The sequence below is a fragment of the Streptomyces sporangiiformans genome (genome assembly GCF_005768555.2).
Lineage (GTDB): Bacteria > Actinomycetota > Actinomycetes > Streptomycetales > Streptomycetaceae > Streptomyces > Streptomyces sporangiiformans.
The window spans coordinates 1-54553 of sequence record NZ_VCHX02000344.1 but is presented as its reverse complement, the minus strand read 5'-3'; the positions used below and the strand labels follow the sequence as shown (position 1 = coordinate 54553).

The 54553-nt window shown below is 69.5% G+C and carries 54 protein-coding genes and 1 pseudogene; 28 read left to right on the top strand and 27 right to left on the bottom strand.

Features of this window, described 5'->3' with window-relative positions; translation table 11 throughout:
* Positions 1 to 41: 41 nt before the first annotated feature.
* The 3 genes from mctP to FGD71_RS44405 form a co-directional block, all read right to left on the bottom strand.
* Positions 42 to 1670 carry a monocarboxylate uptake permease MctP gene (gene mctP, locus FGD71_RS44415; RefSeq protein WP_119106294.1) on the bottom strand — a complete coding sequence of 543 codons (1629 nt, stop codon included), beginning with the start codon at positions 1668 to 1670 and terminating at the stop codon, positions 42 to 44.
* Entirely contained in the window at positions 1667 to 1948 is a 282-nt protein-coding gene (locus tag FGD71_RS44410; protein WP_119106293.1) for a DUF3311 domain-containing protein, read from the bottom strand. The genes mctP and FGD71_RS44410 overlap by 4 nt, the downstream gene beginning before the upstream one ends.
* A gap of 186 nt (positions 1949 to 2134) precedes the next feature.
* A complete protein-coding gene (locus FGD71_RS44405) occupies positions 2135 to 2899 on the bottom strand; it encodes a GntR family transcriptional regulator (protein ID WP_119106292.1) in 765 nt (254 codons plus the stop codon).
* A gap of 456 nt (positions 2900 to 3355) precedes the next feature.
* Between FGD71_RS44405 and FGD71_RS44400 the strand changes: the two genes are divergently transcribed.
* The 4 genes from FGD71_RS44400 (at position 3356) to FGD71_RS44385 (ending at position 8177) form a co-directional block, all read left to right on the top strand.
* A complete protein-coding gene (locus tag FGD71_RS44400; RefSeq protein WP_119106291.1) occupies positions 3356 to 4660 on the top strand; it encodes a sugar ABC transporter substrate-binding protein in 1305 nt (434 codons plus the stop codon).
* Positions 4661 to 4750: 90 nt separating this feature from the next.
* Entirely contained in the window at positions 4751 to 5761 is a 1011-nt protein-coding gene (locus FGD71_RS44395) for a carbohydrate ABC transporter permease (protein ID WP_181359398.1), read from the top strand.
* Positions 5758 to 6654: a carbohydrate ABC transporter permease gene (locus FGD71_RS44390; protein ID WP_119106289.1), complete on the top strand. Its 897-nt coding sequence runs from the start codon at positions 5758 to 5760 to the stop codon at positions 6652 to 6654. Before FGD71_RS44395 ends, FGD71_RS44390 begins: the two co-directional genes overlap by 4 nt.
* 8 nt (positions 6655 to 6662) lie before the next feature.
* Entirely contained in the window at positions 6663 to 8177 is a 1515-nt protein-coding gene (locus tag FGD71_RS44385; protein WP_119106288.1) for a glycoside hydrolase family 3 protein, read from the top strand.
* 90 nt (positions 8178 to 8267) lie between these two features.
* Here the strand turns inward: FGD71_RS44385 and nagB are convergent, their stop codons facing one another.
* The gene (gene nagB / locus FGD71_RS44380; RefSeq protein ID WP_119106287.1) at positions 8268 to 9053 is read right to left on the bottom strand and encodes a glucosamine-6-phosphate deaminase; all 786 of its coding nucleotides are present in this window, start codon (positions 9051 to 9053) and stop codon (positions 8268 to 8270) included.
* A 159-nt stretch (positions 9054 to 9212) separates the two neighbouring features.
* Between nagB and FGD71_RS44375 the strand changes: the two genes are divergently transcribed.
* Positions 9213 to 9866 carry a TetR/AcrR family transcriptional regulator gene (locus tag FGD71_RS44375; protein ID WP_119106298.1) on the top strand — a complete coding sequence of 218 codons (654 nt, stop codon included), beginning with the start codon at positions 9213 to 9215 and terminating at the stop codon, positions 9864 to 9866.
* Positions 9867 to 10304: 438 nt separating this feature from the next.
* A complete protein-coding gene (locus tag FGD71_RS44370; RefSeq protein WP_162931402.1) occupies positions 10305 to 11771 on the top strand; it encodes a sensor histidine kinase in 1467 nt (488 codons plus the stop codon).
* 306 nt (positions 11772 to 12077) lie between these two features.
* Here FGD71_RS44370 and FGD71_RS44365 read toward each other — a convergent pair whose 3' ends face one another.
* Positions 12078 to 12335: a WhiB family transcriptional regulator gene (locus tag FGD71_RS44365; RefSeq protein ID WP_016639615.1), complete on the bottom strand. Its 258-nt coding sequence runs from the start codon at positions 12333 to 12335 to the stop codon at positions 12078 to 12080.
* A 317-nt stretch (positions 12336 to 12652) separates the two neighbouring features.
* The gene (locus tag FGD71_RS44360) at positions 12653 to 13621 is read right to left on the bottom strand and encodes a diacylglycerol/lipid kinase family protein (RefSeq protein ID WP_119106296.1); all 969 of its coding nucleotides are present in this window, start codon (positions 13619 to 13621) and stop codon (positions 12653 to 12655) included.
* A gap of 160 nt (positions 13622 to 13781) precedes the next feature.
* Between FGD71_RS44360 and FGD71_RS44355 the strand changes: the two genes are divergently transcribed.
* Positions 13782 to 14231, top strand: coding sequence for a hypothetical protein (locus FGD71_RS44355; RefSeq protein ID WP_119106286.1), 450 nt, complete (start codon positions 13782 to 13784; stop codon positions 14229 to 14231).
* 30 nt (positions 14232 to 14261) lie between these two features.
* Here FGD71_RS44355 and FGD71_RS44350 read toward each other — a convergent pair whose 3' ends face one another.
* The 3 genes from FGD71_RS44350 to FGD71_RS44340 form a co-directional block, all read right to left on the bottom strand.
* Entirely contained in the window at positions 14262 to 15497 is a 1236-nt protein-coding gene (locus FGD71_RS44350) for an RNA polymerase sigma factor SigF (protein ID WP_119106285.1), read from the bottom strand.
* A complete protein-coding gene (locus FGD71_RS44345) occupies positions 15494 to 15907 on the bottom strand; it encodes an ATP-binding protein (RefSeq protein ID WP_119106284.1) in 414 nt (137 codons plus the stop codon). Before FGD71_RS44345 ends, FGD71_RS44350 begins: the two co-directional genes overlap by 4 nt.
* Before the next feature lie 258 nt (positions 15908 to 16165).
* Positions 16166 to 16426, bottom strand: coding sequence for a UBP-type zinc finger domain-containing protein (locus FGD71_RS44340; protein ID WP_119106283.1), 261 nt, complete (start codon positions 16424 to 16426; stop codon positions 16166 to 16168).
* Positions 16427 to 16487: 61 nt separating this feature from the next.
* Between FGD71_RS44340 and FGD71_RS44335 the strand changes: the two genes are divergently transcribed.
* Positions 16488 to 18086 (top strand): Na+/H+ antiporter, encoded by a 1599-nt coding sequence (locus FGD71_RS44335; RefSeq protein ID WP_119106282.1) that lies wholly within the window; start codon positions 16488 to 16490, stop codon positions 18084 to 18086.
* Between the two features lie 26 nt (positions 18087 to 18112).
* Here the strand turns inward: FGD71_RS44335 and FGD71_RS44330 are convergent, their stop codons facing one another.
* Positions 18113 to 18898: an IclR family transcriptional regulator gene (locus FGD71_RS44330; RefSeq protein WP_119106281.1), complete on the bottom strand. Its 786-nt coding sequence runs from the start codon at positions 18896 to 18898 to the stop codon at positions 18113 to 18115.
* A 199-nt stretch (positions 18899 to 19097) separates the two neighbouring features.
* Here FGD71_RS44330 and FGD71_RS44325 point away from each other — a divergent pair.
* Together FGD71_RS44325 and FGD71_RS44320 are read left to right on the top strand one after the other, a co-directional pair.
* Positions 19098 to 20059, top strand: a pseudogene (locus tag FGD71_RS44325) (5-dehydro-4-deoxyglucarate dehydratase).
* A complete protein-coding gene (locus FGD71_RS44320; RefSeq protein ID WP_119106280.1) occupies positions 20056 to 21318 on the top strand; it encodes a glucarate dehydratase family protein in 1263 nt (420 codons plus the stop codon). Before FGD71_RS44325 ends, FGD71_RS44320 begins: the two are co-directional and overlap by 4 nt.
* 50 nt (positions 21319 to 21368) lie before the next feature.
* Here the strand turns inward: FGD71_RS44320 and FGD71_RS44315 are convergent, their stop codons facing one another.
* The 3 genes from FGD71_RS44315 to FGD71_RS44305 form a co-directional block, all read right to left on the bottom strand.
* On the bottom strand, positions 21369 to 22310 hold the full coding sequence (locus FGD71_RS44315) for a 1-aminocyclopropane-1-carboxylate deaminase/D-cysteine desulfhydrase (RefSeq protein WP_119106279.1): 942 nt from the start codon (positions 22308 to 22310) through the stop codon (positions 21369 to 21371).
* A gap of 27 nt (positions 22311 to 22337) precedes the next feature.
* Positions 22338 to 22928: an N-acetylmuramoyl-L-alanine amidase gene (locus tag FGD71_RS44310; RefSeq protein ID WP_119106278.1), complete on the bottom strand. Its 591-nt coding sequence runs from the start codon at positions 22926 to 22928 to the stop codon at positions 22338 to 22340.
* 159 nt (positions 22929 to 23087) lie between these two features.
* A complete protein-coding gene (locus tag FGD71_RS44305) occupies positions 23088 to 23321 on the bottom strand; it encodes a hypothetical protein (RefSeq protein WP_119106277.1) in 234 nt (77 codons plus the stop codon).
* A gap of 190 nt (positions 23322 to 23511) precedes the next feature.
* Here FGD71_RS44305 and FGD71_RS44300 point away from each other — a divergent pair, with 190 nt between their 5' ends.
* The 4 genes from FGD71_RS44300 (at position 23512) to FGD71_RS44285 (ending at position 26402) form a co-directional block, all read left to right on the top strand.
* On the top strand, positions 23512 to 24918 hold the full coding sequence (locus FGD71_RS44300) for a family 2B encapsulin nanocompartment shell protein (RefSeq protein ID WP_119106276.1): 1407 nt from the start codon (positions 23512 to 23514) through the stop codon (positions 24916 to 24918).
* A 97-nt stretch (positions 24919 to 25015) separates the two neighbouring features.
* Positions 25016 to 25612, top strand: coding sequence for a GNAT family N-acetyltransferase (locus FGD71_RS44295; RefSeq protein WP_119106275.1), 597 nt, complete (start codon positions 25016 to 25018; stop codon positions 25610 to 25612).
* Between the two features lie 76 nt (positions 25613 to 25688).
* On the top strand, positions 25689 to 25928 hold the full coding sequence (locus FGD71_RS44290; RefSeq protein ID WP_119106274.1) for a hypothetical protein: 240 nt from the start codon (positions 25689 to 25691) through the stop codon (positions 25926 to 25928).
* 60 nt (positions 25929 to 25988) lie between these two features.
* Entirely contained in the window at positions 25989 to 26402 is a 414-nt protein-coding gene (locus FGD71_RS44285; protein ID WP_119106295.1) for a YciI family protein, read from the top strand.
* 40 nt (positions 26403 to 26442) lie between these two features.
* On the opposite strand, the gene FGD71_RS44280 is transcribed toward FGD71_RS44285, so the two are convergent.
* The 6 genes from FGD71_RS44280 to FGD71_RS44255 form a co-directional block, all read right to left on the bottom strand.
* A complete protein-coding gene (locus tag FGD71_RS44280) occupies positions 26443 to 26859 on the bottom strand; it encodes a VOC family protein (protein WP_119106273.1) in 417 nt (138 codons plus the stop codon).
* Positions 26860 to 26863: 4 nt separating this feature from the next.
* Entirely contained in the window at positions 26864 to 27277 is a 414-nt protein-coding gene (locus tag FGD71_RS44275; RefSeq protein WP_119106272.1) for a helix-turn-helix transcriptional regulator, read from the bottom strand.
* Between the two features lie 39 nt (positions 27278 to 27316).
* Entirely contained in the window at positions 27317 to 28171 is an 855-nt protein-coding gene (locus FGD71_RS44270) for a carbohydrate ABC transporter permease (protein ID WP_119106271.1), read from the bottom strand.
* 2 nt (positions 28172 to 28173) lie between these two features.
* Entirely contained in the window at positions 28174 to 29172 is a 999-nt protein-coding gene (locus FGD71_RS44265) for a carbohydrate ABC transporter permease (protein WP_119106270.1), read from the bottom strand.
* A gap of 376 nt (positions 29173 to 29548) precedes the next feature.
* Positions 29549 to 30892: an ABC transporter substrate-binding protein gene (locus tag FGD71_RS44260; protein WP_119106269.1), complete on the bottom strand. Its 1344-nt coding sequence runs from the start codon at positions 30890 to 30892 to the stop codon at positions 29549 to 29551.
* An 84-nt stretch (positions 30893 to 30976) separates the two neighbouring features.
* A complete protein-coding gene (locus FGD71_RS44255; protein ID WP_119106268.1) occupies positions 30977 to 31999 on the bottom strand; it encodes a LacI family DNA-binding transcriptional regulator in 1023 nt (340 codons plus the stop codon).
* Positions 32000 to 32179: 180 nt separating this feature from the next.
* Here FGD71_RS44255 and FGD71_RS44250 point away from each other — a divergent pair, with 180 nt between their 5' ends.
* Complete coding sequence (locus tag FGD71_RS44250; RefSeq protein WP_119106267.1) at positions 32180 to 33562, top strand: glycoside hydrolase family protein; 1383 nt, start codon at positions 32180 to 32182, stop codon at positions 33560 to 33562.
* Positions 33563 to 33631: 69 nt separating this feature from the next.
* Positions 33632 to 34834, top strand: a complete 1203-nt coding sequence (locus FGD71_RS44245; RefSeq protein WP_119106266.1) for a glycoside hydrolase family 1 protein — start codon at positions 33632 to 33634, stop codon at positions 34832 to 34834.
* 143 nt (positions 34835 to 34977) lie between these two features.
* On the opposite strand, the gene sodN is transcribed toward FGD71_RS44245, so the two are convergent.
* Entirely contained in the window at positions 34978 to 35373 is a 396-nt protein-coding gene (gene sodN / locus FGD71_RS44240) for a superoxide dismutase, Ni (RefSeq protein ID WP_007491258.1), read from the bottom strand.
* 145 nt (positions 35374 to 35518) lie between these two features.
* Here sodN and sodX point away from each other — a divergent pair, with 145 nt between their 5' ends.
* Entirely contained in the window at positions 35519 to 35953 is a 435-nt protein-coding gene (gene sodX / locus FGD71_RS44235) for a nickel-type superoxide dismutase maturation protease (protein ID WP_119106265.1), read from the top strand.
* Here the strand turns inward: sodX and FGD71_RS44230 are convergent.
* Positions 35857 to 36486, bottom strand: coding sequence for a CGNR zinc finger domain-containing protein (locus tag FGD71_RS44230; RefSeq protein ID WP_119106264.1), 630 nt, complete (start codon positions 36484 to 36486; stop codon positions 35857 to 35859). The two genes, sodX and FGD71_RS44230, sit on opposite strands and share 97 nt — an antisense overlap.
* A 98-nt stretch (positions 36487 to 36584) precedes the next feature.
* Here FGD71_RS44230 and FGD71_RS44225 point away from each other — a divergent pair, with 98 nt between their 5' ends.
* A complete protein-coding gene (locus tag FGD71_RS44225; protein WP_119106263.1) occupies positions 36585 to 37343 on the top strand; it encodes a class I SAM-dependent methyltransferase in 759 nt (252 codons plus the stop codon).
* 75 nt (positions 37344 to 37418) lie between these two features.
* On the opposite strand, the gene FGD71_RS44220 is transcribed toward FGD71_RS44225, so the two are convergent.
* The 3 genes from FGD71_RS44220 to FGD71_RS44210 are packed head-to-tail and all read right to left on the bottom strand — an operon-like array spanning position 37419 to position 40107.
* Positions 37419 to 38180 (bottom strand): amino acid ABC transporter ATP-binding protein, encoded by a 762-nt coding sequence (locus FGD71_RS44220; protein ID WP_119106262.1) that lies wholly within the window; start codon positions 38178 to 38180, stop codon positions 37419 to 37421.
* On the bottom strand, positions 38177 to 39121 hold the full coding sequence (locus FGD71_RS44215; RefSeq protein ID WP_119106261.1) for an amino acid ABC transporter permease: 945 nt from the start codon (positions 39119 to 39121) through the stop codon (positions 38177 to 38179). Before FGD71_RS44215 ends, FGD71_RS44220 begins: the two co-directional genes overlap by 4 nt.
* A 35-nt stretch (positions 39122 to 39156) precedes the next feature.
* Complete coding sequence (locus tag FGD71_RS44210; protein WP_119106260.1) at positions 39157 to 40107, bottom strand: ABC transporter substrate-binding protein; 951 nt, start codon at positions 40105 to 40107, stop codon at positions 39157 to 39159.
* 545 nt (positions 40108 to 40652) lie between these two features.
* Here FGD71_RS44210 and FGD71_RS44200 point away from each other — a divergent pair.
* The 4 genes from FGD71_RS44200 to FGD71_RS44185 all read left to right on the top strand — a co-directional run bounded on the left by FGD71_RS44200 (position 40653) and on the right by FGD71_RS44185 (position 44013).
* Entirely contained in the window at positions 40653 to 41909 is a 1257-nt protein-coding gene (locus tag FGD71_RS44200; protein WP_119106258.1) for an NAD(P)-dependent malic enzyme, read from the top strand.
* 225 nt (positions 41910 to 42134) lie between these two features.
* Positions 42135 to 43100: a zinc-binding dehydrogenase gene (locus FGD71_RS44195; protein ID WP_119106257.1), complete on the top strand. Its 966-nt coding sequence runs from the start codon at positions 42135 to 42137 to the stop codon at positions 43098 to 43100.
* 116 nt (positions 43101 to 43216) lie between these two features.
* Positions 43217 to 43426, top strand: a complete 210-nt coding sequence (locus FGD71_RS44190; RefSeq protein ID WP_010984411.1) for a helix-turn-helix domain-containing protein — start codon at positions 43217 to 43219, stop codon at positions 43424 to 43426.
* A complete protein-coding gene (locus tag FGD71_RS44185; RefSeq protein WP_119106256.1) occupies positions 43426 to 44013 on the top strand; it encodes a Clp protease N-terminal domain-containing protein in 588 nt (195 codons plus the stop codon). The genes FGD71_RS44190 and FGD71_RS44185 overlap by 1 nt, the downstream gene beginning before the upstream one ends.
* 68 nt (positions 44014 to 44081) lie before the next feature.
* On the opposite strand, the gene FGD71_RS44180 is transcribed toward FGD71_RS44185, so the two are convergent.
* The 3 genes from FGD71_RS44180 to FGD71_RS44170 form a co-directional block, all read right to left on the bottom strand.
* Entirely contained in the window at positions 44082 to 45149 is a 1068-nt protein-coding gene (locus FGD71_RS44180) for a PadR family transcriptional regulator (protein WP_119106255.1), read from the bottom strand.
* Position 45150: 1 nt separating this feature from the next.
* Positions 45151 to 46089, bottom strand: a complete 939-nt coding sequence (locus FGD71_RS44175; RefSeq protein ID WP_162931400.1) for a DUF4097 family beta strand repeat-containing protein — start codon at positions 46087 to 46089, stop codon at positions 45151 to 45153.
* Between the two features lie 332 nt (positions 46090 to 46421).
* The gene (locus FGD71_RS44170; protein ID WP_086565146.1) at positions 46422 to 46601 is read right to left on the bottom strand and encodes a DUF6104 family protein; all 180 of its coding nucleotides are present in this window, start codon (positions 46599 to 46601) and stop codon (positions 46422 to 46424) included.
* A gap of 202 nt (positions 46602 to 46803) precedes the next feature.
* Between FGD71_RS44170 and FGD71_RS44165 the strand changes: the two genes are divergently transcribed.
* The 6 genes from FGD71_RS44165 to FGD71_RS44145 all read left to right on the top strand — a co-directional run.
* On the top strand, positions 46804 to 47274 hold the full coding sequence (locus FGD71_RS44165) for a CU044_2847 family protein (protein ID WP_119106253.1): 471 nt from the start codon (positions 46804 to 46806) through the stop codon (positions 47272 to 47274).
* Positions 47267 to 49243 carry a VMAP-C domain-containing protein gene (locus FGD71_RS44160; protein ID WP_119106252.1) on the top strand — a complete coding sequence of 659 codons (1977 nt, stop codon included), beginning with the start codon at positions 47267 to 47269 and terminating at the stop codon, positions 49241 to 49243. The genes FGD71_RS44165 and FGD71_RS44160 overlap by 8 nt, the downstream gene beginning before the upstream one ends.
* Before the next feature lie 223 nt (positions 49244 to 49466).
* Positions 49467 to 50552: an AAA family ATPase gene (locus tag FGD71_RS44155; RefSeq protein WP_119106250.1), complete on the top strand. Its 1086-nt coding sequence runs from the start codon at positions 49467 to 49469 to the stop codon at positions 50550 to 50552.
* 4 nt (positions 50553 to 50556) lie between these two features.
* The gene (locus FGD71_RS44150) at positions 50557 to 53886 is read left to right on the top strand and encodes an SAV_2336 N-terminal domain-related protein (RefSeq protein ID WP_119106249.1); all 3330 of its coding nucleotides are present in this window, start codon (positions 50557 to 50559) and stop codon (positions 53884 to 53886) included.
* On the top strand, positions 53883 to 54035 hold the full coding sequence (locus tag FGD71_RS47810) for a hypothetical protein (protein ID WP_162931399.1): 153 nt from the start codon (positions 53883 to 53885) through the stop codon (positions 54033 to 54035). The genes FGD71_RS44150 and FGD71_RS47810 overlap by 4 nt, the downstream gene beginning before the upstream one ends.
* The coding region (locus tag FGD71_RS44145) for a radical SAM protein (RefSeq protein WP_119106248.1) at positions 54032 to 54553 on the top strand (522 nt) is incomplete at its 3' end. The genes FGD71_RS47810 and FGD71_RS44145, both read left to right, overlap by 4 nt.

The window sequence follows — 54553 nt, the reverse complement described above, 5'->3', positions numbered from 1 at the left end:
CGGCGGGGGCGAAAAAGCCCCCGCCGCCCCCGCCCTCGCGGCTAGTGGGACGAGCCCGCCGTCGCCGGAGGCAGTTCCACCTGGACGCCCTTGTCGCCCGCGTCCGCCGTGTAGTCCTCCGGGGACGTCTCGTCGATGCCCTCAGGGGCCTTGGCCGCCTTCAGGACGAAGGTGAGGACCACGGTCACCACCACGTTCAGCACGAACGCCGTCAGACCGATGTAGCCGATCTCCCCGATCCCCGGGATCTCCTTCGCCGAGCCACCGAAGTGCTTCTGCGTCGGGGACGCGACACCGTACGCGGCCACCGTCCCGTAGATCATCCCGACCGCCCAGCCCGCCAGCAGCGCCCAGCGATGGAACCACCGGGTGAACAGCCCGCCGACCAGAGCCGGGAAGGTCTGGAGGATCCAGATGCCGCCGAGGAGTTGGAAGTTGATCGCGACCGTCTTGTCCATCGTCAGGACGAAGGCCAGCGCGCCGACCTTCACCAGCAGCGAGACCAGCTTGGAGACCTTCGTCTCCTGTGCCGGGGTCGCGTCGGGCTTGATGAAGTCCTTGTAGATGTTTCGGGTGAAGAGGTTCGCCGCCGCGATGGACATGATGGCCGCCGGGACGAGCGCGCCGATACCGATCGCCGCGAACGCCACGCCCGCGAACCAGTCGGGGAACATCGTCTCGAAGAGCTGCGGGATCGCCAACTGCCCGTTCTGCACCTTGATCCCGGCCGCGATCGCCATGAAGCCCAGCAGTGCGAGCAGACCCAGCATCAGGGAGTACAGCGGCAGGATGGTGGTGTTGCGTCGGATCACCTCACGGCTGCGCGAGGACAGCGTCGCCGTGATCGAGTGCGGGTACATGAACAGCGCGAGCGCCGAGCCGAGCGCGAGCGTCGCGTACGTCCACTGGCCGGCGTCGGCCGGCGTCAGGGCACCGCGGGGCGCGCCCGTCGCGGGATTGGTCTGGCTGAACGCGTCGCCCGCCTTCGCGAAGATGTCGTCGAAGCCGCCCAGCTTGATCGGGATGTAGATGATGGCCACCGCGATCACGATGTAGATCAGGGTGTCCTTCACGAAGGCGATGAGGGCCGGGGCGCGAAGACCCGACGAGTACGTGTACGCGGCCAGCACGCCGAAGGCGATGAGCAGCGGCAGGTCCTTGATGAACCAGTTCGTGTCCTCGCCGCCGCCGACGCCCATCACGTCCAGCACGGCCTGGATGCCGACCAGTTGGAGCGCGATGTAGGGCATGGTGGCGAGGATGCCCGTCACGGCCACCGCCAGCGACAGGCCCTTCGAGCCGAAGCGGCCGCGCACGAAGTCCGACGTCGTCACGTACCCGTGCTTGTGCGACACCGACCACAGCCGCGGCAGGAAGGTGAAGATCAGGGGGTAGACGAGGATCGTGTAGGGGACGGCGAAGAAGCCGGCCGCGCCCGCCGCGTAGATCGCCGCCGGGACCGCCACGAACGTATAAGCCGTGTAGAGGTCGCCGCCCAGCAGGAACCAGGTGACCCAGGTGCCGAACGACCGTCCGCCCAGGCCCCATTCGTCGAGGCTGTGCTCGTTCTCGGCCTTGCGCCAGCGCGTGGCCAGGAAGCCCATGACGGTGACGGCCAGGAAGAAGAAGATGAAGACGGCGAGTGCGACGCCGTTCACGCCGTCCTTCATGCCGACGCACCCCCGTCCCGCGACGTGCGGGCGCGCTGGTCACGCTGCCACAGCTTGTACGCGATCATCGTGAGCGCGGTGGAGAGGAACACCCACAGCATCTGGTACCAGTAGAAGAACGGGATGCCGGCGAGGGCCGGGTCGACCTTCGCGTATGAGCCCACCCAGAGCATCGCCACGAACGGCGCGATCAGACAGAGGGCGATCACCACACGCACCGGGGTCACCACCGGCGCTCTGACTTCAGGCGCATCCGACGCGTCTGGCGCATCTGACATAAGACGGCTCCGTCCCTCACTGATCACCTTTGCAATGCGCAGGAAATCTAAGCGACGGCTCGGCGTTAGGGAACCCCCGTCCGGAATCCGGATCACGCCGGGACGGTACGAGCGTGTCCGGACGAGCCTTACGGCAAGTGCCCTATCTGCGCGGCCAGTACGGCCCACCACAGGGCCCGCGTCGCGCTACTCCGTAGGCCGCTTCAGTCGTGCCACGAACTTGTACCGGTCACCGCGGTAGACGGAACGCACCCACTCCACCGGCTGCCCCTCGCCGTCCAGCGAGTGCCGCGACAGCATCAGCATGGGCAGTCCCACGTCGGTGCTGAGCAGACCGGCCTCGCGCGGGGTGGCCAGCGAGGTCTCGATGGTCTCCTCGGCCTCGGCGAGATGGACGTCGTACACCTCGGCCAACGCCGTGTAGAGGGACGTGTACTTCACCAGACTCCGCCTCAGTGCCGGGAAGCGCTTGGCGGACAGGTGTGTCGTCTCGATGGCCATCGGCTCGCCGTTGGCCATGCGCAGCCGCTCGATGCGCAGGACGCGGCCGCCCGCCGAGATGTCCAGGAGCCCGGCGAGGGTGTCGTCGGCCGTGATGTAGCCGATGTCCAGGAGCTGCGAGGTGGGTTCGAGGCCCTGGGCCCTCATGTCCTCGGTGTACGAGGTGAGTTGGAGCGCCTGCGAGACCTTCGGCTTGGCGACGAAGGTGCCCTTGCCCTGGATGCGTTCCAGTCGGCCCTCCACGACGAGTTCCTGGAGGGCCTGGCGGACGGTGGTGCGCGAGGTGTCGAACTCGGCGGCGAGGGTGCGCTCGGGGGGTACCGACGTTCCGGGCGGCAGCGTCTCCGTCATGTCGAGCAGATGCTTCTTGAGGCGGTAGTACTTGGGCACACGCGCGGTACGGATGGGGGACCCACCCTCGTTCTCCGCACTGGTCACGTCGGTGCTCATCCTCTGCCTTCCCGGCTCCGGGTGCCGATGCGGCCGACCTACGCGTCGGCCACGGCTCACATCGTGGCACGGCTTCGTGTGCGAGGGCCCGCGTGTTTCGGATGCGGGGTGTGCTCGCACGCCGTCGTGCGGGCGTTCTCGTACCGTCCGTGATCTCTTCTGTATACCGTCGGGGACTCCCGCTGGTCTAGTCCACCCTACCGAAGTGGTCCAGTGCGGGGCCCGTCGGCCGACCTGCTCTTTTCGCTGGTTTCTTGCTTAAAGGTTCCTGCATATGTAGGTCCCATAACGGACCCCAGGAGCTCACTTTGAACCTCTTGACAGGCCCAATGGTCTGGTCCAAGCTCCCCGGTACTGGTCTAAACCATTGAGGACCAGGGCCTGGCCCCACGGATACCTCGTCGTATGTCACCGCGGTGGGCAGGGGGGTTTGTGGCATCCCTGAGGAGGGTGGGCGTGAAGCGCAAGCTGATAGCCGCGATCGGTATCGCGGGCATGATGGTCTCCATTGCGGCGTGCGGCGGCAGCGGCGACAAAGAGGCGGCCAAGGATCCCAAGGACCGCAAGGGTGAGCTCACCGTCTGGCTGATGACGGACGCCCAGAGCACCTGGCCGGAGCTGGTCAAGCAGGCCAATGCCGAGTTCAACGACAAGTACCCGGGCGTCAAGGTCAACGTTCAGTACCAGCAGTGGGGGGACAAGACCAAGAAGCTCGACGCGGCCCTGTCCGGCAGCAAGTTCCCCGACGTGGTCGAGCTCGGCAACACCGAGACCATGACGTACATCCTCAATGGGGCCCTCGGCGAGATCGACGAGAAGAAGTACGACAACTCGGACACCTGGATCTCCGGTCTGAAGGACACCTGTTCCTACGAGGGCAAGCTGTACTGCGTGCCCTACTACGCCGGTGCGCGCGTGGCCATCTACAACAAGGAAATGTTCAAGGCCGCCACCGGCAAGGACACCATCCCCGAGACCGAGGACGGCCTGACCAAGGCGCTCGGCAAGATCGAGGCCAAGTACGGCAAGAAGGACAAGGCGTTCTCGCCGCTCTACCTCCCGGGCCGCTACTGGTACGCCGCCATGTCGTACGTCGCCGCCTACGGCGGCAAGATCGCCGAGTACGACGAGGGCAGCAAGAAGTGGAAGGCCACGCTCTCCTCGCCTGAGGCGCAGGAGGGTATCCAGCACTACGTCGACCTGGTCAAGGAGTACAACAACGGCGACCAGACCAAGGACGAGCAGGACCACGCCAACGTCATGGCCAACAAGAAGACGGCCATGATCTACGGCAACGGCTGGGAGTCCGGCAGCGTCATCGACCCGGCGGCCAACGGCAACCCCAAGCTGAAGGACAAGATCGGCACCGCCGGCATGCCCGGCCCGAACGGCAAGGCGCTGCCCTCCTTCATCGGCGGTTCCGACCTGGCCACCATCTCCAAGTCCGAGAACCAGGACCTGGCGCAGGACTGGATCTCGATCTTCACCAGCGAGAAGTCCGAGGCCGCGCTCGCCGAGAAGAACATCCTTCCGAACAACACCAAGCAGTTGGAGCCGCTGAAGACCAAGCCGGAGACGGCCCCGATCGCCAACGCCGTGCCGGACGCCTGGTTCACGCCCATCGCGCCGGGCTGGGCCGCGATCGAGAAGAAGGAAACGCTCGAGCTGATGCTGCTCGACATCCTCAAGGGCGAGTCGGTCGCGGACGCCACCAAGGCCGCCGACGCGGAGATCGACCAGCTGATCAACGAGGCCTCCTGACCTCTTGATCACCCATCGGGGACGGCGGGCCCACCCCCAGGCCCGCCGTCTCCGCACTCCGGTTACCGGTTCGAACGGAAGGCCAGCACAGTGAGTGCCGCCGAAATGAAAGCAGCCGACCCCCCGGTGTCCGTCCCGCAGCCCGAGCAGCCCGAGCAGGCCGAGCAGCACGACGCCCCGCGGGCCGCGGCCGGAAGAGCGCCGGGGAGGCGAGTCGGCGCCTATCTGCCCTACGCCCTGATAGCCCCCACGGTCGTGGCGATCGCCGCGGTGTTCGTCTGGCCGCTCGTCAAGACGGTGATCATGTCCTTCCAGGACGTGGGACGCCGGGAGCTCTGGACGGGCCAGGCGGGCGAATGGGTCGGCTTCGAGCAGTTCACCAACATCCTCGGCGACGGCCGGTTCTGGGACGTGGTGTGGCGCACGGTGCTGTTCATGGTCGCCTGCGTCGTCGTCACCATGGGCGTCGGACTCTTCCTCGCCCAGGCCATGCAGCGCATGAGCCTGTGGATACGTCTCGCCCTGACCGCGGCGCTGGTCGCCGCCTGGGCCATGCCGCTGCTCGTGGCGACCTCGATCTTCCGCTGGTTCGCCGACTCCGACTACGGCGTCATGAACATGGTGCTGACGAAATACCTGGGGCTCGACTTCCGCGGTCACAACTGGTGGCTCGATCCCAAGCAGGGCTTCCTGATCATCGCCGCCGTCGTCATCTGGGGCGCCATCCCGTTCGTCGCCATCACCCTCTACGCCGCTCTCACCCAGGTGCCCAGGGAACTGGAGGAGGCGGCGGCGCTGGACGGAGCGGGCGCGTTCGGCGTGTTCCGCTATGTCACCTGGCCCGTCATCAAGCCGGTCTTCCAGATGGTCGCCACGCTCTCGGTGATCTGGGACTTCAACGTCTTCGGCCAGGTCTTCCTGATGCGCGGCAACAAGCCGGAGCCGGAGTACAGCCTCCTGGGCATCTACTCGTTCGAGAAGGCCTTCGAATCCAACTCCTTCAGCCAGGGTGCGGCCATCTCGCTCATCACGGTGCTGCTGCTCTCCGGTGTGGCCGTGTACTACCTGCGCCAGCTGCTCAAGATCGGAGAGGTCGAGTGAGCGCCACGACGTCCACCCGCCCGGCACCGCCCGCCCACCCGGCGACCGGTCCGGCACCGCGTCCGGACCGCAAGAAGAAGAGCCGGCACGTCTACAACCTCGTCGGCGTCGTCGCCTGCGTCGTGATGGCCTTCCCGGTCTACTGGCTGGTCGTCAGCGCGCTACGGCCCAACCAGGAGATCCGCAGCTACGACCAGACGCTGTGGCCGTCCTCGATCACCTTCGACAACTTCAAGCGGGCGATCGACGCTCCGAACTTCGGCTCGGCGATCCAGTCCAGCCTGATCATCTGCGTCACCGCCGTGGTCGGGGCGATGCTGCTGTCGACGATCGCCGCCTTCGCGATCGGACGGTTCCACTTCGCCGGCCGCAAGGCGTTCATGATCACGCTTCTGGCCATCCAGCTGCTGCCGCCGACCGCGATGCTCATCCCCATCTACATCCAGCTCAACAGCCTGGGCGCGCTCAATGAGTACTGGGGCGTCATCATCATCTACCTGGTCTCCGCGCTGCCCTTCGCCACCTGGATGATCCGCGGCTTCGTCATCAACATCCCCAAGGAGCTGGAGGAGTCGGCGATGGTCGACGGCTGCAGCCGGATGGGCGCCTTCTGGCGCGTCATCTTCCCCCTGCTCGCTCCGGGCCTCGCCGCGGCCTCGATCTTCTCGCTCATCAACGCGTGGAACGAGTACCTGCTCGCCTACGTGGTGCTCCAGGACAACGACAAGTACACCCTCAACGTGTGGCTGATGAACTTCACCACGTCCCGTGGTGTCGACTACGGCGCGCTGATGGCCGCCTCCACACTCATCGCCCTCCCGGTGGTCGTCTTCTTCATGCTCGTCCAGAAGAAAATGGCCTCGGGTCTCACCTCCGGCGCCGTGAAGGGATAAGGCCACCGATGACGACACTCACCGGTGGGACGTCCACCCTGACGCGCGACGCCCTGGCCGTCCTGCAGCCCGGCTTCACCGGGACCTCGGCTCCCTCCTGGCTGCTGCGGCGGCTGGGGGAGGGGCTGGCCTCCGTCGGCCTCTTCGGCCGGAACATCGCCTCGCCAGGCCAGCTCGCCTCACTGACCGCCCAGTTGCGCGCCGAGCGTGACGACGTCCTGGTCGCCATCGACGAGGAGGGAGGTGATGTCACGCGCCTGGAGGTGCGTACGGGATCGTCGTTCCCCGGAAACCACGCGCTGGGCGCGGTGGACGACGCCTCACTGACCGAGGAGGTCGCCTTCGAACTGGGCAGCCGCCTCGCCGAGTGCGGCGTGAACCTCAACTGGGCACCCTCCGCCGACATCAACTCCAATCCCGGCAATCCCGTGATCGGCGTACGCTCCTTCGGCGCCGATGCCGCACTGGTCGCCCGGCACACGGCGGCGTACGTCGCCGGCCTCCAGTCCGCCGGAGTCGCCGCCTGCACCAAGCACTTCCCGGGCCATGGCGACACGGCGGTCGACTCGCACCACGCGCTTCCGCGTATCGACGCGGCGCTGCCGGTCCTGCAGTCCCGGGAGCTGGTCCCGTTCCGCGCGGCCATCGAGGCGGGGACGCGCGCGGTGATGACCGCGCACATCCTGGTCCCGGCCCTGGACCCGGACCTCCCCGCGACCCTCTCGCCCCGCATCCTGACCGGGCTGCTGCGCGAGGAGCTGGGCTTCGACGGTCTGATCGTCACCGACGGCATGGAAATGCAGGCCATCTCCGGCACATACGGCATCGAACGGGGCACCGTCCTGGCGATCGCCGCCGGCGCCGACGCCATCTGTGTGGGCGGAGGACTCGCCGACGACGCGACGGTGCTGCGACTGCGCGACGCGCTGGTCTCGGCGGTGCGTGCGGGTGAGCTGTCCGAGGAGCGGCTGGCGGATGCCGCCTCCCGGGTACGGTCCCTGGCCTCCTGGACTTCGGCGGGGAGCGAGCGCGCGCCCGGGGGCGCATCGAGGCGGAGCGGGGCTTCGGCGGTGGGCCTGGTCGCGGCCCGCCGGGCGCTGACGGTCACGCGTGCGGAACACTTCACTCCGGTCACCGGCGCTCCGTATGTCGCCGCGTTCACCCCCGTCGCCAACTTCGCCGTCGGCGACGAGACCCCGTGGGGCGTCGCCGCGGAGCTCCGCCGTCTGCTCCCGGGCACGGAGGCGGGGAGTTTCACGGGGGAGCGGGCGGAGGCCGAGGCCCTCGCGGGCGCTGCGCTCGCGGCTGCGGGATCCCGCCGTATCGTCGCCGTGGTCCGCGACGCCCATCGCCACGCCTGGATGGACGAAGCCCTCGACATCCTCCTCGCCTCCCGCCCCGACACCGTCGTGGTCGAGATGGGCGTTCCCCAGGCCCCGCCCAGAGGAGTGCTGCACATCGCCACGCACGGGGCGGCCCGCGTGTGCGGTCTGGCGGCGGCGGAGGTCATCGCCGGCACGTGAGGTGGTGGCGTGGGGCGTGGGCCCCACTCATGGGGAAGGGCCGGGTGCTCCTGGGCACCCGGCCCTTCCCCATGGCCTCGTCGTTACGTCCTAAATGCCCTGCCACTCGGGCTTGTTGGCGTAGGTGTGCCGGAAGTAGTCCGCGAGCTTCAGCTTGGAGGCGGCCGCCTCGTCCACGACGACCGTCGCGTGCGGGTGCAGTTGGAGCGCTGAGGCGGGGCACACCGCGGCGACGGGCCCCTCGACGGTCGCCGCCACCGCGTCCGCCTTGCCCTCACCGGTGGCGAGCAGCACCAGATGCCGTGCCTCCAGAATCGTCCCGATCCCCTGAGTGATCACGTGATGCGGCACCTGCGCGATGTCGCCCTCGAAGAACCGCGCGTTGTCGACCCGGGTCTGCTCGGTCAGCGTCTTGATCCGCGTACGTGAGGCAAGCGACGAGCACGGCTCGTTGAACCCGATGTGCCCGTCGGTCCCTATGCCGAGCAGCTGGAGGTCGACCCCGCCGGCCTCGGCGAGCGCCTTGTCGTACGCCGTGCACGCCGCCTGCACGTCCGCCGCGGCCCCGTCGGGCCCCATGAACGCGGCCATGTCCAGCCCCAGCGGCTCCAGCACCTCACGGCGCAGCACGGAGCGGTACGACTCGGGATGGTCGGTCGGCAGTCCCACGTATTCGTCGAGCTGCGCGATCCGCGCCCGCGAGACGTCCACGGCCCCGGCGTCCACCTTCGCCGCCAAGGCCTCGTAAATGGGCAACGGGGTCGAGCCGGTCGCCACACCGAGCAGGGCGTCGGGCTTGCGCCGGAGCAACTGGGCCATGGCCTCGGCGATGAGCTCGCCACCCGCCTCGGCGCCAGGAACGATGACAACTTCCACGCTGGGGCCTGCCGTTCTGAAAGGGGGCTCAACTGTGTATGTGGTATAGACCAATCTAGCAGAGTCGGCCCTGTGTGGCAGCGTCCAGGTCGGCGAACCTCCAGCCTCGGCAGTCCACCGACTTTTCTCTAGTGCCCGCTATAAAATGCGCCCATGGCGATGAGACCGGAGACCGACGACGAGTCGAAACCGCAGGACGGGCCGCACCCGAGCCGCCGTCAGGGCAAGCCGCGCGGCCGCCCCCGCTCCTTCGACCGTGAGACCGCGCTGGAGCGGGCGATCCTCGCGTTCTGGGAGCACGGCTATGAGGCGACCTCGGTCTCCGACCTCACCAGGGTCATGGGTATCGGCGCGCCCAGCCTGTACGCGGCCTTCGGCGACAAGCGCTCGCTCTTCGAGGAGGTCGTCCGCGCGTACGGCGCGCGATACGGCTCGTTCGGCGACCGTGCGCTCGCCGAGGAGCCGACGGCCCGTGCCGCCGTGGAGCGGATGCTGCGCGAGGCGGCGGCCGGGTACACCGAGCCGGGTCGTCCGCACGGCTGCCTGGTCCTCCACGCGGCCACCAACTGCACCACCCCCGAGGTGGAGGAGTCCCTGCGGGAGCGGCGCAACGCGGACATCGCCGCCATCGAGAGCCGCATAAAGGCCGGCATCGCGGCGGGCGAGCTGTCCGCGGACGTCGACGCCGCAGCCCTCGCCCGGCACACCGGAGCCATGATCCAGGGCATGTCCCAGCAGTCCCGCGACGGAGCCACCAAGGAGGAGCTGGAGGCACTCGCCGAACTCGCGATGGCAATCTGGCCCCGCTCGTGAACCGACCGGCGCTAGGCTGCGTGGTGGACAGTGAGCGCGAGCTTGTTGGATAAAGACACAACAACAAACATCCGCCAACGCATGGACAGGCGAGAGTGGTCTAGTCCACAATCGTAGGCGAAGCTTGAGAACGCAATTGAATGATCAAGCCTCCGTCTTCCCCGCACAGGAAGACGGATCGAGGAACCGGCGCTCTCTGCCCTGACGGCACCGGCTCCTCATCCTTCGGCCGACCGGGACCGCACACCCCGCGGCCGATGCTGCTCCGGGCTGCGGTGCCGGGAGGGTTGAGGGTCCCTCTCAGGCGCCGCGGCCCGCGGGTGTTTCCGGGGCCCGCGGGTGTTACGGGGCCCCGGGGGAGCGGCCGACGAACGGGGCCGGGATCGCCGATTTCGGGTCATGTCCGAACTCCCAGGTACGCTCGCTGACGTGCCCTCCATGAACGAACTCGTCCGCCAGCACACCGCCCTCGGTGACTCCGATCTCGAGTGGCTCCATCTGCTGGTCTCGGAGTGGCAGCTCCTCTCCGACCTCTCCTTCGCCGACCTCGTCCTGTGGGTTCCCACGCGCGACGGCACCCGCTATGTCTCGGTGGCCCAGATGCGGCCAAACACCGGCCCCACCTCGTACCAGGACGACATGGTCGGCCACCTCGTCCCCCGCGGCCGCCGCCCCATGCTGGACGCCGCCCTGGACGAGGGCCGGATCGTGCGGGAGGGCGACCCGGAGTGGCGCGAGGAGGTCCCCGTACGGGTCGAGTCCATCCCCGTACGCAGGGAGGGGCGCGTCCTGGGCGTCATCGCCCGCAACACGAACCTGCTCACCGTGCGCACCCCCTCACGGCTCGAACTCACCTATCTCCAGAGCGCGTCCGACCTCGCCCAGATGATCGCGGCGGGCTCCTTCCCGTTCCCCGACCAGCAGGTCGACATGGACGCCTCGCCACGGGTGGGCGACGGTCTGATCCGGCTCGACGCCGACGGTGTCGTCCAGTACGCGTCGCCGAACGCGCTCTCCGCGTACCACCGCCTGGGTCTGGCCGCCGACCTGGTCGGCCACCACCTCGGCAAGACCACGGCGGAACTCGCCCCGTCACGGGGCCCGGTGGACGAGGCGCTGGCCAAGGTCGCCAGCGGCTGGGCACCCCGCGAGTTCGAGATCGAGAGCAACGACGGGGTGATCCAGCTCCGCGCGATTCCGCTCAAGCCCAAGGGCACCCGCGTCGGTTCGCTCGTCCTCCTGCGGGACGTCACCGAACTGCGGCGCCGCGAGCGCGAGTTGATCACCAAGGACGCGACCATCCGGGAGATCCACCACCGGGTGAAGAACAACCTCCAGACGGTCGCGGCCCTGCTGCGGCTCCAGGCCCGCCGCATCGACTCCGACAAGGGCCGCGAAGCCCTCGAAGAGGCCGTACGCCGCGTCGGATCGATTGCGATCGTGCACGAGACGCTGTCCCAGAACCTGGACGAGCGCGTGGAGTTCGACGAGATCGCCGACCGGGTGCTCGCCATGGTGGCCGAGATCTCCCCGGGCAAGGTCACGGGCCGGCGCTCCGGCCGCTTCGGCATACTCGACGCCGAGGTCGCCACGCCGCTGTCCATGGTCCTCACCGAGATTCTGCAGAACGCGCTGGAGCACGGCTTCCGGCAGGGCGACACCGGCACGGTCGAGGTCTCGGCGGTCCGCGGCGGCACCACCAAGGAGTCCCGTCTCCTGGTCACCGTCCAGGACGACGGCGTCGGCCTCCCGCAGGACTTCGACCCGCACCGCTCGGGCAACCTGGGCCTGCAGATCGTCCGGACGCTGGTGGAAGGCGAGTTGGGCGGCACCTTCGACATGGTCCCGGCGCCGGAGCGTGGTACGCGGGTGATCCTGGACATCCCGGTGGAGGGCCACAAGTAGCCGGCGCGGGTCGCTCTGCCCGTGCGAAGGATCTGCACAAGCAATCCTCACAACTCTTCCACACGGCCAGGCGTGGCATCGCCCCCCGAACAGCAACGCCCCCCGAACAGCAACGCCCCCCGGACGGCAGCGACCCCCGGACGGCAGCGACCCCGGAACAGCAATGAGCCCCGGACCTGTCGAACGGTCCGGGGCTGAAAGCTCGTGCACTATGCGCATCGGGGGTACTGCGCGCTGCGGCTCGGGGGCGGGAGATGCGTACTCGCTGTACGCGCCGCCAAGCTCAGGCTGTTGCGGGGTGGGTTGTCAGGCGGAGGCCTGACGGGCCCGGTTGCGGGCGGCGCGGCGCTTCATGGCGCGGCGCTCGTCCTCGCTGAGACCACCCCAGACGCCGGAGTCCTGGCCGGACTCGAGCGCCCACTGCAGGCACTGCTCCATGACGGGGCAGCGGCGGCAGACGGCCTTGGCTTCCTCGATCTGCAGCAGCGCAGGACCGGTGTTGCCGATGGGGAAGAACAGCTCGGGGTCTTCCTCGCGGCAAACGGCGTTGTGACGCCAGTCCATGGCTGCTACCTCTCCTTGGTCTTACATGCGGGTTGCTTGTGAATGTGAACGCTTTCACGAATCCCTCAACAAGTGAAGGGCCGACTACCAGGCGGACTGGTGTGGTCCTTGATGTGAGGAGGGGTTCTGGCTCTCTGTGGGGCCGATTCTGCGGGCCGTCCCGAGCGCCACGTAGAGACTCGCAAACCTCAGCGGCGGATACAACCCCTTCCGAAAAGTTTTTTTTGATTCCTCGGTGTCGACTAGGTCACAGCCGTACTTCCATGGGGTGGACCCTGGCCTAAACGTTCGAGTGAAAGGACTTTAGCCCGTTCTGCTCACACAATCACACGCAGTGCACGGCGTACGCCTGTGAACGTCACGCTCGTACGCAGTCCCAGATGGTCACCGTCCATCTGAAGGGGGAGTGGCACCTTCGAATGCAAGGTGAAGTCCGTCAGGTCGTGCAGGGACACGGCGTGCTTGCCATGGGGGCCCCGCTCGGGGGACGAAGTGAGCAACTGCGTGGCATATCGGGCGACCGCGGCCGTGGACATCCGGCTGAGACCCAGTACGTCCAGGCCAGTTTCGAACGAGGCCTTAGGGGACGCATACACCGGGCGATTACCCAGATACGTCCAGGGAGAGGTATTGCAGACTATCGACAGCACCAAATCGGACACCGGGTCCTCGCCGGCTCGCTCCAGCGCTATCGTGCCGCTCCTGCGGTTGGGCTCGCCCAGAAACTGGCGTACCGCCTGGCGCATATAAAGGGCGTGCGTGGAGCGCTTGCCGCGCTCGCGCTGCTGCTCGACCCGCCCGATCACGCCGGCGTCGAAGCCGAATCCCGCGCAGAACGTGAACCAGCGGGACGGAACCGCCTCGTCCTCCGTACCCGGGGTGCCCGCCGCGAGGCCCAGGCCGACCGTCCGCTGCCCGCCGTCGCGCAGCGCGTCGAGCAGAGCGCCGGTGGCCTCCACGGGCTCGTTGGGCAGGCCCAGGGCGCGGGCGAAGACATTCGTGGAGCCGCCGGGGACGACGGCGAGGCCGGGCAGGCGGTCGGGGTCGGGCCCCTGGTGCAGCAGACCGTTCACGACCTCGTTGACCGTGCCGTCGCCGCCGAGGGCCACGACCAGGTCTATGTCCTTGCTCTCCGCCGCCTGCCGGGCGAGGTCTCTGGCGTGTCCGCGGTACTCGGTGGTGACCGCTTCGATCTTCATCTCGCTCGCCAGGGCGTGGATCAAGACGTCACGCGTGCGTGCGCTGGTGGTAGTTGCCGCCGGATTGACCACGAGAAGTGCACGCATGCGATGCAGCGTACCTACCGAGTGGTACTCGGCCCACACCGAGGTGAGGATCCAGCAAGACCCCTGGGCATCGGCTCGGCCGCGCCGGGCGGGCTTGAGGCCTCCGTCGCAGACCCCATGCGGCGGCCGGGCGGCGCGGGCCGAGGGCTACCCTTCTGGGGTGAGCTCTGCGCAGACCCCCGCCCCGGACGCCCCCGAAACAGGCCCCCGCCCCAGGCGGCTGACCGCCGCGGCGGCGCTGGCCGCCCTGGAGGGCCTCGCCCTGGTGGTCGCGGGCGTCTACATGGCCGTGAGGGGGCTGACCGGTCACCCGGACGACCGTCAGCAGGCCGTCACGGGCGGGGTCACGCTGATCGCGCTCGCGCTGCTGCCGCTGCTGGCCGCGCGCGGGCTGCTCAAGCAGCGCAGCTGGAGCCGGGGCCCCGCGATCATCACGCAGATCATGGCGCTGCCGGTGGCCTGGACGCTGCTCCAGGCCGACAGCCTCGCCATTCCCGGCGGTATCGCCCTGGCCGTCGTCGCGGTCGGCGCGCTGTTCCTCCTGCTGAACCCTGAGACGACCCGGGCCCTCGGGATCCGGGGCCCTGGCGACATGCAGGATCAGAAGTAAGAGGCGCTGCCCGTACACGACGGTCGACGGTCACTCCTCGACGAGCAGCTTCTCCCGGAGCTGGGCCAGTGTCCGTGCCAGGAGGCGCGAGACGTGCATCTGGGAGATGCCGACCTCCTGGGCGATCTGGGACTGGGTCATGTTGGCGAAGAAGCGCAGCAGCAGGATGCGCTTCTCGCGGGGCGGCAGATCCTCAAGGAGCGGCTTGAGGGATTCCCGGTACTCGACCCCTTCCAAGGCCTCGTCCTCGGCGCCCAGCGTGTCCGCGACCGCCGGGGACTCGTCGTCCGTGTCGGGGACGTCCAGGGAAAGCGTGGAGTACGCGTTGGCCGACTCCAGGCCCTCCAGGACCTCCTCCTCCGAGATGGCCAGCTTCTCGGCCAGCTCGTGCACGGTGGGGGAGCGGCCGTGCTGCTGCGAGAGCTCCGCGGTCGCCGTGGTGAGCGCGAGGCGCAGCTCCTGCAGCCGGCGCGGTACGCGCACCGCCCAGCCCTTGTCACGGAAGTGCCGCTTGATCTCGCCGACCACCGTCGGGGTCGCGTACGTGGAGAACTCGACGCCGCGATCCGGGTCGAAGCGGTCGACCGACTTGATCAGGCCGATGGTGGCGACCTGGGTGAGGTCGTCCAGCGGCTCACCGCGGTTGCGGAAGCGGCGCGCGAGGTGCTCGACGAGCGGCAGATGCATCCGGACCAGCTGATTGCGCAGCTCCGCGTACTCCGGGCTGCCGTCCCGCAACTTGCGCAGCTCGATGAACTTGGCCCGAGCCCCGCTGCGGTCCTGGGGGTCGTGCTGTGCACCTGACGCGGCACCCGCGCCGTTGTCGGCGTGTCGCTCGTGCTGCTCGCTCATAGTCCCGCCCGTCACCCGCCGCCGCCCTTCCAAGGAGGCGCTTTGCGCGGCACCTTCTGAATCCCGTTGCCCGTCAAGGCCGGAGAGCGCCTCGCGCTCGTCCTCGTCTTTCGGCGCGCCTCCCGAGCTCTCGGTCGCGCCCGAACCGGGGGGACCCCCGGCCCGGGACGCTTCGGCTGCCGAGGAGTCGTCCTCCGGGTGCGGCCTGGCCTGCTGCTCGGGAATGCCGTCGACACCTTCCGCCGTGTGCCGCGGCCCGCTCGGGAGGTCCATCCCCAAGCTCTCGGCTCCTCCGCCCCGCTCGACTTCGCTCGAGCGGGAGGACTCCCATGAGCAGGGGTGACCTCCGCCCTCGGCGGGAAGTTCCCGTGTGCCGCGCTCTTCGTCCCGCACCGGCCCGTCCCCGTTCCTCACGCCGGCCCGGGTCCCGCGCCGCGCTGTTTGTAGAGGCTGATCGAAACGGTCTTGTCGTCGGCGACCGAGGAGGACACCTTGCCCGCGAGGGCCGACAGCACGGTCCAGGCGAAGGTGTCCCGCGAAGGGGCGTGGCCGTCAGTGGTCGGAGCTGAGACCGTCACCTCCAGCGAGTCGTCGATCAGCCGGAAGACACAGCTGAGAACCGAACCGGGCACGGCCTGTTGCAGCAGGATCGCGCAGCCCTCGTCGACAGCGATGCGCAGGTCCTCGATCTCGTCGAGGGTGAAGTCCAAACGCGCCGCGAGGCCGGCCGTGGCCGTGCGCAGCACCGACAGGTAGGCACCCGCAGCGGGCAGCCGGACTTCCACGAAGTCCTGGGTCGCGGGCTCGCCTGCGATCTGGGACACCCTCACCTCCAAGGTGGTACAAGCTCTATCGGGGCCGAGGGTCGCCCCTCGGGTAACGCGGTAACGCGCTACGTGGTTCAGCGGTGACGCTATCGCGCTCTCAAGTGTCCTGTCCTCGGGACCCCAAGGCCCTTGCTGTCACTCATAGTAAACCTATGAATACGCACAGTGGCTAGGGGGTCTGCGGGCCCAATTGGGAAGAGCGCGCGCCGGGTTGACGTACCCAGGCGTCAGACGGTCGAACCGTCCGACCGTTCGTCACACGAGTACGTGGTCGACAAAGCACCAGCGCCAGCTCGCTCCGGGCTCCAGGGTGCGCATGATCGGGTGTCCCGTCTCCTTGTAGTGCTCTGTCGCGTGCCGCATCGGCGATGAGTCGCAGCAGCCCACGTGGCCGCAGGTCAGGCACAGCCGCAGTTGCACCGGATGGGTGCCGGCCGCACGGCACTCGAGACAGGTGTCGCTGAGTGGTGCGGGATCGGAAAGCGGCAGCGCGTCGGCATGCGTGCACTGTTTCATGATGGCCAGGTTACGACGGGCGCGCGGAAAGCAGCGCGAAAACGAAGGCGGGCCGAAACCGATGCATGTGATGCCTCTGCTCCTGCTGGTCGCGGGCAGCGTCGCCATTGCCGGTGCGGCCCGCCGTACCCCGGTCCCGGCACCGCTGTTGCTCGTCGCGGTGGGCCTGGCCGTCTCGTACGTCCCCGGGGTGCCCGAGTACACCCTCGACCCCGATGTGGTGTTGCCGCTGCTGCTGCCTCCGTTGCTGTACACGGCGGCCACGGACAGCTCGTACCTCGATCTGCGGGCGCAGGTCCGGCCCGTCGCGTTGCTGTCGGTGGGATATGTGCTGTTCGCGACGCTCGTCGTCGGCTGGGCCGCGTATCTGATCGTGCCGGGCCTGCCGCTCGCCGCCGCGCTGGTGCTCGGCGCGGTCGTGGCGCCGCCGGACGCGGTGGCGGCGACGGCGGTCGCGCGGCGGGTCGGGCTGCCCTCGCGGATCACCACGATCCTGCAGGGCGAGTCCCTGGTGAACGACGCGACCGCGATCACCGCCTACAAGGTCGCGCTCGCCGCCGCCGTCGGTGAGGGCGCGACCTGGGCGGGCGGGATCGGCGAGTTCCTGCTGGCGGCGCTCGGCGGTGTCGGGATCGGGCTCGTCCTGATGGTGCCGATCCACTGGCTGCGGACCCACCTGAAGGAGCCGCTGCTGCAGAACTCCCTCTCGTTGCTGATCCCCTTCTTCGCCTACGCGGTCGCCGAGCAGGTGCACGCCTCCGGAGTGCTCGCCGTGGTCGTCGTCGCCCTCTACCTCGGGCACCGCTCCTGGCAGGTCGATTTCGCGACCCGGCTGCAGGAGGCGGCGGTGTGGAAGATGGTCGCGTTCATCCTGGAGTCGGCGGTCTTCGCGCTGATCGGTCTGCAACTGCCCGTCGTCCTGAAGGGGCTTGGGGAGTACGAGGGGCTGAGTGCCGCCTGGTACGCGGTGGCCCTCTTCCTGGTCGTGGTCGTGACCCGCTTCGTCTGGGTGTATCCCGGGACGTATCTGCCGCGCCTGCTGTCCGCGCGGATCCGGGAGCGGGAGGCGGATCCCACCTGGAAGGGGCCGTTCGTCGTCGGCTGGGCCGGGATGCGGGGTGTGGTCTCGCTGGCGATCGCCTTCTCGATCCCGGAGACGCTGCACGGGGGTGAGGACTTTCCCGGCCGCAACCTCATCCTCTTCCTGACCTTCACGACGGTCATCGGGACCCTGGTCGTGCAGGGGCTGACGCTGCCCCCGCTGATCCGCCTGCTGAAGTTGCCCGGGCGTGACGCGCATGCCGAGACGCTCGCGGAGGCGAACGCCCAGGCGCAGGCGTCACGGGCCGCAGAGCAACGCCTGGACGAGCTCCTCGGCGATGAGCGCAACGCGCTGCCGCCCCCGCTGGCCGACCGCCTCCGTACGGTCCTGGAACGGCGCCGCAACGCAGTGTGGGAGCGGCTCGGCGCGGCGAACCCCGTGACCGGGGAGACCGCGGACGACACGTACCGGCGGCTGTCGCGCGCCATGATCGGCACCGAGCGGGCGGTGTTCGTGAAGCTGCGGGACGGCCGCTACATCGACGACGAGATGCTGCGGACGCTGCTCAGGCGGCTTGACCTGGAGGAAGCGGCGGCCTACCGGGAGACGATCACCTGAGCGCTCCGGGCGGGAGGTGACGGGCGTCAGCGAATGCCCTCCGCGCGCAGCCGTGTCGCCAGGCGCTGAGCGTGCTTCTGAAGCACCGTGGCGACCTTGTCCGTCGTCCTGGTGTTCTCGGCGTCGGCGAGGGGCATGGAGCAGCTGATCGCGTCGGTGGCCGGGATGCGATAGGGGACGGTGACGCTGACGCAGCCGATGCCTCGGGTGTTCTGCTCGTGCTCCACCGAGTATCCGCGTTTCCGGGTCTCCTCGAGCTCGCGGGCGAGGGCGTCCCGGTCGGTGATCGTGCGTTCGGTGAGGGCGGTCAGCGGGCCCGGCGGCAGCAGCGCGTCGGCCTCGGCCGAGGTCAGCTCGGCGAGCAGGGCTTTGCCGAGGGCGGTGGCGTACGCGGGGAGGCGGCGGCCCACGCGTGAGGTGGCGCGGTGCGGTTCGGTGGTCTCGCGGGTCGCGAGGTAGAGGACGTGGGAGCCGTCGAGCCGGGCGTAGTGCACGGTGTAGCCGGTGTCCTCGCGGATCTCCTCCAGGGTGTGGACGGCGTACGGCAGCGCGAGGTCGGCGTCGAGGTACGAGGTGCCGACGAGCAGTGCCCTGCCGGCCAGCCGGACCGATGTGCCGTTGGCGGAGGGCTCGACCCACTGCATCGCGATCATCGTGTGCAGCAGCTGATGCAGGCTGGAGCGCGGAAACCCGGTGCGCCGGTGCAGCTCGGTGACGGGGATGGCCCCCTTCGCGTCGGCCAGCACCTCCAGGACTACCAGGGCTCGTTGCGCCGACTTCACCATCCTGGGCTCCTCCGCGGCGGCGGACATGGGCGCTCCTCCCGAGGTGTGCTGCGGACGGTCGTGACGGTCCATGCGGAATCACGCATTCCTTGACACATGGCCGAAACGATTCTACGTTGCAGCAACCTTTTAGATTGATGAATCCCTTTCGCGTATATGAATGGAGATGGCGCATGGCTCACCGACAGCGCCGGACGCCCCCGGCCCTCGGCTCCTGAGAGAAGCCATGACATTCCCCAAGCTCCAAGGCGTGCAGTTCTTTCCGGTCACCCCGTTCGACACGAACGGGGCCCTGGTCGAAGACCTGCTCGCATCGCACATCGACTCCGGCGTCCGCGCCGGGGCGGGCGGTGTTTTCGTCGCCTGCGGCACGGGCGAGTTCCACGCCCTTTCACCGGCGGAGCTCGAGACCGCGACGCGGATCGCCGTCGAGACGGTGACGCGCGGCGCAGGCGCTCCAGTACCGGCCGGCTCCGCGGACGCGGACCGCATCCCGGTGCTGGCCGCGGCAGGCGGCCCGGTCCCCACGGTCCTCGACCAGGTGGCGCGCATCGAGCGGGCCGGCGCCGACGGCATCCTGCTGCTGCCGCCGTACCTGGTGACGGCCCCGCAAGGCGGCCTGCTGCGGTACGTCGAGACCGTGACGGCGGCCACCGCGCTGCCCGTCGTCTTCTACCAGCGGGGCACCGCCCGGCTCACCGTCGAGGCCGCGGTCGCGATCGCCGCGCTCCCGGGCGTGGTCGGGCTCAAGGACGGTATCGGCGACATCGAGCTGATGCACCGCATCGTGCGCGCGGTGCGTGCCCTGCCCGACGGCGGCGACTTCCAGTTCTTCAACGGTCTGCCGACGGCCGAGATGACCGTACCGGCCTACCAGGGCATCGGAGTCGAGCTCTACTCCTCGGCCGTCTTCGCCTTCGCCCCGGAGATCGCGCTGGCCTTCCACCGAGGCCTGGCGAACGGCGACCAGACCCTGGTGGCCACTCTGCTCAGCGAGTTCTACGGCCCTCTCGTCGAGAGCTCCGCGACGAGGTACCCGGCTATGCCGTCTCACTGGTCAAGGCGGGGGTACGGATCCGGGGTCTGGACGTCGGCGGCGTACGGCCCCCGCTGCTGGACCCCACGCCGGAGCACCTCGCCCGGCTCACGCAACTGATCGACCACGGCCTGGAGGCGGTACGAGCATGAGTGCCCTCGGCGCTGCACGCATCCGTGAACTGACCATCACCCCGATCGCGTTCCGCGATCCACCGCTCCTCAACGCCGACGGGGTGCACGAGCCGCTCGCCCTGCGCTGTGTCCTGCAGCTCGCGCTGGAGGACGGCACAACCGTCGGCCTCGGCGAGTCGACGGGGGGCACCGTTCGCCTCGAACGTCTCCAGGTCGCCGCCCGGGTCGTCCCCGGCATGGACGTCTTCGACACCACGGCCATCGCCGCCGCCATCGACGCCGCGCTGCTGCCGACCGTCCCGAGCTCCCATGAACGCGGCTGGACCACCTCCGCCGTCGAGGTCGCCTGCCTCGACGCGCAGGGCAAGCTGACCGGCCGCCCCGTGTCCGACCTGCTCGGGGGCGCCGTCCGCGACTCCGTCCCCTTCGCCGCGTACCTCTTCTACAAGTGGGCCGAACACCCCGCCCTCGACGGCCGCCCCGCCGTACCCGACTCCTGGGGCGAGGCCCTCGATCCGGCCGGCATCGTCGAACAGGCCCGGCTGATGCGGGAGCGCCACGGTTTCCGGGACTTCAAGCTCAAGGGCGGCGTCTTCCCGCCCGACGAGGAGATCGCCGCGATCCGTGCCCTCGCCGAGGCCTTTCCCGGCCGGCCGCTGCGACTCGACCCCAACACGGCGTGGACCGTGGAGACTTCGCGGTACGTGGCGCGGGAACTGGACGGCGTCCTCGAATACCTGGAGGACCCCACCGCGACCATCCCCGGCATGGCGGAGGTCGCGCGGACAGCCCCCATGCCCCTGGCGACCAACATGTGCGTCGTCGCCTGGGAACACCTGCGTCCGGGCGTCGAAGCCGGCGCGATCCAGGTGCTGCTCACCGACCACCACTACTGGGGCGGGCTGCGCCGTACCCGCGAACTCGCCGCCGTGTGCGAGGCCTTCGGGCTCGGGCTGTCCATGCACTCCAACTCGCACCTGGGCATCAGCCTCGCCGCCATGACCCATGTCGCCGCGGCCATTCCCCGTCTCGACCACTCCTGCGACACCCACTACCCCTGGAACTCGGCCGACGACATCATCGTCCCGGGCGCCCTGGAACTCCGCGACGGCTGCGTCAAGGTCCCGACGGGCCCGGGCCTCGGTGTCGAGCTCGACCCGGACGCTCTGGAACGGGCCCATCGCGTGTACGTCGACTCGGGGATGAAGAGCCGCGACGACACGGGGTACATGCGGCGGTTCCATCCGGAGTACGTGCGGAAGCTGCCCCGGTGGTGACCTGGTGATCTGGTGACCTGGTGGCGAACCGGTCTGTGAGGTGAGCGGACCTACGGGGCGGGCGGCGCTCCCGTGATCACGGCCGCGAGTCTCGTCCCGCGGGGGAAGGCGCCCTCCTCCGTGAGGGCGAGCAGTCCGTACAGCGTCTTGGCGACGTAGAGGCGTTCGACGGACAGGCCATGACGTTGCTCGAAGTCGACGGCGAAGGCGTCGAGTTCGGAGGTGGTGCGGGCGTAGCCGCCGAAGTGGAAGCGGTCGTCGAGGGACCAGTCGCCGCGGAGGCCGCCGAAGGCCTGGCCCTGGAGCGCGCGTATCTCCGCGTCGAGGAAGCCTCCCTTGAGGACCGGTATGCCCAGGGCGCGCTGTCCGGGGCCGAGGCCGGCGGCCAGCCCCGCGAGCGTGCCGCCCGTGCCGCAGGCGAGCGCGACGACGTCGGCGCTGCCGCGCAACTCCTCGCCGAGGGCCACGCAGCCGCGTACGGCGGCGGAGTTGCTGCCGCCCTCGGGTACGACGTACGCGTCCTCGGCGCCCGCCTCCCGGAGAACGGCGGTCAGTGTCTCCGGCTCGCTCTTGTGACGGTAAGTCGACCTGTCGATGAAATGGAGCCGCATGCCGTCGGACACGCACCGGGCGAGCGACGGGTTGAGAGGACGGGCGGCCAGCTCCTGGCCGCGGACCACGCCGATGGTGGCCAGGCCAAGGAGGCGGCCCGCGGCGGCGGTGGCGCGCAGATGGTTCGAGTACGCGCCACCGAAGGTGAGGACCGTACGACCGGCCGCGGCACGAAGGTTCGGGGCCAGCTTGCGCCACTTGTTGCCCACCAGGTCCGGGTGGATCAGGTCGTCCCGCTTGAGCGCCAGCCGTACGCCGTGACGCGCGAAGCGCTCGTCCATGACGTCCTGCAGGGGTGACGGCAGCCGCGGCCGCAGGAGGGCGGAGACATCGGGGACGTCGGGGACGTAGGGGCTGGTCACACAACCATTGTCGGACATGTGTCCGGGCCCTGCGCCGGCCCGTGATCAGTTCAGACGGTCGCGGATGCGTTCTCGCATGGAGGCCATCGTGAAGCCGCGCGGGTCGACCTTCCCCGGCTGCCATTCGAGGTGGCCGATGACCGAGCGCTCCGTCCAGCCGTGATGGCGGCAGATCGCCGCAGAGGCCCGCTCGATGGCGTCCAGCTGGGCCTCGGGCCAGGGGTCCTCGCCGTCACCGAGGTTCTCGCACTCGAAGCCGTAGAAGTGGCGGTTGCCGTCGGTGTTCGCCTCGTTGTCCTGCGGGAGCCCGCTCTCGGCGATGACCGCGCGCAGTACGTCGTCGTCGCCGAGCCCCGCGTGGTTGGCGCGGCCGTAGCCGACGAGGTGCACTCGGCCGTCCTTCGTGATGACGCCGTGGCACAGCGGTCCCGGCAGGCCGCTGTAGCCGTCGCGGCAGATCTCGACCGTCCGCGCGCTGCCCGACGTCACCGTGTGGTGGATCATCACGCCGTGGACAGGGCCCCAGGGACCCTTGTGATTGCGGTTGTGGTGCTCCCAGTCGCCGACCTCGACCACGGTGAGGCCTTCGTCGTTGAGTCGCTCCAGGAAACTGCCCGCGGACATGGGTGAGGCCATGACCGCCTCCTCACGCAGGGAGAGCGACAGCCACCGGTCGCGGCCGCCTCGTACCGCTGCTTGTACCGGAACCCGGCGGCATGGACCACCTGTTCGCACAGCGTGGCGAACCGATTCGGTCAGCGGATCGGCCTGGTCCGGCGGTGCGGGTGGGCCTCGTCAGGCGCGCAGGAATCCGTCGCCGTGTGTGGCGATGTGGCTCTCCAGGGCCTGGAGGGCCCGCTGTGTGGCGTCGGGGGAGCCGGTGCCGTGCCGTTCGGCGTAGTACGCCGCGCCGAGGCTCTTGAGTAGATCGCTGCCCGCCCGCTGCGCCTGGACTTCGTCGAGCTTCTGCTTGCCCTGCGTGAGGCCGCGCTGCGCTTGTTCCTTGGCGCGGTCCAGGAAGCCTGCCATTGCCGTCTCCTCGTCGCTTGTCCGTCGCCCGTTCAACGTGTGGCTCGATCTTGTAGTTCCCCGTGGGCGAGTTCTAGGTTGTGCCCCGTCCCCGAAGATCCATTCCCGTCCATTCGTGTAATGGAATCGGCACGGTCCGTGATGGGAGGCTTGATCGTGCAGATCAGCGCATGACCGGGGAGGGTGTTTCATGTCGGTAGGCGAAGAGCTCCACGCGCACCAGGAGCAGCCGCAGAAGAGTCTCGGCACATCCGCCGCGCGGAATTTGTCGACCACCACGAAGTCCGCACCGCAGATGCAGGAGATCAGCTCACGGTGGCTGCTGCGCATGCTGCCGTGGGTGAACGTGCAGGGCGGCACGTACCGCGTGAACCGAAGGCTCAGTTACTCCGTGGGCGACGGCCGCGTCACGTTCGTGAAGACCGGTGACCGCGTTCAGGTCATCCCCGCGGAGCTCGGCGAGCTTCCGGCGCTGCGCGGGTTCGAGGACGAGGAGGTGCTCGACGAGCTCGCCCGGCGCTGCCGGCAGCGGGAGTTCGCGCCCGGCACCGTGCTCACCTCCTTCGGGAGCCGGGCCGACGAGGTCTTCCTGCTCGCGCACGGCAAGGTCGAGAAGGTCGGCGCGGGACCCTACGGGGACGACGCCGTGCTCGGAGTCCTCGCCGACGGGGCGTACTTCGGCGAGCAGGCCATCACCGACCCGGACGCCATCTGGGAGTACACGGCCCGCGCGGTCACGGCCTGCACGGTGCTCGCACTGCCCCGCCAGGACCTCGAACAGGTGGCGGAGCGCTCCGAGTCCCTGCGCGACCATCTCCGGCGGCTGCGTTCGATTCCCGAGCAGCGCACCAACAAATACGGCGAGAAGGAGATCGACCTCGCCGCCGGCCACACCGGAGAGCCGGCCATCCCCGGGACGTACGTCGACTACGAGGCGGCGCCGCGCGAGTACGAACTGAGCGTCGCACAGACGGTATTGCGCATCCACACGCGCGTGGCGGACCTCTACAACCAGCCGATGAACCAGACCGAGCAGCAGCTGCGGCTCACGGTGGAGGCGCTGAAGGAGCGCCAGGAGCACGAGCTCATCAACAACCGGGAGTTCGGGCTGCTCAACAACTGCGAGTACGAGCAGCGGCTCCAGCCGCACGAGGGCGTGCCCAGCCCCGACGACCTGGACGAGCTGCTGAGCAGGCGGCGCGGGTCCAAGCTGTTCCTGGCCCATCCGCGTGCGATCTCCGCGTTCGGCCGCGAACTCAACAAGCGCGGGCTCGTCCCGGAGACCATCGACATGGGCGGTAACCGCATCCCCACCTGGCGCGGCGTGCCGATCTTCCCGTGCAACAAGATCCCGGTCACCGAGGCCAATACGACCTCCATCATCTGCATGCGTACCGGCGAGGCCGAGCAGGGCGTCATCGGACTCCAGCAGGTCGGCATCCCGGACGAGATCGAGCCGAGCCTGTCCGTGCGCTTCATGGGTATCAGCGAGCAGGCGATCATCTCGTACCTGGTGACGACCTACTACTCGGCCGCGGTTCTGGTGCCCGACGCGCTGGGAGTCCTGGAGAACGTCGAGATCGGCCGCCGGCGGTGACGCGGCGGGCCTCAAGCCCCTCGCCATGTGCGCCAGAGCGATCACTTAGGCTGCAACGGCCAAGCACGGGCGGGTAGTTGACGTGGAGGAGTAGGGCATGGGCGTGGTGATCCGGCGGGCCGGTGACGGGGATCGAGAGGCTGTTACGCGCCTACTCGACGAGGCCTTCCATGACGACCCGGCGAGCAGATGGGTCTTTCCCGATCCGGAACACCGTCGCCGTAGCCATCCCTTGCTGATGGGAGCCTTCCTCGACATCGTGCTCGCCGAGGGGTACGTGGACGTCACCGAGGACGGTTCCGGCTGTGCGCTCTGGTTGCCGGTGCCCGCGCAGGCGCACGAGGAGGACGACGAGGACGGTCCCGCGCGGTTGCGCGAGGCCGTCGATCCCGGAAACGAACGGATCGAGCAGATCGCCCGGCTGACGGGCGAGGTGCACCCGGCGGGCGAGGCCCACGAGTACCTGTGGATGATCGCCGTGAGTCCCGCCCGGCAGGGCGAGGGCCTTGGTACGGCGCTGATCCAGCACGTACTCGAGCGCTGTGACCGTGAGCGTCTGCCCGCGTATCTGGAGGCGAGCAACGCCCGCAGCCGAGGCCTCTACGAACGACTCGGCTTCGCCTTCACCGGCCGCGCCGTCGACCTGCCGGACGGCCCACGGATGTGGCCGATGTGGCGCAAGCCCCAGCACTGAAGGTATCGCCGCCGGTACTGAACCCGACTGTGTCGCTCACCTGTCGGGTCGGCCTGTGTCGCAATACCCTGGAGGCATGACCAGTGATGAGTACGTCTGTCCCGTTTGCGGGCAGCCCGTCGACACGGTCGTGCACCGGCACAAGACCATGGGCGTGGTCGTCCCCCTGTGGGGGCCCGGCCCCTGCAAGAACCCCGAGTGCGAGGCGTACACCGCGGAGGAGCCTTCCGAGCCCGCGCCCGTTGTCACCGCCGACTCCCGGCCGCCCGGCGCGGCCGAGACCGACACCGATGCGGCCGCGGAGCAGGATTCCTGAGCTTTCCCGCGCGCTCGAGCGTTTCCATGAGCCCGCATGCCCGAGCCGAAGGAGCGGATCATGAAGTACCTCGTGATGATTCAGGGCACGCAGGCGGACTACGAGGGCATGCGGGGCAAGGCTTCCCCGGACGCCCCGGCCTGGAGCGAGCAGGAGCTGCGGGCCATGTACGAGCACATGGGCGCGATCAACAACGACCTCTCCGAGTCCGGGGAGATGCTCGACGGCAATGGTCTGGCGGAACCCGCGCAGACCCGCTTGGTCACCCTGGGCCCGGACGGCGAGGCCGTGATCACCGACGGGCCGTACGGCGAGACGAAGGAAGTGCTCGCCGGCTACTGGCTCCTGGAGTGCGAGAGCCTGGAGCGGGTCACGGAGATCGCCGCACGCGTCGCCCAGTGCCCCGGCCCCGAGGGGCTGAAGAACTACCCGGTCGTCATCCGGCCGATCCTCGACGGCGCGGGCGACGTGTGAGCGAGCAAGACGGGTGGGACGGACGACCGCGGTCGCCCGGTCAGGAGCCCTTGCGTTCCGTGATGCGCAGCAGGTTGCCAGAGGGATCGCGCACGGCGCAGTCGCGGACTCCGTACGGCTGGTCCGTCGGCTCCTGGACGATCTCGGCGCCCGTGTCGCGCAGGCGCTCGTACATCGCGTCGCAGTCCTGGGTGGCGAAGATGACCCCCCGGAGCATGCCCTTGGCCATCAGTTCGGTGATGGCGCGCCGGTCGGACTCCAAGGCGTTCGGGTCCGCCAGCGGCGGCTCCAGCACGATCTCCACGTCCGGCTGGAGCGGCGAGCCGACGGTGACCCAGCGCATTCCCTCGAAACGGACATCGCCCCGTACTTCAAGGCCCAGGACGTCGCAGTAGAAGGTGAGCGCCTTGTCGTGGTCGTCCACCGAGATGAAGCACTGGGAGAGCTTGAGGTCCATGGCCTCAGGCTAAGGGCTTGGCCTCCCGGCCGCGCACCGGTCGCGTGTACCTCTTCGCCACGCACGCCGGGATCGCCGCCCCCTGCTCGTGCGTCCGCGCCCGGTACGCGCTCGGCGTCTCGCCGACCAGCTCGGTGAAGCGGGAGCTGAACGATCCCAGTGACGTACACCCCACCGCGAGGCAGACCTCCGTGACCGTGAGATCGCCCCGGCGCAGCAGCGCCTTCGCCCGCTCGATCCGGCGCGTCATGAGATAGCCGTACGGCGTCTCGCCGAACGCGGCACGAAAGCTGCGCTGGAAGTGCCCCGGCGACATCAGCGCCGTGCGCGCGAGCGCGGACACGTCCAGCGGCTCGGCGTACTCACGGTCCATCCGGTCTCGCGCTCTGCGCAGCCGGACCAGGTCTTCCGGGGTCACCTCATCAGCATCCCATGGCCCACTGACAGGACGGGCCCCTCAGCCCTTGACGGCGGAGCTGGCGACGCCCTGGACGAACCAGCGCTGGAAGAAGACGAAGACGACCAGCACGGGCAGGACCAGAAGCACGCCGAAGGCGAGGATCTGACCCCAGTCCGGGGGCAGTTGGGCCTGGAACACGCTCATCTCCAGCGGCAGCGGTCGTACCGCCGGATCGGAGACCATCAGGACCGGCCAGAGGAACGAGCCCCACTGGATGAGGAAGGTCAGGATCGCCACGGAGGCGAAGGCCGGCTTCGACATCGGGACGATGATGGCGAAGAAGGTGCGCCAGGGGCCCGCGCCGTCGATACGGGCGGCTTCCTCGATGCTCGGCGGGATCGTGCGGAAGAACGTGTGGAACTGGTAGACCGAGAAGGCGTTGGCGATGAACGGGAGCGCCAGGATGGGCAGCGTGTTCCGCTGGTCGTTGAACATGTAGAAGAGCGGGACCGCCACCGACTCGAACGGGATCAGCATCAGCAGCAGGATCAGCGTGAAGACGGCGTTCTGGCCGCGCCACTTCAGCCGTGAAAGCCCGTACGCGGCCATCGAGTTGACGAAGAGACCGCCCGTCACCACCACGAAGGCCAGCAGCAGCGAGATGCCCATGAAGCGCCAGAAGTAGCCGGTGCTCTCGGAGTTGAGGCTGTCGAGGACGGCCGTGTAGTTGTCCAGCGACAGGTTGGTGGGCAGGAAGCCGGCCAGACCGTTCAGGACTTCGTCGGACGGCTTGAGGCTGCCGATGAGCAGGTAGATGGCGGGCAGCGCGAAGACGAACGCCAGGACGGACAGGACGGCGTAGTCGAGGAAGCGGCGCAGGGGAGTGCGGGTGAGGCCCGTGTTCATGCTCATGGTCAGTCCTCGTTGTCGGGCCGGACGACGCGGCGCTGGATGAGGGTCAGGACGACGACGATCAGGAAGAAGACGACGGTGATCGCGGACGCCTGGCCGATGTTGTTCTGGTCGAAGGCGGTGGTGACCGCCTGGTACATCACGGTGCGGGCCGCGTCCTCGTTGAGGCCGCCGCCTTTGACGAGGACGTAGACCTGGTCGAAGACGCGGAAGGAGAGCACCGAGGTGAGCATGGCGACGAACACGAGGGTGCCGCGGATGCCGGGCAGGGTGACATGGCGGAACTGCTGCCAGCGGGAGGCGCGGTCGAGCTCGGCGGCCTCGTAGAGCTCACCGGGTATCTGCTGGAGCCCGGCGAGCAGGATGACCATCTGGAAGCCGACGCCCTGCCAGATGGAGAGGATGATGATCGAGACCATCGCGGTGGCGGAGTCGCCGAGCCAGTCGAAGGCGCCCCAGTTGCCGAAGCTCACCGCATCCAGCGCGGAGTTGAGCATGCCCTGATCGCTGCGGGCGAGGATGAGGCGCCAGATCACGGCGACCAGCGCCATCGGGAAGACGACCGGCATGAAGAACAGGGACCGGAACAGACCGATCGCCTTGAGCTTGCGGTTGAGCAGGATCGCAAGGCCGAGCGCCAGACCGGTCTGCACGGGTACGACGACCGCGGCGAAGGTCAGGTTGTTGAGCAGGGCCCTGAGGAACGGGCCGGACAGATCGGGGTCGGTGAACAGCCGCCGGTAGTGCTCGATCCCGAACCAGGTCGGTTCCAGGGGGGAGCCGAGGCGGACGTTGTAGAAGGAGAGGACGACGGCGTAGCCGAACGGAATGCCGACGAAGGCGATGAGTCCGACGACGGAGGGCGCGGACATGAGCAGTCCGTGCAACCAGTCGCGGTTCTTGCGCACAGAGCGCGCCGGGCGCGCTGGTTCGACGGAGGTCACGGGTGGGTCCTGCTCCCGGGCATGGGGCGCGGCGTGCGCGGGTTCGACGGATTTCACCTTGTTCCTTCCAGCGTCTCGCTACGATGGCTCGGTCGTTCCGTGAGCCCTTGAAGGCACGAACCGGCCTGGCCGGGGAGACGGTTGTACGGGGTGTTGACCGGATCGATGTCGCCAGGACTCTCCTGGCGTGTGGCCTTGTCACCGGTCCCGCACCGCATGGTGGTCCGGTCGTCATGCGGTGGATGCGACCTTCCCCCAGACTCCGTCCGGGGGTGCCCCCATCCGTCCTGCCGTAGGGGGCAGTCGGGAGCGCGACGAGGTGTGGACGGCTGAGCGCACAAGCTCGGTCGCTTCACGGCCGAGAAGGTGACGGTGGGTCCTGTTCCCGGCGGGGCGGGCGCGACGTGCGCGGCCCGCCCCGGCCGATGGGGTCCTACGGGATCTCGTAGCCGGCGTTGTCGGAGAAGTCCTGGTCGATGGCCTTGGCGGCCTTGGACAGGGCGTCCTTCGGGTCGGCGCCGCCGTAGACCGAGTTGAGGGCCTCGGCGAACTTCGCGGTGACGGTGGGGTATCCGGCGGTCAGCGGACGGGTCACGGCGACGCAGGACTTGGCGATGTCGGTGTCGCCGCAGGGCTTGGCGAGCTGGTCGGAGAACAGCTGGAGCGGGCCGCCCTGCTTGTAGAGGTCGCTCGCGGCGAGCGCGGACTTGGTGGCGGGCGGGGCGCCGTTGGCCGTCGTCATCGCGGCGACGTTCTCGTCGTTGAGGAGAGTGTCCAGGAACGTGCCGGCGGCCTTGGCGTTCTTGGAGTCGGCGCCGATGCCCCAGGCCCAGGAGCCCTGGCCGGTCTTGGGGCCGTTGCCGAAGTCGGGCTGCGGCAGGACGACGAGGTCGTCACCGAGGGCCTCGCTGTAGGCGGGGTACATCCAGTGGCCGACCCAGCTGAGTGGGACGCGGCCCTTGGCGAAGGCGTTGCCGTCGGTGTTCGGGTCGACGTCGGACTTCCAGGACTGGAAGGTCTTCAGGGCCGACACGGTTTCCGGTGAGTCGATTGCGCCTTTCGCCTTGCCGTCCTTGAGGAGCGACCCGCCGGCCGACCAGACGATGGGGGAGAAGCCGTAGGTGCCCCACTCGGTGGTGAGCCCGTTGTTCTCCTGAATGTCGAGGACCTTGCCGTCGGAGTCCTTGCCCTTCAGCGCCTTGAGCGCGGCGGTGAACTCGTCCGCCGTCCAGGCGTCGTCCACGCTCGTCGGGTACTTCACGCCGGCCGCGTCCAGCAGCTTCTTGTTGCCGTAGACGCCCAGGCCCGAGTCGTACTGGCCCAGACCGTAGTGCTTGCCGTCGATCTCGCCCTGCGCCTTGATGGCGTCGGTGGCGTTGCTCAGGGTCTTGGCGGAGACGTAGTCGTCGATCGGGGCGAGCTTCTGGTTGTAGACGAAGTTCGCCATGGTCGGCCCGTCGAACTCCATCACGTCCGGCAGCTCCGAGGCGTCCGTCGTCGTGATGGTCTTGGTGTAGTCGTTGCCGGGGATCAGCTTCAGCTCGACCTTGATGTCCTTCTGCGAGGAGTTGAAGGACTTCACCGCGTTCTGTATCGCGGTGTCCTCGCTCTTCTGGCCCTGGTGGGCCCAGACGCTGATGGTGCCCTTGCCGCTGCCCGCCTCGGCGGAGGTGTCGGTGCTGCCGCCCCCGCCACAGGCGGCCAGCGCCGCCAGGGGCAGGACGAGGGCCAGTCCCGTGCTGGCTGTGCGGCGGACATTTCTGCTGGTCGAACTCATGGGCTGTGCCTTCCGTGCTGTGGCGAGGGTTTGCAGTGCTGACGTGCTGTCTGGGCGCGGGGAGTGGGGCTCGAGGGGTGCGGGTTACTGCGGTCCGCGCGGTCTGGGAGGGGCGGTCGTCTCGCGCAGGACGAGACGGATGGGCATCTGCACCTGCTCCGTGGGTGGTTCGGCGCCGGGTTCGTCCAGCTGACGCAGCAACAGCCGGGCGGCCTCGGCGCCCTGGTCGGCGACCGGCTGGGCGACGGTGGTCAGGCCGACCACATCGGCGAGTTCGTGGTCGTCGAAGCCGACGACCGACACGTGGTCCGGGACCCTGAGCCGGTGGCGGCGCAGGGCGCGCAGGGCGCCCATCGCCATCTCGTCGGACTGCGCGTACACGGCGGTCGGCGGGCGGGAGACGGCCAGCAGTTCGGTCATGGCCCGCTCACCGCCCTCGACGGTGTAGTCGCCGTCCGCCTCCAGAGCCGGATCGTGCTCGATTCCGGCGTCGGCCAGGACGTCCAGGTAGGCGTTGCGCCGCTCGATGGGGGTGGTCCAGTGCAGCGGCCCGCTGGCTCCGCTGATCATGCCGATGCGGCGGTGGCCGAGGTTCACCAGATGCCGTACGGCGCTCTCGGTGCCGGCCCGGTCGTCGATGCCGACGACGGTGAAGCCGGGCCGGGCCCCGCCGACCGTGGTGGCCAGCGGCACCCCCAGGGAGCGCAGCGCGGCCGACTCCTCCTCGTCCGGGATGAGCAGCGAGAGCACCGCGTCCACGCGCTTGCGGACCGGCAGCTTGGTGAAGAAACGCTTGCGTGCCTCCGGCGAACCCAGGTTGTACAGCAGCACGTCGTACCCGGCGGCGCTGAACACCTGCTCGGCCGCGTCCAGCACGGTGCCGAAGAACCAGCGACCCACGTACGGGACGACCACGCCGATGGTGAAGGTGCGCCCGCTGGCCAGGCTCGAGGCGGACCGCGATGCGGTGTATCCCAACTGCGCGGCGACGGCCGTGATCTGAGCCCGCACCTCCTCGGATACGCCCGGCCTGCCGCGCAGCGCGCGGGACACGGTGGACGCCGAGACTCCGGCGGCGCGGGCGACATCGGTGATGCTGACCGTCACAGCTCAACTCCCCCTCGATTTTCACGTCGGTGTGATCGGTGAGTGACGCGACCGTAAACCCGCCCTCCTTGTTGCGCAAGCGTTTGCGTTCATATTTACTGGGGCGGATTCTCAGGAGATCCTTTTGTTATCAAGCGTCAGCGCACGCGCTTGGGCGCTGTGAGCCGACAGGAACTGTGCATGCGATACGCCCCGCCCGGCTTGTGCCTGAACGACTTCGCCCTCCTGCGCGACGAGGACGGCACCTACGTGGTGTTGCATCTCCAGGGTCCGTGGACGGCCGAGTTCGACCACCTGCGGATGGAGACCTCGTACGGCCGGGCGACCTCCACCGACCTGGTGCGGTGGCAGCCGCAGGGCACCGCCTTCGGCAACGGACTGCCCGGCCGCTTCGACGAGCAGGCGGTGTGGACCATGCATCCGTTCCGGCACGGCGACTTCCGCGGCCGCCCCGGGATGGCGATGTTCTACACGGGCGTCTGCGGTCTCACGCCGGGCGGCTGGCCGGTCCAGTCGGTCGGACTGGCGTACTCGGACCGCACGGACGGCACCGGCTGGCGCCGCCACGGCACCCGGCCGGTGGTCGAGGCGGACCCGCGCTGGTACCGCACCGGTGAACGCATGGGCTGGCGCGACCCGTTCGTCGTGCGCGACGACGCATCGGACGGCTGGGTCATGGTCGTCTGCGCCAGCGACGCCTCCCTCCCGGTCGAGGTCAGCGGCTGCGTCGCACTGGCCACCTCCGACGATCTGGAGCACTGGACCGTCCATCCGCCGCTGATCTCACCCGGCGACGTGGACGAGTTGGAGTGCCCGGTCCTGGAACGCCTCGACGACGGCAGCTGGTTGCTGCTCGGGTCCATCGGCCAGACCCGCGGCTTCGAGGCATGGACCGCGCCCCGACTGCGCGGCCCCTGGACCCGCCGGGGTCCCCTCGGGCCGACCGGCTCCTACGCCCCGCGCGTCATCGCCGCCCCCGACGGCGCGCGCGTCGTTCTGCACACCACTCCCCGCCGCGTCGGCCTGACCGACACCGGCGACCGCTGCCGCGGCATGCTCGCCCAGCCGAAACTCCTCGTCACCCCCACGGATGCGGCGCCCCGCCTGGAATGGTGGCCCGGCCTGAACACCTGGCTCGGCGAGGAGACCGACCACCCCACCCCGCACGCGGTCGGCGACATCGGCATCACCGGCCGTGTCGAGATCACCCTGCGCGCCGATTCCCCCGGCGGCGACCGCCCCGCCCTCGCCGTCGGCTGTGACGGCAAGAACCTCTGGGCCACCGGTCTCGACGGAATCCGGCTCGGCGAGACGGTCCTGACGGAACCCGCCGCCACCCTGCGCATTCTCACCATCGGGGAGTACGTCGAGGTCTACGCCGACGGCGTCTTCGTCCTGTCCACCCTGAGCTACTCCGGCCACCCCGCCCCCTGGACGGCCGTCGCGGAAGAAGGCGAAGGCGCCATCGGACGCGAACGCGCCGTCCCGGTCCGCCCGATCCGGCTGCCCGATCCCGACCGTGACGATGCCTCAGCCATCTGGCCCGGCCCGTCACCCCGCTGACGAGCGGGAGCTCACACCACCTCGCCGACCGACCCCGACGCCCACGCACCACTCCGGAAAGGCCCAGCCATGAACGGCACCGCCGACGGTCTTCGCCTCCCCGACGGCTTCCTGTGGGGAGCGTCCACCGCCGCCCACCAGATCGAGGGCAACAACGTCAACAGCGACTGGTGGCAGATGGAACACGAGGGCGGTTCTGTCGCGGAGCCGAGCCTCGACGCCGCCGACAGCTACCACCGGTGGCGCGAGGACATGGACCTGCTCGCCGAACTCGGCTTCACCGACTACCGCTTCAGCATCGAATGGGCCCGTATCGAGCCCGCCCCCGGCCACTACTCCCGGGCCGAGCTCGCCCACTACCGGCGCATGGTCGAGGGCGCCCTCGAACGCGGTCTGCGGCCCATGGTCACCCTGCACCACTTCACCGTGCCGCGCTGGTTCGCCGAGCGGGGCGGCTGGACGGCGGAGGGCGCGGCCTACCTGTTCGAGCGCTATGTGCGGGCGACCGCGCCGGTCATCGGCACCGGCGTACGACATGTGTGCACCATCAACGAGCCCAACATGATCGCGGTCGCCGGCGCCATCCGTGAACTGGGCAGCGAAGCACCCCCGGCCGCCGGGCTTCCGCTTCCCGACAAGGCGACCACCGACGCCCTGATCCAGGCCCACCACCGCGCGGTCGACGCCGTCGGGGCGATCTCCTCCGACATCCAGGTCGGCTGGTCCATCGCCAACCAGGTCTACCAGGCCCTGCCCGGCGCGGAAGCCGCGACCGCCGCCTACCGTCACCCCCGCGAAGACGTCTTCATCGAAGCCGCACGTGACGACGACTGGATCGGCGTCCAGTCCTACACCCGCACGAGGATCACCCCCGACGGCCCCGTCCCGGCACCCACCGACGCCGAACTCACCCTCACCGGCTGGGAGTACTACCCGCAGGCGCTGGGACACGCGCTGCGCCACACGGCAAGCCTGGTCGGCGACGTCCCCCTGATCGTCACCGAGAACGGCATCGCCACCGAGGACGACACCCGCCGCATCGACTACACCACCGGAGCGCTGAAGGAGGTCGCCGCCGCCCTGGAAGACGGTCTCGACGTACGCGGCTACCTGCACTGGAGCGCGCTCGACAACTACGAATGGGGCTCCTACAAGCCCACTTTCGGCCTCATCTCCGTCGACCCCAGCACCTTCGCCCGCACACCCAAGCCGTCCGCCGCCTGGCTCGGCGGAATCGCCCGCACCCGGGTGCTGCCGCGCGCCGCCTCGTGACGGACCGCGGCTGAGAACAGCGCCCCCGCACACGAGACCGCACCCGGACCGTCAAGGACGCCATGCTCGGCGGCCTGCGGACCGGGTGCGGCCAGGGAGACGCTGCAAGCAAAGAAATTGCAGGTCAGGGGCTTGATTCAATATCAGGCCTTCTTGGTCTCCCAGAAGATCTTGTCGATCTGGGCGATGTAGTCGAGCGCCTTCTGGCCGGTCGCCGGGTCCGTGGAACCCTTCGCGGCGGAGAGGGCCTTGAGGGCGTCGTTGACCAGCTGGTGCAGCTCCGGGTACTTCTCGAAGTGCGGGGGCTTGAAGTAGTCGCTCCACAGGACCGAGACGTGGTGCTTGGCGAGCTCGGCGCGCTGCTCCTTGATGACGGTGGCGCGGGCCTGGAAGTGCGGGTCGTCGTTGGCGGCCATCTTCTCCTGCACGGCCTTCACCGACTCCGCCTCGATGCGGGCCTGGGCAGGGTCGTACACGCCGCAGGGCAGGTCGCAGTGGGCGCTGACCTTGACCTTGGGGGCAAACAGGCGGGAGAGCATTGAGCTGTCCTTCCTCGTGATCGTCTTCTCAGGTGGGACATTACTCCGTGAGGGAGGGGTTTTCGCGAGTGCCCCCATGGGCTTAGGACAAAAGTCCGGGGTGAGACTGGGACTGGTGGAGGATTGGACCGGGGAGGTGCCGGTGATGCCGGAGCTGTCGCAGGAGACCGAGCAGGGGAGGGCCGTCTTGTCGTTCGGGGTGGCCGAAGTGACCGGGCCTTCCATGGTGCCCACGCTGTATCACGGGGACTGGCTGGTAGTGCAGTACGGGGCACGTGTCAAGCCCGGTGACGTGGTCGTTCTGCGTCATCCGTTCCAGCAGGACCTGCTGGTCGTCAAGCGCGCCGTGGAGCTGCGCGAGGGCGGCTGGTGGGTCCTCGGGGACAACACGTACGCCGGCGGGGACAGTACGGACTACGGGACCGTGCCCGAGGAACTCGTACTCGGGAAGGCGTGGTTCCGGTACCGGCCGCGCCGGGACGATCAGCGTTCGCCGTTCGCGCTCGCGCGCTGGGCGCTCTCGGCGGCGCGGCCGGTGTTCGCCGACCGGTCGGCCTCCAAACGCTTGCGGGCGCGGTAGGCGGCGACGTTGGCACGGGTCGCGCAGCGGTCCGAGCAGTAACGCCGGGAACGGTTCGTCGAGGTGTCGAGGTAGGCGTTGCGGCACGGCGCTGCCTCGCACAGGCCCAGTCGGTCCACGCCGTACTCGGTGAGGTGGAAGGCCAGGCCCATCGCGGCGATCGCGGCGTAGCCGGCGGTCGCGTTCGAGGGGTGGTCCGCCAGGTGCATGTGCCACAGCGGGCTGCCGTCGTCGTCACGGGTGTCGTGTCCGGAGATCTGCGGGCTCACCGGGAACTCCAGGAGGAGTGAGTTCAGCAGGTCCACGGCAAGCCTCTCGTCGCCCGTGTCCGCCGCCTCGAAGACCGCGCGCAGGCGGGCTCGTACGGAGCGGAAGCGCGTCACATCGGCGTCCGTGGCGCGCCGGGCCACCGTCGCGTTGATCCCGAAGAGGTCGCGTACGGCCTCGACCGAGGTGAGCGAGTCCTTGTCCCGGGCCGGTTCCTCGCTGTTGACGAGACGTACGGCATAGTCCGAGTAATAGGCCAGTTCCACTTGTAGTCCTTACGGATGCGCTCTATGGTCTTGAGTGGGGCGAGTAATGGATGACTGTGCTTCCAGGGTATTACGCCATGGAGGGGAGAGGGGCTTTCATGACCACCGTGACAGGAGCCGACTGGCGGGGCTGGCAGGAGAGCTGGGATCGGCAGCAGGAGTGGTACCTCCCGGATCGTGAGGAGCGCTTCCGGATCATGCTCGACATGGTCGAGGCCCTGGTGGGCCCCGCACCGCGGGTACTCGATCTCGCGTGCGGTACGGGAAGTATCACGGCCCGCCTCTTCGAACGGTTCCCGGAGGCCGTCAGTACCGGGGTCGACCTCGACCCGGCGCTCCTGGCCATCGCCGAGGGCACGTTCGCGGACGACGACCGGGTCACGTTCGTCACAGCCGATCTCAAGGACCCCGACTGGCCGGCGAAGCTGCCGTACGACTCGTACGACGCCGTCCTGACCGCGACCGCCCTTCACTGGCTGCACAGCGAACCCCTCGCGGTCCTCTACGGTCAGATCGCGGAACTCGTCCGCGACGGCGGTGTGTTCATGAACGCGGACCACATGATCGACGAGTTCACTCCGCAGATCAACGCGGCGGAACGCGCACAGCGGCACGAGCGCATGAACCGGGACAAGGCGGCCGGTGTCCTCGGCTGGACCGAGTGGTGGCAGCTCGCCGCCCAGGACCCGGTGCTCGCCGAGCCGACCGCCCGCCGCTTCGAGATCTACGGGGAGCACGCGGACGGTGACACCCCCTCCGTCGAGTGGCACGCGCGCGTGCTGCGCGAAAAGGGCTTCGCCGAGGCCCGGGCCGTATGGCGCTCCCCGTCGGACGCGGTGGTCCTCGCGCTCAAGTAGTCCACCGATCAGCCCACCGACCACGGCAGAAGGGGCGGTACGGAGATCCCGTACCGCCCCTTCTCGTACGTGCCGTCAGAGCACCTTGGACAGGAACGACCTGGTCCGCTCGTGCTGAGGGTTGGTCAGTACGTCGCGGGGGTGGCCCGATTCGACGACCACGCCGCCGTCCATGAAGACGAGGCTGTCGCCGACCTCACGGGCGAAGCCCATCTCGTGGGTGACGACGATCATCGTCATGCCGGACTCGGCGAGGTCGCGCATGACGTCGAGGACGTCGCCGACCAGCTCCGGGTCGAGCGCCGAGGTCGGCTCGTCGAAGAGCATCAGCTTCGGTTCCATGGCCAGCGCGCGGGCGATCGCCACGCGCTGCTGCTGGCCGCCGGAGAGCTGCGACGGGTAGCTCCTGGCCTTGTCGGCCAGGCCCACGCGCTCGAGCAACTGGCCGGCGCGCTCCCGTGCCTGGGCCTTGCTGACGCCCTTGACCTGGACCGGTGCCTCGATGATGTTCTCGAGGGCCGTCATGTGCGGGAACAGGTTGAAACGCTGGAAGACCATGCCGATGTCGCGGCGCTTCACCGCGACCTCGCTGTCCTTCAGCTCGTACAGCTTGTCGCCCTTCTGGCGATAGCCGACCAGCTCCCCGTCCACGTACAGGCGCCCCGCGTTGATCTTCTCGAGGTGGTTGATGCACCTCAGGAACGTCGACTTGCCGGAGCCCGACGGGCCGATCAGGCAGAAGACCTCGCCGGACTTCACCTCGAGGTCGATGCCCTGGAGGACCTGCAGGGGCCCGAAGGACTTGTGGACGCCTTCGGCCTTGACCATGGCGGTCATGCGCCACCTCCCGCCGCCGGACGGTTCGACAAGGACAGCATGTTCGCCTTGATCTTCTGGAGCGGCGTGTCCGGGAGCGTGCGGCTGGACCCGCGCGCGTAGTACCGCTCGATGTAGTACTGCCCGACGCTCAGTATCGAGGTGAGGATCAGGTACCAGGCGGCGGCGAGGAAGTACATCTCGACCGGGGCGCCGGAGGTCTGGCCGATGTCCTGGGCGTACCGGAAGAGTTCGTAGAACTGCACCACCGACACCAGCGAGGTCGTCTTCAGCATGTTGATGACCTCGTTGCCCGTGGGGGGCACGATCACGCGCATGGCCTGCGGGATGACGATGCGGCGCAGCGTCTTGCTGTGGCTCATGCCCAGCGCGTGTGAGGCCTCGGTCTGGCCCTCGTCGACCGAGAGCAGACCGGCACGGCAGATCTCCGCCATGTACGCGGCCTCGTTCAGGCCCAGACCCAGCAGCGCCGTCAGCAGCGGCGTCATGAAGCTGGACCAGTAGTCCTTGTAGATCGGGCCGAGGTTGATGTACTCGAAGACCAGGCCCAGGTTGAACCAGACCACGAGCTGCACCAGGACCGGGGTGCCGCGGAAGAACCAGATGTAGAACCAGGCGATGGACGAGGTCACCGGGTTCTTCGACAGCCGCATCACGGCGAGCAGGATGCCGCCGACGATGCCGATCAGCATGGACAGAACGGTCAGCAGCAGGGTCTGGCCGACGCCCTTGACGATGCGGTCGTCGAAGAAGTAGTCCGGGATCGCGCCCCAGTTGATCTTTCCCTGGGCGAAGGCGTAGATGATCGCGACGAGGATCGCGATCGCGACGGCCGCGGAGAAGTACCGCCCGTAGTGCCGGACCGGGATGGCCCTGATGGCCTCCGGTCCGGCCGGGGGGGTGTCCTCCGGGCCGGCCGTCTTGTCGATGTCAACAGTCACGGGTGTTGCCTTTCAGTGGCCGCTGGTCGCCGCGGTCACTTGCCGCCGTTGACGGTGGCTGCCTTGACGGCGCCGGCGTCGACGCCCCACTTCGCGATGATCTTGTCGTACTCGCCGTTCTTGATGATCGCGTCCATGGCGGCCTTGAGCGCGTCCCGCAGCTCGGTGTTGGACTTGGCGACCGCGATGCCGTACGGAGCGGCCTCGACCTGCTCGCCCACGATCTCGAAGTCCTTGCCGCCGCCCGAGGTCTTCACCGCGTACGCGGCGACCGGGAAGTCGGACGAGCCGACGTCCGCGCCGCCCGAGCGCAGGCGGGTCTGCGCCTGCTGGTCGTTGTCGAAGGCCTCGATGGACAGCTTCTTGCTGCCGCACTTCTTGGCCTGCGCCTTGGCCAGGTCCTCGGAGATGGTGGCGCGCTGGACGACGATCTTCTTGCCGCACAGGTCGTCCCAGGTCTTGATGCCCTGGGTCTTGCCCTTCGGGGTGTAGAGCGAGACGCCCGCGGTGAAGTAGTCGACGAAGTCGACGCCCTCGCCGACCTTCTTGCCGGTCTCGGAGTCGACACCCTCCTGACGGTCCTTGGTGTCCGTCATGGCCGACATCGCGATGTCGTAGCGCTTCGAGCGCAGACCGGTGAGGAGCGAATCGAAGGTGCCGTTCTCGAACTCGAACTTCACGCCCAGCTGCTTGCCCATGGCGTCCGCGAGGTCCGGGTCGATGCCGACCGTCTTGCCCGAGTCGTCCTTGAACTCGACCGGAGCGTAGGCGATGTCCGAGCCGACCTTGATGACGCCCGCGTCGCGGACCTGCTTGGGGAGCTGGTCGGCCAGCGGGGCCGAGCTGGTCTTCGCGCTCTCCGAGTCCTTGTCCTTGGTCTGGTCACCACAGCCGGTGAGCAGCAGGGAGCCTGCGACCGCGATCGCACCGACCGCGGCTATCCGGGTGTGCGCGGCGGTCGTACGACGGGTGGAGCGTGCGGTCATTGTGGGTTCCTCCGGCGGATGGGTGGCGTTGCCGATGGGTCGACGAGCACACGCCATCGGGTGTCGCGACCTTGTGTGATGACGGCATCTTGCCATTCGGACTCAGTCCCTCAGGGGGTCGACTGTGTCAAAATCGGATAACGGGCGACCCTCGAACCGTTCCGACTCGGTCAACTTGGCCGGATCTTGTGCGGTATTTTTTACTTCCAGCCGGAAGATCTTCGGTTCATCTTGGGACGCGAGCAGCTGCAACTTCGCGCTCGCGGCGCCCTGCTGGTTGTCGAGACACGTCCGGACATTCGATGGCGAATCACGACACCGACATGTGACCTTCGTGTTATGGACTCGTCGGCGATGCCGTCCGTCCGGTAAGAAGGTTCTTTACACCCCTCATCCGGGGCTCAGGGCGCGTGTGCGGCGCGCCTGTCGCATATGCGCCCGTACGTACCCGTACGTAACAGCCATCAGGGACATATGCGGTGCCCGCCCACCCCTCACCAGGAGTGGACACCCTCAACCATTAAAGACTTAAGGGGTTAAACAAAGTGGCAGCGGAGATCTTCAATCCTCGCAGCGACAGCAGTACGGGCCCTGAAGGCGACGTGGAGCCGTCCAGTTCCAGCGGTTCGGCCGAGTCGGTCGACTCGCTCTCCTTCGATCCCGCGTTCGCGCTGCACCGCGGCGGGAAGATGGCCGTGCAGGCCACCGTGCCCGTCCGTGACAAGGACGATCTGTCCCTCGCGTACACGCCCGGCGTCGCGAAGGTGTGCAGCGCCATCGCCGAGCAGCCGGAGCTGGTCCACGACTACACGTGGAAGTCGTCGGTCGTCGCCGTCGTGACGGACGGAACGGCGGTTCTGGGGCTCGGGGACATCGGTCCCGAGGCCTCCCTCCCGGTGATGGAGGGCAAGGCGATCCTGTTCAAGCAGTTCGGCGGAGTCGACGCCGTGCCGATCGCCCTGAGTTGCACGGACGTCGACGAGATCGTCGAGACCGTGGTGCGGTTCGCGCCTTCCTTCGGCGGGGTCAACCTCGAGGACATCTCGGCGCCCCGGTGCTTCGAGATCGAGCGGCGCTTGCAGGAGCGGCTGGACATTCCCGTCTTCCACGACGACCAGCACGGCACCGCTGTCGTCACGCTGGCCGCGCTGCGCAACGCCGCGCGGCTGACCGGGCGGACGCTGGGTGACCTGCGCGCCGTGATCTCGGGTGCGGGAGCGGCCGGGGTCGCCATCGCCAAGTTCCTGCTCGAGGCGGGGATCGGGGACGTCGCGGTCGCGGACCGCAAGGGTGTCGTGTCCACCGATCGGGACGATCTCACGCCGGTGAAGCGGGAGCTCGCCGAACTGACCAACAAGGCGGGGCTGTCGGGGTCGCTGGAGGCCGCGCTGGCGGGCGCCGATGTGTTCATCGGGGTCTCCGGCGGCACGGTCCCGGAGCCGGCCGTGGCTTCCATGGCCGAAGGGGCGTTCGTGTTCGCCATGGCCAACCCGAACCCCGAAGTGCATCCCGATGTCGCCCACAAGTACGCGGCTGTCGTCGCCACCGGGCGGTCGGACTACCCGAACCAGATCAACAACGTGCTGGCGTTCCCCGGGATCTTCGCCGGGGCGCTGCAGGTGCGGGCGTCCCGGATCACCGAGGGGATGAAGATCGCGGCGGCGGATGCGTTGGCCGCGGTCGTGGGTGACGATCTGGCGGCGGACTATGTGATTCCCTCGCCGTTCGATGAGCGGGTTGCTCCGGCGGTCACCGCGGCGGTGGCTGCGGCGGCTCGTGCCGAGGGCGTTGCTCGACGCTGAGGTCGGGGGTGGGCGTGGGGTCTTTCCCCAAGCCCACCCCTTCCCGAAACGGGGGCTGCGCCCCCCCAGGCCCCGACATCGGTCGTGTCTCGGCTGCGGGCCGGTCGTGGCTGGTCGCGCCCGCGCGGCGGAGCCGCACATGTCACAGCCCCGCGCCCCTCAAGGGGCGCGTGTCACAGGGGTGACTGGTTCCGTGGGCGGCCTGGTGGAGCCTAGGGTCGGGGCATGTTCGCTGCCTACGCTGCTCGTATTGACCGTGATCAGCCGTTGAACGGCCTGGAGTTGGGTGAGCGGCCCGCTCCCGAGGGCCGGCCCGGCTGGACGACCGTGAAGGTCAAGGCCGCCTCCCTGAACCACCATGACCTTTGGTCGCTGCGCGGCGTGGGCCTCGCGGAGGACAAGTTGCCGATGATCCTGGGCTGCGACGCCGCCGGGATCGACGAGGAGGGCAACGAGGTCGTCCTGCACTCCGTGATCGGACAGACAGGACACGGCGTCGGGCCGAAGGAGCCGCGTTCCATCCTCACCGAGCGGTACCAGGGGACGTTCGCGGAGCAGGTCTCCGTACCCGTGTGGAACGTGCTGCCGAAGCCGAAGGAGCTCTCCTTCGAGGAGGCCGCCTGTCTGCCCACCGCCTGGCTGACCGCGTACCGCATGCTCTTCACCAACGCGGGCGTACGCCCCGGTGACTCGGTGCTGGTCCAGGGCGCCGGGGGCGGTGTGGCCACGGCCGCGATCGTGCTGGGGAAGGCCGCGGGGCTGCGGGTCTTCGCCACCAGCCGCGACGAGGCGAAGCGCAAGCGCGCCATGGACCTGGGCGCCGTGGAGGCGCTGGAGTCCGGTGCCCGGCTGCCGCAGCGCGTGGACGCCGTCATCGAGACGGTCGGCGCCGCCACCTGGTCCCACTCGATCAAGTCCCTCAAGCCGGGCGGCACCCTGGTCATCTCGGGCGCCACGAGTGGAAACCAGCCCGCGCACGCCGAACTGACCCGCATCTTCTTCCTCGAACTCAAGGTCGTCGGCTCCACGATGGGGACGAAGGACGAGCTGGAGGACCTGTTGTCCTTCTGTGCCGCCACCGGTGTGCGCCCTGTCATCGACGAAGTTCTTCCGCTGGACCGAGCCCGCGAGGGCTTCGAGCGGATGGAGTCGGGTGGCCTGTTCGGGAAGATCGTCCTGACGTCGTCCTGACGCCGTACTGAGCCGTACTGGCACCGTCCTGACGCCCCTTTGATCGCTGTGTCGCGCACACCCTTTGATGTCAACTGTGGTTGACATTAGAGAGTGTGTCAATGTAAGTTGACGTCATGACCGAAGCAACGGATCTCGCCGAGCGCGCGGGCGACCGCGATCCGCGGATCGGGCTGCGGGCCGTCTCAGCCTTGCGACGGCTGCTGGAGCAGCTCGAAGCGGTGCAGGTGCGCAGCGCGCGCAATCAGGGTTGGTCGTGGCAGGAGATCGCCGCGGAACTGGGTGTCAGCCGGCAGGCCGTCCACAAGAAGTACGGGAGGCAGTGATGTTCGAACGGTTCACCAAGGACGCCCGCGCGGTGGTGCTGGGCGCGGTCGGCCACTCCGAGCGGATGGGTGCGGAGACGGTCGAGGAGCAGCACCTGCTGCTGTCCCTGCTCGACCGTGAGGGCAGCCGCGCGTCGTTCGCCCTGGCCTCCCTGGGACTCGACCGTCACAAGGAGTCGGTGACGGAAGCCCTCGCCCAGGCGCGGCGCCGGGGTGGGCTGTCGCGCGCCGACGCGGACGCGCTGTCCGGTCTCGGCCTCGACCTCTCGGAGATCGTGTCCAGGATCGAGGAGGCCCATGGCGTAGGGGCCTTGGAGTCCGAAGGGAAGGCCAAGGGGCGCGGCAAGGGGTGGTGGTCCGGGTTCCTCGGCGGACACCGGCCCTTCACTCGCGGCGCCAAGGACCTTCTCACGGAGTCACTGCGCATCGCGCTCGCCCAGCATGACCGGCACATCGGCGACGAGCACCTGCTCCTCGCCCTCACCGCCCGCCCTGGTGTCCCCGCGGAGGTGCTGGCCGACCACGGGGTGACGTACGCGTCACTGCGGCGCGTGCTCTACGGCGGCGGCGAGGCGAAGGCGAGCTGAGGGGCGGTGCCCCCCGGAAGCCCTGGAGGCCTCCGGGGGTCCCGCACCCACAGCGGGCGGCTCCCCGGTCAGGACTTGGGCGTCCGCAGTACCGCCCCTATGTGTGCCGCCGCCGTCGAGAGGTGGCGGCGGGCGTCGCGCAACTGCTCCTCCGTCACCCCGTGGTCGCGGGCCGCGTCGCGGATGTCGTCACGGAAGCGGTCCAGGAGCCGGTCGAGGTCGCGTGCGGGGTCACCCGTCGAGTCGTCGTGTGCCCAGGCGGGCTCGTACTCGGCGGGGAAGTCCTCGGGGGTCGCCGTGTAGTCGGGCTCCGGAGCCTGTGGTGTCTCCGGAGCCCCGAAGCCGAAGCCCTTCCCGAAGTCCTTCCCGAACCCCTTGCCGAACTCGCCGAATTCCTTGGCGAGTTCGGTGAGGCCCTCGCGCACGCCCGTGGGCCAGTCGCCTCGCGCGAAGTGGTCCTGCACCTGTTCCTGGACGCGCTTGGCGACGCGCTGGAACTCCTCCTGGGCCTGGGCCTGCGCTCGGTCCTGCGCCTCCTTGGCCTGGCGGCGCGCCCGTTGGGCCTCGTCGCGGGCCCGTCGGCTCTCGTCCTTGGCGCGCCGGGCCTGCTCCTTCCACTCCTGCTTGACGCGGCGCATCTCCTCCTTCGCGGCGTGCCACGCCTCTTTTTCCCCGTACTCCGTGGAGTCCGTGGGGGCGCCCTCCTGCTCGCCCTGCCATCCCTTGGCGCCGTTGCCCGTGGGACGACGGCGCGCCTCGCTCGCCGCGACCCGCATCTCCCGGCGCAGATCACCCGCCGCGCCCCGCACATCGGCTCGGATCTCGGCGGCGAGCTCCGCCACCGACTCGCGGATCTCCAGCTCCAGGTCGGCCAGCTCACCGCTGCGGTCGGCCAGTTCGGCCCGGCCCGCGTCCGTGATCGCGTACACCTTGCGGCCGCCCTCGGTCGTGTGCGTGACCAGGCCCTCGGCCTCCAGCTTGGCCAGGCGCGGGTACACGGTGCCGGCCGAGGGCGCGTACAGCCCCTGGAAGCGCTCCTCCAGGAGCCGGATCACCTCGTACCCGTGGCGCGGGGCTTCGTCCAGCAGCTTCAGCAGGTAGAGCCGCAGTCGTCCATGGGCAAAGACAGGAGGCATGTCAGAGCCCCTTCTTGTCGGTCGGGATGTCGGTGGGGGTGTCGGTCGGGCTGTCGGCCGGACTGCTTTCCGCTTCTGGCGGATGCACTCCTGCCCCATGCGTCGCGGGCTCCGCATCCCATGGTTCGTCTTCCGCAGGAGGCCTGCGCAGCAAGGCGATCGAGCCCGAGACCGTCGTCGCTTTCAATCGCCCGGTGCCGGCGCCCAGGCGGCCGGTGATCTTGTGGGCGCCCCACTGGCCGCCGACCCGGAGGTCGTCGAAGGCGCTGGAGACGGTGCCGCTCGCGGTGTTGGCCTCGACCTCGGCGTCCGCGGGATGGGGGAGCCGGATGGCGATCTCGCCGGAGATGCTGGTGAGGCTGACGTCTGTGGGGCTGCTCGCGGAGTCGATGTCGAGGATGATCGAGCCGCTCACCGAGTCGGCCTTCACGGTCGGGCAGGAGCCGTCCATGACGGTCAGATCGCCGGAGACGGAGTTCAGCCGCAGGTCGCCGGCGACGGCCTGCGCCTCCACGTTCCCGGAAACGGTCGTGGCCCGGACGGGGCCCGACAATCCGACCAGTGTCGTGTCACCCGTGACGCACTTGATGTCCGCGCGACCGTCCACCCCGGAGACCACGGCGGAGGCGCCGACCACGCCCACCTCCACGCGCGTACCAGCCGGAACCGCCAGGGAGACCACCGCGCTGCGGCGCCAGCTCTTGCGGTCGAGCCATTTGAGGAAGCCCTTCCACGGCAGATCCTCGTACGCCACCGTGAGGGTGCCGTCGGCCTGGGTCACCACGAGGGGCGGGCCCTCTATCTCGGTCACCTCCAGGCGAGTGGAACCCTCGTCGACCCCCACGACGTTCACCGTTCCGTTGACGATTCGCACGTGGAGCGCCGTCACGGGGTCGTCGAACGTGAGCTTCCTCGGCTCTGCGACGGACCACTCGGACATGGTGCGACCTCCTCGGCCGGACGGGCGTGGTGGGGTACTGCGAGAGGCGGCGATATACGGCGGAACGGCGCGACAGGCACCACCGGACGGTCGCGCCATATCGCGTGTTCCACTATTCACGATATATCGCGGTCGCGGAAAGTCAAGACACCCGTACCGGTGACCTCGCAGGGGGCAAATGAGCTCAAAATGGGCGCAAAGTGCCCTGGCGTGGGCCGCATCGACTGCGGCCGAACGGACAAGCCCCGGCAGATCCCGAGCCCTGGCCCCTGCTCGACCTCGCTGCTGTCCGCAGCCAGCGGCTACTCGCGGCTGATCGCAGCTACTCGCGACTACTCGTCGTCCTCGTCGTCCAGCCGTGCCAACCACGTCGCAAGCCGCTCCACCGGCACCTCGAAGTCCGGATTGAGATCGACGAACGTACGGAACTGCTCGGCGAGCCACTCGAAGGTGATCTCCTCCTCGCCGCGCCGCTTCTCCAGTTCCTCGATGCCACGGTCGGTGAAGTACAACTCTTGCTCCTGATGCGGACGGGACGAACCCACGGGCCTACGCCCCCAGGGTAGGCCCGGGCCGCGCATGCCTGATTCGTGCCGCTTGGTGGGGTCGCGTGCAACCAACGGGAGTATTAGCCTCGTCGCAGTTCAAGTGGGCTCCTAGCGTGGCCAGTTGCACGGGGGCGCGGATGGGGCATGGGGGCGACGGGGGAGCGGCATGAGTCATATCCAGGAGATCGAACTGCAGCCCGGCATGGTGGTCACCGCCCGTGTCGGTACGCCGGACAGCTACGGAGGGGACCAGGAGGACGTCGGCTTCACCGATGCCGCCCGGGCCAAGGTCGAACAGCTCCAGGAGCTGATCAAGGGCGTCGGTACCACCGTCCTCGACGCCGCCCGCGCGGTCGGGCCCACCGAGGCCGCCATCACCTTCGGGGTGGAGCTCACGGCCAAGGAGGGCCTGGCGGTCGCCGTACTCGCCCGGGGTGAGGCCAAGGCATCCGTGCAGGTCACGCTCACGTGGCAGTTCGACAAGCAGCCGCATCAGAACGGCGCGCAGCCGGCGGCGGCACAGCAGGCGGTGACACCCCAGCCGGCGGCACAGCAGGCGGCGGCACCCCAGGCGACCGGCACCACGGCGGAAAGCGACGCGGCCGCTGCCGACGGGACCCCGGTCGCGCATGGCTGAGCGGAACCCTCGTCTGCACGCGCTCGCCAAGGCCGCCACCGTCCACCTCCTGCCCGCCGAGGGTGACAATCCGCCGATGTGGGGCAGCGGATTCTTCGTCGCGCCCGGCTGGGTACTGACCGCCGCTCATGTGCTGCGCCCACACCTCGCGGCGGATCAGGGCGTCGTCTTCAGGGTGCGCGGCGAGGTCGTCGATGCCGAGGCACACCTGGAGCGCTGGCTGATCACCGACCCGCGCAGGCGTCCCGTACCGCCGGAGGAAGACCTCGCCCTGGTGCGCCTGGCCGGGGACGCCGACGCCTACGAGCACGAGTGCGTCTGGCTCGCCGACCGGGCCGTACGGCACTCGGGCGCCCTCCAGGTGTACGGCTACCGCCCCGAACCGCCGCAGAACCCGCGCCAGGCCGTGCGGTGGGACGTGGCGGCCGAGATCAACGGGCACGACGACACCTACGGACTGATCTTCAAGCCCGATGTCGCCTTCCCCCACGGCGTCTCGGGCGGGCCGCTGCTCGACCCCGCCACCGGAGCCGTGGTCGGGCTGACCAAGTCGCGCCGCACCCAGCAGGACGGGGGGATGGCGGTGGCGATATCCGCGCTGCGCCGCTTCGGCGACCTCTACCGCACGGTCATGGCGGCCCACGATCGATGGCACGGCGAGGAGCCGGTCTCAGGGGGCGGCGACAACTGGGTAGACCTGCAGACCGGCGCCGCCCCCGGCGGAGAGGACTGGGGTCCGGCCGACCGCCGGGAGGCGCTGGGCCTGCTCGCCGCGCTTCCTCCGCCGCCCGACGCGCCAACCGTGGAGTTCCTCGCGGTCAGGGCGAGAAGCGGTCACAGATGGGCGGGCGAGACGCCCGAGCTGGTGAACTGGCGCGACGGTCACGGGCTGCTCTACGAGGGAGCACAGCCGCTCGACTCACTCGCCTTCCTGCGGTACCTGCGGTACGTCGAGGAGTACCTGCGCTCCCGGGGCGGCGATCCCGCGTCGCTCGGCAACTGGATCAAGAAGCGGCTGCGCCGGGACCCGCGCCGCGCCATGCACGACTTCGTCAGGGACGTCCGCCTCCCCGAGGCCCTGCTGCTGCCCTGCCCCGAAGACGCCTCGCAACGCATCGTGATCCCCTACCCCGGCCCCGGGGAAGGGCCGACGACAGCCGTCCTCCTCGACCCCGTGATCGGCTCGAAGCCCACCCGCTTCTTCTGGCAGATCTGGCTCGACTGCGGCGACGGCGTGAACGAGCCCGAACTGTACGCGGCGGACAGCTCGATCCAGGGTCACCTGCCCGGCGAACTCGTACAGGCCCTGCGTACGCCGCTCGGCACGCTGTTCCGCGCGAAGGACCGGGAAGGCCACCCCGTGCCCCTCGAAGTCGCCCTGCCCGCCGAGTACTTCGACACCGCCGTGCACCGCTGGCGGTTCGACGACATCGCCGAACTGGACGATGCCGGGCACGTGGGAGCGCGCCGCAGGGTCGTGCTGCGCTCCCTCGCGCGCCGGGGAGAACCGGACAAACTCTGGGCCGACCGCTGGCAGGCGATGACCGCGGAGCGCCGGTTCAGCGGCTGGCGCACCCCCGAGCGCGGTGTGAGCCAGAGCGCCCGCAGATATCAGGAGGCCGCGTGCGACCGGGTCCCGGTCATGTGCCGCCCGGCCGGGTCCGGCCCCGGTCGTGCGGCGATGAAACTCGCCCTGGAAAGCGGTCACGGCGTGGCGCTGTGGCACATCGACGGGCACGCGACCCGCGTCTGTCCGGAGTCCTGCGACACGCTTCACGCGAAGGCGCAGGAACTCCTCGGCACACTCGGCTCCGTCGCCGAACTTCCCGACCGTCTGCGGCACATACGGCAGGAGATCAGCGAGCGTCGTGCCGACCGCCGCTGGGCGGAACCCCTGGCCCTGCTGTACGACGACCCACGTCGCCCGCTGCCGGCGGAGGAGACCGAACCCGTGGACGCCCCGCTGTGAACGCCACGCGCCCCGCCATGAACGCCACGCGCGCCGCTGTGCACGTCACGCGCTCCGCCGCCGATCTCACGCCACACGTCACGACACACGCCTTCGAGGCTTGGCCGGAAACGATCGTGTGGCAGGCCTGTGGCGGGTACGTTTTCAGGGGCCCGTTGTGGGCGCACGACGCCCCCGTCGGCCAGGACGTGGATGACCACCGACCGTCGACGAGGAGCACACCATGAGCGAGTGGTTCATCTACGAGGGAACCGGGGGGCCGGATCCGGACAAGATCCTGCGGCTGCCCGACCCTCCGCCCTGGCGCGCCTTCGACGCCCCCGTGGTGCCCTACGACGTACCGCCCTTCGACTCGTCGACGCACCGCAGGCTGGGCGCGCGCACCATCCCGCTGCCCATCCAGGACCCCGGCACCCTGGAACTCATCAACGCCGCCCTCTACTTGAGGCGCCCGCTCCTCGTCACCGGCGAACCGGGCGTGGGCAAGTCGACGCTCGCCCACTCCATCGCGTACGAACTCGGCCTCGGCCGGGTCCTGGACTGGCCGATCGTCAGCCGCAGCGAACTCAGGGACGGGCTGTACACGTACGACGCCATCGGCCGCCTCCAGGACGCGCAACTCGACCGTGCCACGCACCCCGCCCCGTCGACCCCGGAGGCCGCGGCCGCCCCGTCGGCCCCGCCGACCCCGGCATCCGGGCAGCCCGACGGACAGGTCTCCGAGGACATCGGCCGCTACATCAGGCTCGGACCGCTCGGCACCGCGCTGATCGCCTCCGACCGGCCGCGGGTCCTGCTCATCGACGAGATGGACAAGAGCGACATCGACCTGCCCAACGACCTCCTGAACGTCCTGGAGGAAGGCCGCTTCGCCATTCCGGAGCTGGAGCGGATCGCCGACCGGCCCGGGCAGCGCACCGTGAAGGTGCTCACCGACGACGGGCGGCGCGTCGAGGTCACCGACGGACAGGTCCGCTGCCGGGCCTTCCCGTTCGTCGTCATGACCAGCAACCGTGAACGCGAGTTCCCGGCACCGCTCCTGCGCCGCTGTATCCCCCTCGATCTCAAGGCGCCGCGCGACGAGCGCCTCGCCGCGCTGGTGCAGGCGCACTTCGGCGACGGCTCGTACGAGGACAACCGCGACATCGTCGACCAGTTCACGGAGGCCGAGGCCGACGGGGCGCTGCGCCCCACCGACCAGCTGCTCAACGCCATCTTCCTCGCGCAGCACGCCGCCAGGGACGCCTCCGACCGGCGCGAGGAGATCTCGGAGCTGCTGATGCAGCCCCTGGACCGCGGGCCCAGGTAGCCGGATGACCTCCCAGGCTCCCGACAGCGCATCGACCGACGGTGCGAGCCCTGAGCTCGTGGCGCTGGTCGCGCGCATGCGCGAGGCGGACATCCCGCCCGGCGTCGAGGAGCTGGCGGACGCGCTGTGGCTGGCCCGCTGGCTGCCCGCGCCGGCCGAGACCTCCGCGGAGCCCTCGTCGGGCCCGCCGAGCTCCGTTCCGCGACCGGGTGACAGCGACGGGAGCGGCACCTTGCGGGCGCGGCTGCCGTCCATCCGCGGCCAAGTGGAAGGCGAAGCGGAAGGCGAGGCCGAAGAGCCCGACAGCGCACGGCTGTTCGCGCCCGGGGCGGGCGGCGAGGGACCCGCCGCCCGGATGATGCCCGTGCGGGTGCCCGCCGCACCGGCACTGCCCGAACCTCTCGCGCTGCAACGAGGGTTACGCCCCCTCCAGCGCTACCGTCCGCCCGTCCGCTCCGTGCCTCGCACCCTCGACGAGCGGGCCACCGCCCAGCGGACCGCCGAGTCCGGGCTCGTGCTGCCCGTCCTGCGCACCGAACGGCGCCGCGAGGCACGGCTGCTGCTCCTTATGGACGTCTCCACCTCCACGGTCGTCTGGCAGCAGGCACTGGAGGAGTTGCGCCAGGTCTGCGAGCGCGCCGGGGCCTTCCGCGAGGTACAGGTGCGGTATCTGCACGAGGCTGCGGACGGGCTGCCGGGCTGCACCGCCACACCCGAGCGCAGCGGACCGCTGCACGCCCCCGAACAGCTCACCGATCCCACCGGACGGCGCCTGACGCTCGTCCTCAGCGACTGCGCCGGACCCATGTGGCGCAGCGGCCGGATGCAACGGCTGCTGTCCCGCTGGGCGTCCGTCGCGCCGGTCGCCGTCGTACAGCCGCTGCCGCAGCGCATGTGGCTGCGTACGCATCTGCCCGCCCGGCGCGGGATGCTGCACCGGCGCGAAGGGCCCGCCGGCACGCTGGAGTTCACACCGGAGCGCGGGAGGGCCGAGCGGGGCGCGCTGCCCGTGCCCGTGCTCGCGCTGCGACGGCACTCGGTGGAGGGCTGGGCCCGGCTGATCGCGGGCTCCACCGGCCAGTCCCTGTCCGCCGCCGCGGGCTGGGTCCGCGCCGACCACGCGGCCTCCAGCGCGCCGGTGCGCGCCACGGAGGACATCACCGGCGAGGAGCGGGTGCGCGCCTTCTGGCGCCCCGCGTCCCAGGAGGCCCGGCGGCTGGCCGTGTACCTGTCCGCGGTGCCGCTGTATCTGCCGGTGATGCAGCTCGTCCAGTACGCGATGCTCGCCGGGACGGGGCCCGACGTGCTCTCCGAGGTGTTGCTGAGCGGGTTGCTCAGACGCCGTGAGGACGCGGACGATCCGCGGGCCGTACGGTACGACTTCCTGCCGGGAGTGGCCGCGGAACTGCGCGCGCGGCTCGCCGTCGACGAGGTCGAGCTGCTGTTCAAGCACTGCTCGGAGTATGTGGAACGGCGGTTCGGACGCAGCGCGCGGAACTTCCCGGCGCTGGCGGGCGCGTTCCTGCGGGGGGCGGTGGAGCCGCCCACGGAAGCGGGGCCGTTGCCCGGCCCGGAGGAGAGGGAACCCGCGGGCCTGCGGGCGTTCGCCGAGGTGTCGGCGGAGGTGCTGCGGGACCTGGGACAGCGGCTTCCTTCGTCGCCTCTGCCGCCGATGGACTCGGACGAACTGGTCGGCAAGGGGCGGGCCGCGTTCGAGCGATACGAGCGGGAGGGCCTCACCCGCGAACTCGACGCCGCGGTGGGGTACTTCGAAGAGGCCCTGTCCTACGCGCGCACGACCAGGGGACGCGACCGCGCCGCCGAGGAGCTGGCCGACGCGCTGCTGGCCCGATGGCGGGTGCGGCGGGTCGTCGAGGATCTGCGGGACGCGCTCACGGCGGCTCAGCGGGCGGCGACCGGTCGGGGCAGCCTGCTGCGGGGGCTGATCTATTCGTTCTGGGCCCTCGACCTCGGTGACGCCGGGGAACTGCCCGAGGAGGTGCGCCGCGAGGCCCTGGAACGAGCCGGCGCCGACCGCCCGTTCACACACTGGGCCTTCTACGAGCTGGTCCGCCGGGCCGACACAGAACTCACCGACGCGCTGGACGACACCTCGACGGCTCAGGAGGCCACGGACCGGCGCGGGGTCGCGGCCGAGACGCTGGCCGTCGTCCGTAGTGCGCTGGCCGAAACAGGCGCTGAACTGCCCGCCGTGTTCGGGGCCGACGGGCCGCACGCCTGGTACACCAGGCACATGGCGCGAGCGATCGAGGCCGCCGGTGTACGGCTGGAGTTCCCGGACCCCGAGCGCGGGCACATGGAGCGGGGACAGCTGCGCCTCGCCCTCGCCCAGCAGTACGTGGGGAAGGGTGTGGTCGAGCACGTACTGGACGAGGCCGACGAGGACCGGGCCGGGACACTGGCCAGTGGGGCCGCCGACGACTTCATGGCCGCCGTCCGTTCCCCGGAAGCCCTGCCGGACGAGGAGCGCTGCCGTGCCTGGCTGGACATGGCGTCGGCCATCGAGATCTTCCAGCCGCCGCGGGAGGACGGCCGGGAGCGCCGGCTGATCCTGCAGGCCGTGGACCAGGCGCTGCTGGCCGCGGGCGACAACGTCGACCTGCGGTTCGAATGTCACGCGTGGGCGGCCCGTACGTACCGCAGACGTCACGCCGAAGCGGACCGAGACGTCGACATCGATCGGTCCGTCGCCGCCTGGCAGGAAGCAGTACCCCTGCTGGACGAGGACGACGTGCGGCGGGCCGGTGTGCTGGCCGAGTACGGAACCGCACTGGTCGCGCGGTGGCTGATGCTGGCCCGCGAGGGCGACATCGACGCGGCGGTACGGGTTCTGCGGGACGCGGTCGACGAGACGCCCGAGGGGGATGCCGGGCTGCCGGTCCGGAGGATCGACCTGGGCTTCGCCTACTCCTTGCGCTATGAGGCCGGTCAGGTACTCGCCGACCTCTACGAGGCCGACTGGACACTGGGCGAAGCCGTCCGGGAAGCGGACACTCCGGATGTCGCGGTACACGGCTGGCTGCAACGAGGCCGTATCGCGGCGGAGCTCTCGGCCCGGACCGGCAACGTCAGTCACCTGCACCGCGCAGCCGAGTACTACCTGAGCGCGGTCCACAGCGCCCTGGACGCCGAAGACGTGGACCTGGCGTCAGCCGCCCGTGAGCACCGAGCCGAGGTCTTCGAGCAGCTCGACGCCCCCGACCGGGCCCTGAGCGAATACCACGAAGCCCTCCGCCTCGCCGGCGACGCAGGCCGGGCAGAAGCACTCCGCACCCGCATCGCCCGCCTGGAATCCGAAACGGCCGACGAGTGACCGCCCCCGTGGACGAAAGCGGCATACCCCTGCCCGAGATCCCGCTCCCGGAGCACACGGACCACCCGGTTCTCGCCGCCATCCTCTCCGAACTCCGCAGCCGGGCGGGGGAAACCACCGTCGTGGCCCACTACGAAGACGCCCCATGACGGGTGGCCGCGCCGAACACCCCCGCTGGCCGCACGCCGTCCTCGACACGGCGGCCCACCGCCCCACGCCCTTCCGGCAGTTCGTGCTGAAGGTGCACAGCCGCTGCAACCTGAACTGCTCCTACTGCTACATCTACCAGGGAGCGGACGGCAGTTGGCACGACCGCCCGGCCCGGGTGGCCGAGCCCACCATGCTGCGGACCGCGGAGCGCATCGCCGAGCACGTCCGGGAGCATCACCTGACGGGCATCCGGATCGAGCTGCACGGTGGCGAACCCCTCCTCGGCGGCCCCGCCCCCGTCCTCGCGTACGCCCGAACCGTACGGGACGCGGTGCCCGCGACCTGCCAGGTCACCGCCACAGTGCAGACGAACGGCACCCGGCTCACCGAACCCACCCTCGACCGGCTCGCCGCGGCCGGGATCCGGGTCGGCCTCAGCCTGGACGGCGGCCGGGCCGCGCACAACGCGCGCCGGGTCGACCGCACCGGCCGCCCCGCCTGGCCCGCCGCCCGCGCG

Excerpts from the sequence above, each read along its gene's own strand:
- FGD71_RS44185 (WP_119106256.1), top strand. The coding sequence starts at position 43,426 with ATGTTCGAACGGTTCACCAAGGACGCCCGCGCGGTGGTGCTGGGCGCG.
- FGD71_RS44300 (WP_119106276.1), top strand. The coding sequence starts at position 23,512 with ATGTCGGTAGGCGAAGAGCTCCACGCGCACCAGGAGCAGCCGCAGAAG.
- FGD71_RS44195 (WP_119106257.1), top strand. The coding sequence starts at position 42,135 with ATGTTCGCTGCCTACGCTGCTCGTATTGACCGTGATCAGCCGTTGAAC.
- FGD71_RS44290 (WP_119106274.1), top strand. The coding sequence starts at position 25,689 with ATGACCAGTGATGAGTACGTCTGTCCCGTTTGCGGGCAGCCCGTCGAC.
- FGD71_RS44305 (WP_119106277.1), bottom strand. The coding sequence starts at position 23,321 with ATGGCAGGCTTCCTGGACCGCGCCAAGGAACAAGCGCAGCGCGGCCTC.
- FGD71_RS44405 (WP_119106292.1), bottom strand. The coding sequence starts at position 2,899 with ATGAGCACCGACGTGACCAGTGCGGAGAACGAGGGTGGGTCCCCCATC.
- FGD71_RS44225 (WP_119106263.1), top strand. The coding sequence starts at position 36,585 with ATGACCACCGTGACAGGAGCCGACTGGCGGGGCTGGCAGGAGAGCTGG.
- sodN (WP_007491258.1), bottom strand. The coding sequence starts at position 35,373 with ATGCTCTCCCGCCTGTTTGCCCCCAAGGTCAAGGTCAGCGCCCACTGC.
- FGD71_RS44260 (WP_119106269.1), bottom strand. The coding sequence starts at position 30,892 with ATGAGTTCGACCAGCAGAAATGTCCGCCGCACAGCCAGCACGGGACTG.
- FGD71_RS44370 (WP_162931402.1), top strand. The coding sequence starts at position 10,305 with ATGAACGAACTCGTCCGCCAGCACACCGCCCTCGGTGACTCCGATCTC.
- mctP (WP_119106294.1), bottom strand. The coding sequence starts at position 1,670 with ATGAAGGACGGCGTGAACGGCGTCGCACTCGCCGTCTTCATCTTCTTC.
- FGD71_RS44320 (WP_119106280.1), top strand. The coding sequence starts at position 20,056 with ATGAGTGCCCTCGGCGCTGCACGCATCCGTGAACTGACCATCACCCCG.
- FGD71_RS44190 (WP_010984411.1), top strand. The coding sequence starts at position 43,217 with ATGACCGAAGCAACGGATCTCGCCGAGCGCGCGGGCGACCGCGATCCG.
- FGD71_RS44160 (WP_119106252.1), top strand. The coding sequence starts at position 47,267 with ATGGCTGAGCGGAACCCTCGTCTGCACGCGCTCGCCAAGGCCGCCACC.
- FGD71_RS44315 (WP_119106279.1), bottom strand. The coding sequence starts at position 22,310 with ATGTCCGACAATGGTTGTGTGACCAGCCCCTACGTCCCCGACGTCCCC.
- FGD71_RS44175 (WP_162931400.1), bottom strand. The coding sequence starts at position 46,089 with ATGTCCGAGTGGTCCGTCGCAGAGCCGAGGAAGCTCACGTTCGACGAC.
- FGD71_RS44280 (WP_119106273.1), bottom strand. The coding sequence starts at position 26,859 with ATGGACCTCAAGCTCTCCCAGTGCTTCATCTCGGTGGACGACCACGAC.
- FGD71_RS44310 (WP_119106278.1), bottom strand. The coding sequence starts at position 22,928 with ATGGCCTCACCCATGTCCGCGGGCAGTTTCCTGGAGCGACTCAACGAC.
- FGD71_RS44210 (WP_119106260.1), bottom strand. The coding sequence starts at position 40,107 with ATGACCGCACGCTCCACCCGTCGTACGACCGCCGCGCACACCCGGATA.
- FGD71_RS44365 (WP_016639615.1), bottom strand. The coding sequence starts at position 12,335 with ATGGACTGGCGTCACAACGCCGTTTGCCGCGAGGAAGACCCCGAGCTG.
- FGD71_RS44270 (WP_119106271.1), bottom strand. The coding sequence starts at position 28,171 with ATGAGCATGAACACGGGCCTCACCCGCACTCCCCTGCGCCGCTTCCTC.
- FGD71_RS44385 (WP_119106288.1), top strand. The coding sequence starts at position 6,663 with ATGACGACACTCACCGGTGGGACGTCCACCCTGACGCGCGACGCCCTG.
- FGD71_RS44165 (WP_119106253.1), top strand. The coding sequence starts at position 46,804 with ATGAGTCATATCCAGGAGATCGAACTGCAGCCCGGCATGGTGGTCACC.
- FGD71_RS44220 (WP_119106262.1), bottom strand. The coding sequence starts at position 38,180 with ATGACCGCCATGGTCAAGGCCGAAGGCGTCCACAAGTCCTTCGGGCCC.
- FGD71_RS44335 (WP_119106282.1), top strand. The coding sequence starts at position 16,488 with ATGCATGTGATGCCTCTGCTCCTGCTGGTCGCGGGCAGCGTCGCCATT.
- FGD71_RS44150 (WP_119106249.1), top strand. The coding sequence starts at position 50,557 with ATGACCTCCCAGGCTCCCGACAGCGCATCGACCGACGGTGCGAGCCCT.
- FGD71_RS44375 (WP_119106298.1), top strand. The coding sequence starts at position 9,213 with ATGAGACCGGAGACCGACGACGAGTCGAAACCGCAGGACGGGCCGCAC.
- FGD71_RS44360 (WP_119106296.1), bottom strand. The coding sequence starts at position 13,621 with ATGCGTGCACTTCTCGTGGTCAATCCGGCGGCAACTACCACCAGCGCA.
- FGD71_RS44155 (WP_119106250.1), top strand. The coding sequence starts at position 49,467 with ATGAGCGAGTGGTTCATCTACGAGGGAACCGGGGGGCCGGATCCGGAC.
- FGD71_RS44180 (WP_119106255.1), bottom strand. The coding sequence starts at position 45,149 with ATGCCTCCTGTCTTTGCCCATGGACGACTGCGGCTCTACCTGCTGAAG.
- FGD71_RS44285 (WP_119106295.1), top strand. The coding sequence starts at position 25,989 with ATGAAGTACCTCGTGATGATTCAGGGCACGCAGGCGGACTACGAGGGC.
- FGD71_RS44340 (WP_119106283.1), bottom strand. The coding sequence starts at position 16,426 with ATGAAACAGTGCACGCATGCCGACGCGCTGCCGCTTTCCGATCCCGCA.
- sodX (WP_119106265.1), top strand. The coding sequence starts at position 35,519 with ATGCCGGAGCTGTCGCAGGAGACCGAGCAGGGGAGGGCCGTCTTGTCG.
- FGD71_RS44410 (WP_119106293.1), bottom strand. The coding sequence starts at position 1,948 with ATGTCAGATGCGCCAGACGCGTCGGATGCGCCTGAAGTCAGAGCGCCG.
- FGD71_RS44295 (WP_119106275.1), top strand. The coding sequence starts at position 25,016 with ATGGGCGTGGTGATCCGGCGGGCCGGTGACGGGGATCGAGAGGCTGTT.
- FGD71_RS44250 (WP_119106267.1), top strand. The coding sequence starts at position 32,180 with ATGCGATACGCCCCGCCCGGCTTGTGCCTGAACGACTTCGCCCTCCTG.
- FGD71_RS44245 (WP_119106266.1), top strand. The coding sequence starts at position 33,632 with ATGAACGGCACCGCCGACGGTCTTCGCCTCCCCGACGGCTTCCTGTGG.
- FGD71_RS44330 (WP_119106281.1), bottom strand. The coding sequence starts at position 18,898 with ATGTCCGCCGCCGCGGAGGAGCCCAGGATGGTGAAGTCGGCGCAACGA.